The sequence below is a fragment of the Methanomicrobium sp. W14 genome (genome assembly GCF_017875315.1).
Lineage (GTDB): Archaea > Halobacteriota > Methanomicrobia > Methanomicrobiales > Methanomicrobiaceae > Methanomicrobium.
Window position 1 is genome coordinate 742,827 of the sequence record NZ_JAGGMM010000001.1, and the last position, 57,671, is coordinate 800,497.

Here is a 57,671-nt window from a genome sequence, read left to right on the forward strand (position 1 = left end):
AAAGCGGACGAATTAACGGGCGCATCAGCGATGAGCAGCTCAAAGCTATACTAAGACAGCTCATACCGGAAAAAAGAGAATACAACATCACACGCAGATAATGAAAGCCGGAATGCTCTTCAGCGGAGGAAAAGACAGTTCCCTTGCGGCACTGATGCTTTCAAGGGATTATGAAATCGAGCTGAACACATTTGTGTTCGACAAAGAAAAAGGAATTCCTGGTGTAGAAAATGCCGCGAAAACTCTCGGTTTCCCTCTTAAAAAAAGAGTATTCAAAGAAGGACTGCTTAATATTGTGATGGAGATGATGGTTGAAAACGGATACCCGAATGACGCCATCAACCTTGTGCATAGAAGCGCCATCAGATGCCTCTGTGAGGAGTATGATGTTATAGGAGACGGGACACGACTGAATGATCGCGTGCCCATGCTGGATTATGCTGAAATTCAGAGACTTGAAGGGAAGTATAACAGCGCTCTCGTGCGGCCTCTGCTCGGATTTGGAAGAAGAGAAGTCAACAGGCTTGTCGAAAAGTACTTCACCGTTGAATACGGCGAAACCGGTGGTCACATAAAAAACGGTGACTATGAAAGTGAAATCCGTGCGGCATTCAGTGCAAAGGGTATCGATCCATACAAAATATTTCCCAGCCACCATGAGCAGTCACTTATAACAGGCAGAAAACTGCAATGAACAAAAACGTGGTGAAAAGAAATGAGTAAAGTTACAAAAGCTAGAAAAATAAGACTGGCAAAGGCATGCGAGCAGAACCGCCGTGTGCCGGCATGGGTTATGATAAAAACAAAACGCACCGTTGTGACTCATCCGTGTAGACGCAACTGGAGACGCAGCAAACTGAAGGTGTGATTAAATGGCAGAAATTTTAAAAGAACAAATATATATCATACCTCTTCGTGATGTAAAAAAGGCACCACGCTGGAAGCGCAGCCCGAAGGCAATGAAAGAAATAAGAGCGTTTCTGTCGAAACACATGAAAAGCGACGATATAAAAATTGATTCAAGCATCAATGAAAAAGTCTGGGAACGCGGAAGCGAGAAGCCTCCAAGGAAAATCCGTGTTCGTGCAATGAAATTTGAGGACGGTCAGGTTCAGGCTGAACTTGCCGAAGAGTGAAATGAAAGAGACAATCGACTTCGCTGGCGACGAAAATATAGGCGTTTATACACGCGTATTCGAGGATTTTGCATTCGTTCCGCTTAATGCTCCCGAAGAATACGTCAAAAGCATTGAAGAGAGATTTGGTATTGAAGTAGTCCAGACTACAATACAGGGAAGCTCGATTATAGGCTCACTTCTTGTCGGGAACAGCAACGGAATAATTGCAAGCGGTCTTGCAACAACCGAAGAATCGGAACTGCTGAAGAAATATGGAAATGTCATGTTTCTTGGCAGAACCATGAACGCTGCAGGAAACATCATTCTTGCAAATGACAGCATAGCAGTTGTCCATCCACGTCTCCCCGACAAGTACGCAGAGAAAATCTCAAAATTTCTTGATGTTCCTGTTGTTATGATGACAATCGGAGGTATCCCCACAGTTGGAATGGCAGCGGTTGCCACCAACAGGGGAATACTCGTAAGTCCCGGTGTAACGGCCCAGGAAATAAGGGAAATTGAAAACATAACAGACCTGCCAGTTGGTACAGGAACTATAAATATGGGAAGCAGCCTCGTCGGGACAGGGCTTATTGCGAACAGCAGGTCCTATATGGCAGGGATTTCTACAAGCGGATATGAGCTTGGAAGAATAGAAGAAGTATTTGGCTTTGATTAAAGGAGTTATTAAAATGGCAGACCAGAAATTTGAAGTGCAGGGAAACTTTAAAAATGGCTATGACTATCAGCCATTCAAAAAAGTTATCACTGCACCAAACGAAAAACAGGCTTCAGAGAAGATCTACATGATCCTGGGAAGCAAACACCGTTTAAAGAGAAACTACATAAATATTGACGGAATCAAACTTATCGATGGTGAGTAACTTGGAAAAGGTTGACCCTCGTGAAGTACAGATGCTCCAGCAGTACCTAAACGAGTTTGGACAGGAGATAGAGGCATACTCCGCTCAGCTTCAGATGATTGAGCAGCGCAGACTTGAATCCCTGACTGCGGTTGACACAATTAACACAATTAAGGAAAATCCCGAAAACCCTGTCCTGCTTCAGTTGGGAGGAGGGGCATCGATTAAGGTAAAGCCGGTCGAAAATGATAAAGTCCTTCTCAATATAGGATCTGACATAGTAGTCAAGCATACATGCGACTACTCTGCATCCTACCTCAATGACCGCGCTAAGGAAATGGAAGCTCTTGAGAAGAAAATAACAGAATCAATCTCACAGATGCAAAAAAAAGCAAACGATATCGCAAAAAAGCTTGATGCTGCATACAAGCAGATGAAGGCTTAAAAATTGCAGCAGAATATGAGCTCTGATCTGTTATGTTCAAATCTCTTAAAGATAAACTCAAGGGTGTTTCCAAAAAGTTCGGCTCAAAGATAGACGAAAAAATTGAGAACAGCGATTCTTCGGGGAGTCCTGAAATCAGGTCAACCCCAAAGAATACAAAAGAGCCCTCAAGTCAGACAAAACCCTCTTCTGAAGTGTTTATACCGGATGAAAAAACCGAATCGCCTGAAACTTTAAATAAACCTAAAAAGGCATCTTTTGCAGAAAAAGTCCGGGTACTTGTTACTGAAAGAGAAATACTCCTGTCCGAAAAAGACATAAAGGAGCCTCTGGAAGAGCTTGAAATGATTCTTCTTGAAAATGATGTCGCTTTTGATGCAGTTGATGAAATCATTTCCCACATGAAAGACGAACTTGTAGGACAGAAGAAAAAAATAAGAACTTCTTCTGAGGACTTCGTTACAGATGCATTAAAAAATGCCCTTCTGGATGTCCTCGGTGAAGGTTTCTCGCTGACCGGCTATATCCATTCACATGAAAAGCCTGTAAAAGTCCTTTTTACCGGAGTTAACGGCGCCGGGAAAACCACGACTGTTGCAAAGATTGCCCATTTCCTTAAGAAAAACGGGTACTCGGTGGTAATAGGCTCAGGTGACACTTTCAGGGCAGGCGCCAACGAGCAGATGAAAACCCATGCCGAAAGGATAGGCGTGAAGGTTATCAGCCACCAGGAGGGAGCCGACCCTTCAGCAGTCCTCTTTGATGCTGTAAGTTATGCCAAAGCCCACAACATTGACGTTGTCCTCGCGGACACAGCGGGAAGATTTCACAACCGCTCAAACCTGATGAACCAGCTTGAGAAGATTAAAAGAGTTATGAAACCCGACATTGTTGCCTACGTTGACGAGGCTGTCGCCGGAAACGACGCGGTTATCCGTGCAGAGGAGTTCAACAATACTGTCGGGACAGATACTGTGGTTCTCACAAAAGCGGATATGGATACGAAAGGCGGCGCTGCAATCTCAATTACCCATACAATCAAAAAACCTGTCATGTTTCTCGGGGTCGGACAGGGTTACGATGATGTAATACCCTTTGAACCGGAAACTATAGTCAATGAACTTCTTGGAGCTGATGTCTGATGCTTGACAGACTCGGGTCAGGACTAAAGGACGCCATGAGAAAGCTTGCCGGTAAAACAGTCATCGACAAAGCTGCAGTGGACGAACTCGTAAAAGACCTCCAGAGAGTACTCCTACAGTCAGATGTAAATGTAAAGCTTGTAATGGGCCTTTCAAAGTCCATCAAAGAGCGGGCTTTAAACGAAGAACCTCCCAAGGGGATGAGCGTAAGAGAGCACGTCCTCCGGATAGTCTACCAGGAGCTTGTGCGCCTGATGGGTAATGAGTGCGGGATCACACTCGGCCCGCAGACAATCCTTATGGCAGGTCTCCAGGGCAGCGGAAAGACAACTACAACCGGAAAACTCGCAAGATATTTCCAGAAGAAAGGTCTGCGTGTAGGTGTCATCTGCGCCGATGTCTTCAGACCGGGTGCATATGACCAGTTGAAAACCCTGTGCGACAAAGTAAATGTTCCGTGCTATGGGAAATCCGGTGAAAAGGACGCCGTAAAGATTGTCCGGGACGGCCTTAAAGAACTCAAAAATTCTGAAGTTCTTTTAATTGATACACAGGGCCGCCACGCACTTGAAGACGAGCTTATTGACGAGATAATAGCATTAAACCGGCTCACAAAGGCAACACACAGGTGGCTTGTAATTGACGCCGCACTTGGCCAGCAGGCACGTGAACAGGCGGCAAGGTTTCACGAGGCAATCAGTATTGACGGTGTAATAATTACCAAAATGGACGGGACCGCAAAGGGAGGCGGTGCCCTGTCGGCTGTCGCTGAAACAGGTTCGGGTATTGTATTCATAGGAAGCGGAGAGACAATAGAGGATCTTGAGCGCTTCGATCCTGACAGCTTCATATCCCGTCTTCTCGGAATGGGAGACCTGCACGCATTAATGGAACGTGCGGAAGAGGCCATGGGTGACCAGGAACTGGATGTAAACTCGATGATGAAGGGTAAATTCACCCTCAGGGACATGTACAAACAGCTTGAGTCACTCAAAAAAATGGGCCCCCTAAAGCAGGTCATGTCAATGCTTCCTCTCGGTGGAATTGAAATCCCCCAGGACGCATTTGATGTAACCGGAAAAAAGATGGAGCGCTATAAGGTCATAATGGACTCAATGACAAACGAAGAGCTTGACAACCCTTCTGTTATAAGCGGCTCAAGAGTGCAGAGAATTTCAACCGGCGCAGGAGCGGCGCCTGAGGAAGTAAGGGAGCTTCTGAAATATTACAAGACAATGCAGCGTACCCTCAAAGGATTCAGAGGAATGGGCGGCGGTAAATTCAATATGCAGCGCATGCTCAAGAAATTCGGCGGGATGAAAAATTGATTAAGCGGTTTCTTGTAATCGGGCATAACGCCGTAACAGCAGGTAACTTTTCACTCAATGACATGCCCGGAGGCGCCGGAAGAATGGACATCCTGTGCAGTTGCATAAACTCCTGCTTTTTTCTGTCTCATTCACTGAGAGATGATGTCGAATGCTACCTTCTCCTTCTTGGAGAGCCAATGCCTCCAAAAACGATTTTGATTAAGGGCGACGAGGTCAGATATCTCAATCCTGACGAAAGAAGCACCGGATCACTTCTGAAAAAGGCATTAGACCTACCTTGCGGGGAAAAATTCCGTGAGTCAACAAAAGGGATATACGTCAAAAGAAGAGGTCTCAAATGCCTTCTGAAAGACTATGAATTCTCGGTTCTCGACGAAAACGGCAGTGATATAAGAGAGACAGAAAATGCACCCTGCTCGTATATTCTTTCGGATAATCATAATTTTACCGGGGAAGAAGAAGATATGCTAAAAGACCTTCCCAGAGTATCGGCAGGTCCCAAAGTCCTGCACGCCGATCACACAATTACAGTAATTCTCAACGAACTTGACAGGAGGGGATTATGAAAGATATCCTGGAAGTAACAGAAAAAATCCTTGAATACGGACCAATATGCGATCACTGCCTCGGAAGAATGTACGGGAAAAGCTCGCACGGACTTCTGAACACGCAAAGAGGCAGTGCAATGAGAATAGCCCTTGCACTGGAAAAAAACGTTCCTTACGAAAAAGAGGAGGATACCTGCTGGATTTGCGGCAACCTCTTCGACAAAACAGAGAGTTGGGCCGAAAAAATTAAAACCGCTATAGAGCCATACGAGCATGAGACAATCCTTGTAGGGTGCAGGGTCCCTCCGCTTATGTCGGAGAGCGAAGAGATGATCTGGACGGATCTCTCGCTCACAAATCCCGAACCCCTGAAAGCTGAATTCAACAGGGAAACCGGAAAAGCCGTAAGTGCCCTTACCAAAAGCCAGGTTGACTTCAAGCGCCCCGATATTGTTATAATCTGCAACCTTTCAACGGAAGAAGTTGAAGTAGAAGTCAATTCACTTTATATCTACGGCAGATATATGAAGTACGAGCGTGGGATACCACAGACACGCTGGTTCTGCAGGGAATGCAAGGGTAAAGGTTGCGAAAGGTGCAACTTCACGGGCAAAATGTATCAGGACTCTGTTGAGGAGCTTATAGGGCGCCCGATAATCAAAGCATGCGAAGCTTCCGATGCAATACTTCATGGTGCAGGAAGAGAGGATATAGACGCAAGAATGATTGGTACAGGAAGACCGTTTGTTCTTGAAATAGTCAAACCAAGAAAAAGAAGCGTCCCGCTAAATGAACTTGAAGCGCTTGTGAACAAATCCGCAGAAAACAGGGTATCTGTAACGTTTGATCACGTAAGTGACAGACATGAGGTGGAAACCCTTAAATCAGGAAAAGCGCATAAAAAGTACAGTATTCTGGTAAAAGTCGAAGGCGATTTTTCCGTAAATGAGATTAATTCCGCTCTTAACGGCCTGAAAGGAGTGACAATAAACCAGCGCACCCCTGACAGAGTTTCCCACAGAAGAGCAGATCTTATCAGAAAACGCCAGTGTCTTGATATAGAGTGCAGCGGGATGGAAGACGGTATTTTCCGGATAACAGTTCTCGGGGATGCCGGGCTTTACATCAAAGAGCTCATATCAGGTGATAACGACAGGACAAAACCGAGTCTGTCAGAGATACTCGGTTGCCCGGCTCAGGTTACCAGTCTTGATGTTATAATGGTTGAAGGAGTTGTTCCCGAAAACCGGAATGAAATGGAGAGTTAAAAATGGCACATCATAATGGTCAGAGAAAAAAAACACGCTATAAATACCAAAAAGATCTCAGAAAACGTGGCCTCGCACCTGTAACAACTGTTATTCAGCAGTTTGAAGAGGGACAGAAGGTCCATATTGTTGTTGACCCGAGTGTTCAGTGCGGGATGCCACACAGAAGATTCCACGGGAAAACCGGAACAATTATCGGCAGACAGGGACGCGCATGGATGCTTGAGATTAGAGACGGCAATTCAACAAAAGTTGTTATCTCAAGACCGCAACACCTAAAGCCACAGGAAATATAATCATTTTTCAATAGTGATTGGCATGAAAGTAAAAGGAGTATTAGACGAAGAGAGGATTACACTGCCGGTGTTACGTGAAGAGTTGCTGAAAGTAGAGGCAGCCAGGCTTGAGTCAGGGAAGGAGATGTCTTACGAACTGCGCAGAAGCATTGAACATGCCAATCACCTCTCCAAAACAAGCGCTGAAAAATCAAGGGCTCTGGTAGAAAGCCTTCTTGCTCTTGAAAAAATTAAACCCGACATTGCATTTAGAATAGCTACCGTTATGCCCAAATCAAGGGATGAACTTCGTGCTATATATGCAAAGGAGCGCTTCACTCTTTCAGGTGAGGAACTCGATGAGATTCTCGACCTTGTAATAGCTCACTTCTAAATCAAAGGGGGGGTTTCTTTGATGAAGACCGATAAAACAGATAAAAAAGAGCTTTATGCAGTTATTATCGATGTCCTTCCAATGACCGGTATGAGTGAATCACACCGTCCGCAGTTCAAAAAGGAGCCTATTGTTCAGGCTATGGGCATCGAGCAGTTTAAACTTCTTGAACTTGTCCCAAAGGTTTCAACTCTCCAGGCAAACGACAGGGTATACATAGGGGACAAAGAAAGGGATCAGATCGAGAGAGTCAAACGCCGCATCAGCTACAGCGATCTGACACAGACTGCAAAACTGGAACTTCCATACGCAGTGGAAAGTATAGTTATGGGAAATCAAAAGAAATTTGTTGATTTTTTCAACAAAGCTGTTCCAATTACATCAAAACAGCATATGCTTCATTTACTGCCAGGTATCGGGAAGAAACTCCTTTGGGAAATTCTGGATGAACGCGGAAAAAAGCCTTTCGAAAGCTTCGAAGACATAAGTGAACGCATCAAGGCAATCCCGCATCCGGAACAGATGATTATTAAAAGGATTCTGGAAGAGATAGAAGACCCAGGTGTAAAGTATCACCTGTTTACATCAAAATGAGAGCTCTGCATGACCAGCATTTCCTTTGCGATGATGATGCTGTAAAAAAGATCTCTGAGTTTACTGATGTTAAAGGTGTCAAGGTCCTTGAAATCGGCCCGGGGAGAGGTGTATTAACAAAGGCTCTTCTTGACAGGGGAGCAGAAGTGACCGCAATAGAGCTTGACGGAACACTGATACCCTGTCTGGAAATTTTTTTTAAAAAGGAGATTGAGTCCGGCAGACTTAAAATAATTCACGGTGACGCAGCAAAATGCGTACTTCCCGAATTTGATAAAGTCGTCGCAAATCTTCCGTATTCCGTGTCTTCAAAGATAACATTCAGACTGCTGGGAAAAAAATTTTCAGAAGCGGTTCTTATGTACCAGAAAGAATTTGCGGAAAGAATGATTGCTCTTCCGGGAACGGCAGACTGCGGAAGGCTTTCCGTAATGGTCCAGACATACGCAAAAGTCATGCCCCTTTTAGAGCTTAAACCCGGTTCTTTTTCGCCGCCACCTGAAGTCGATTCGTGGGTTGTAAGGATTACCCCTAAAAAAGAGCTCACCTACCAGATTGATGACAAAGAATTTTATTCAGACCTTGTAAGGGAGCTTTTTTCACTCAGGAGAAAGACAATACGGAAGGCACTTAAAATATCCTCAAAAAAACTGGGTGAAAAAAATGTCGAAAGGATATTTGAAAACATCCCGGAAGAACTCCTGCAAAAGCGTCCCGAAGAACTTACGCTGAAGGAATTTTCGTTTATGTCAAACATTGCAAAAATAGCAAAATAAAAAGGTGGTTCTTAAAATTCGTCAGGGAAAACTTCTTTTCCTGTAACAGCATCAATGTACACTGTCCTTTCCTCGTATCCGCTTGCAGCGGTCACCCTGAACATGGGGTAATAAAATGTATAATAATCCGTAATCTCGGATGTCGGTTCTACAACTTTAAGAACCGTCCTCATGTCACTCTCCTCAACAGTCCTCTTCTCTGTAGTCCCTTCTTCAAGATGACCCATCCGAAGGTTCATTTTGACTTCTTTTGGTTTTACCACCGGGAGGGAGTCTGACACAAGAGGCACATATACAGGTTCTTCCGACTCGCCTATAGTCTCTGAACGGGTAATAAGCCTCTTTTTTTCAAGAGAAGAAATAGATCTTTCAACGGTTTTTTTATCCAGACCGCTTTGCGCTTCAATACCTGCCAAGGTGTCACCCTTTATCGGCAGAAGGCTTAAAATGACTACAGAGGATTCATCAAGTCCTACATATTCTGAAAAAAAAGACCTGAAACTAAGACCACGGGATAAGTTAACGCCTGCACCGTTTCTTCCGTCTATTAAAAAAGAAGCTTTTCTGGTTGATTTTTTGAGAATTCCACCGATATATTTTATTGAAACTTTCACAATCGGGATATAAACCAAATCTGCCGACAACAGCTTTTCACCGGAGCCCAAACCCAATCTGCTTTTTTTAAGCTTTTTAGATGCTGTTTTCAGTGCTTCATCTCTTTCTACCACAGGAATAACAGCTTCTTTCTTTATTTTTTCAGCAACTAAAGCCTTTTTTTTCTTTGCCTGACTTCCTTTTTGGGATGCTGTTTTTTTTGCAGGAGACGAAACATGGCCAAGGCTTTTTACGGCGATTGCTTCAGTCACTCTGTCCGTGTCTGTTTCATTTTCAGTAAAGACGTCATTTTCTTTATTACCTGAGGATACACTATAGTCACCGTCATTTAAATCGTCAATAATATCCACTTCAGGCTCTTCCTGCTCACCAGAATCGTTATCATCAGAGATCTCCCTGTACTCAAGAACCGGAGTCAGACCACGGTGCTGCGTCTCACGTTTCCCGAACCTCATCTTCGTTTTTTCACGCACGAGATTTCCCATAACAAAGAAATCACCGGGGTTCAGTGTCGTAAGTTCCTCGACTTCCTGTTTTGAACTGAAAAAAAGACCGACTGCCTTAAGATCATTTTCTATAGAGAGCTTTCCTATTATCTGGTTATTGCACTGGGAGAGAACATTTTTTGTAACTATAGCAGGCCTCTGAGTTGCAACCATCATTCCAAGACCTCTTTTTCTCCCCCTTCGTGATATTTCCTCTATTTTTTTTATTGAGTCCTTTGACTGCGGTATAAATTTGTCAGACTCTTCAACGATCAAAAGGTACGGTTTTCTCTGCTCTGTTGCAACGTCATAAAGTGCATGGACCATCTTTGTGACACGCGGGATCATTTCAACTTCCGAGACATCGTAAATTACAGGACGGCTCTCCGAAACCGCCCTTTGAAGAATATGCTGGATGTTGACCTTCTCAATATCATAGTCCATAGTTATTCCGTCACACTCGGAATCCCCGCCTTCCGCACCAATCCACCAGATATTATCGTATTTTTCCTTTAGCGAATAATATTCCCCTTCTGTATCGATTAAGCAGAACCCTATATTGTTTCTGCACATTTTTTCACATAAAACTGCAATACTCCAGCTCTTTCCGGCGCCTGACTGGGCTATTATACAGGTCCTGCCGGTAACAAGCTCCTGGGCATCAATATAAAAATCCCGTCCCCCGGCTTTTCCTATTTTCAATTCCATATATTCTCGTCTCTCGATAATTAGATTCTAAAGCTTTTAACAATATTTGTTTACATAAACTTTTAGACAATATACACCGACTGACAGAAAATGCATCAAAAACCTTTCCCCCAAAAGGAAAAATTTCTGTTATGTCTCAGTTATATAATTAAAGACCATAAATGTAAGCATAGTAAAGACCGGCGTTAACCAAAGTAATTCCTGGTGCTTAAAATAAAGACGATTCAGGATTAAGAGATGACAGATTACAAAGAACAGGTATATCAGCCCGAAGAAGATACTTACCTTCTTCTGGAATGCGCCTTAAAAGAGGCACGTCCCTGTGAAAATATAATTGAAGTCGGTACCGGAAGCGGCAAAATAGCGGGAGAGATAAAAAAAATCTCAGAGAACACATTTGCTATAGATATAAATCCTTATGCATGCACAGCCTCAAAAAAGAAAGGTATAGAGGTCATAAGAGGCGATCTTTTATCCTGCATAAATAAAAGATTTGACCTGATTATCTTCAATCCTCCATACCTTCCGACACAGCCCGGTGAGAGAATTGATGACTGGCTGGAATATGCTCTTGACGGAGGAATAAGCGGGCGGAATACTATAGAAAGATTTGCCGGTATGCTTGAGAAAGCAATGACAGACAACGGAAGGTGCCTTCTTTTGATCTCATCCCTTACGGGGAAAGATGAGGTTCTGGCAGATCTTTCATCACTTGAATTAAATGTGTGCGTAATATCAGAGCGGTGCATCGAAGATGAAAAACTCTATGTTTTAAAAATAACACCCGGCGCATCCAGAAAGAAAAAATGACGATCATCTATGCACATCATATATTTTCATGCACTCACAGGATAATAATACATACAAACAGATAATTTCTATAAAAAATCAAAATTAAGACATTTTTTTTCCAAAAAAAGTTAGAAATTTATATATATTATAAATCAGGAATTTAAATTGGAGGTCTAAAATGGACGAAGTGGTAGTAATTGACAGTGAATTTTCACCGGTAAACTGGTGGGTATTCCTGCTTCAGGGACTGATAGCAATTATATTCGGTGCAATTGCGCTTGTATGGGCACCTTACGTTGTGGATCTGTTTGCCTATTTCATAGGCGCCCTGATTATTATTTACAGTATTTCTACTATTATCAAAGGTATTGTCAAAAAAGATTCGACTAAATCAAAAGCAGTTCTTGTAATTATAGGGATAATAGGTTTAATTATAGGAATACTTGCTGTGCTTAATGTTCTTGTTTTATGGCTTACGATAGCTGTCCTTATTGCAATATGGGCCCTCATCACAGGATTCGGAGATCTGTGGCTAGGCCTTACTGCGGAAAAGGAAAACGGATGGTATCGTCTGCTCCTTTCAATAACAGGAATTATAGGGATAGCTCTTGGTATAGTTCTTATAATTTTCCCGCTTCTCGGGACTGTTGTAATTGTTCAGGTCATCGGTGTATTTGCAATAGCAATCGGAATAGTTGACCTGATAACAGGATTCATGGTGCAGGGAAAACTCAGTTCAAACTAAATATACCTATTTTTAGAGGCATCAGCTTCTCATAAACAGTGAATCCAGTCTAGTTCTTGTGAAGACGAGCATAGTAGGTCTTCCATGGGGGCATGTATAAGGAAGCTCGGTTTTCGAAAGCTGGTTCAAAAGGCGGTTCATCTGTTCTTTGGTCAGTACAGAACCGGCCTTTATTGCCGCACGACATGCTATTGTCGAAGTAATTTTTTCTTTCTTGGAATCCAGAGATTTAAGATTTTCATCCAGAAGATCAGAAATGATATCCTTAAGAATCTCTGTACCTATCCGTTTTCCAAGGACCATAGGGACTGTCCTGACAGCAAACGTGTTTTTGCCAAACTCTTCAATAACAAACCCTTCCTCTGCAAGAAGTGAAAGATTGGAGCTCAGTGTTTCAGCTTCTTTTTCCTTAAAGGTCATTATAACCGGTACTAAAAGCTCCTGGGACTTATTTCCTGAATCACGGATTTTTATAACCTGATCATAAAGAATTCTTTCATGAGCTGCATGCTGGTCGACTACGACTAGCTCATCACCCTTTGAATTCCTCATATTCGCAATAATATAAGACGCATCATACTGTCCTATAACCTCCATTGCCGGAAGTTTCGATTCATTTTCTGATTCATCAAAATTTTCGGTGAGTCTCAACTGACTGTCGGTCGCACTAAATCTCGGATGATAACCAAAGTCCGGTTTTCCAGAAAGCTCCGGTTCACTGTCCCCTAAGTCATATGTGCCAGCTGGAGATTCAACCTTAAACAAAGGTTTTTGCAGGCTTTCTTCGGCAGATATTTCTTTAAAAGTATTTTTTTCACCTGATGAAAAGTCCAGCTGAACATTCCCTGATTTCAGTGCCTTTTTAACTGCAGATGAAATTTCCTCAAATATCTCCTTTTCGCGTGACAGTCTTACTTCCCTCTTTGTAGGGTGGACATTTACATCTACTATACTTCTGTCAATTATAATGTTTAGAAAAACGGCAGGATAGCGGTCTTTTGCCAGAAGAGTTCCGTAACCACTTTTTATTGCCTTCATCAGAACAGGAGAGGCAACTACACGGTTATTTATTGACAATAAAACATGTTTCGAGTCCGGGTAATTGAGATTCTGAACTGAACAGAACCCCTCTGTTCTCATAAATGAATTCACTGACTCTACATCAAACATTTTATCCGAAATATCTTTCCCGTAAATATATGATATAGTTTCGATGAGAGAATCCGTCTTCAGTGTGGATATTTTTTCCTTTCCGTTGTGAACCAGCCTGAATGAGACCGAAGGATTCGCTATTGCAATACGTTCGATTACGGTGTAGATATGATTGAATTCAGTCTGCCTGGACTTGAGGAATTTTTTCCTTGCCGGTGTATTGAAAAAAAGATTTTCCACTATTACAGTTGTCCCGTCAGGAGAGCCTGTCTCTCCTATATCAATTACATTTCCCCCCTCGGCGATAATCTTTGTTCCAGATAATACCTTCGATGAATGCGTCTTTGTTATAACTGTCAGCCTTGAAACCCCGGAGATACTTGCGAGGGCCTCACCTCTGAACCCCATAGTCTCAATATTTGAAATGTCTGACACATCTTCTATTTTGCTTGTTGCATGGCGCTTTAAAGAAAGCAGGGCCGAATCCCGGTTCATGCCGCATCCGTTGTCCACAACCATCATCCTGAAAATTCCGCCTGAATCAGAACCTATATCAACAGTCACTGAATCCGCGCCTGAATCAAGAGAATTTTCTACAAGCTCTTTTACCACCGACGCTGGCCGCTCTACGACCTCTCCGGCAGCAATTTTATTGACTGTAGCCTCGTCAAGTACATGTATAGTGCGTGTGTTTTCAGAATCGTTCAATTATTATCATCTCCGGCCTCTTTTTTCAGTTCATACAGCAGTGCAAGTGCTTCTCTAGGATTAACAGAGTTTGGATCGATGCTTTTCAGTTTTTTCAGGACTGGGTCTTCCTTTCGCGGTGAAGATACAGGTTCGGGGTTGTCAATCAGCAGAAGCTGTGTATACCGTGGCATTTTTCTGCCGCTTTTTGGATCATACTGTTTCTCCTGTTCTTCCTTTAGAATAATTTCTGACCTTTTAATTACTTTGGACGGTATTCCGGCAAGTTTTGCCACGTGAATACCATAGCTCCTGTCGGTTGCACCGGGAATCAGTTTTCTCAAAAACACCACATCGTCCCCTGTCTCCCTGACAGCAAAATGGTAATTCCTTACTCTTTTCAAATCGGCCTCTATTTCTACCATTTCATGGAAATGTGTTGCAAACAGAGTCCTGGGCCCCTCCTGTTTAGTCCCGTGAAGAAACTCAAGGACTGCCTTTGCAATGGAAAAACCGTCCAGGGTACTTGTCCCCCTGCCAATTTCATCAAGAATGACAAGACTTTCAGGTGTTACATTATTCAGTATATTGGCAAGTTCAAGCATTTCCACCATAAATGTACTCTGCCCGCTTGCCAGGTCATCAAAAGCTCCGACTCTTGTAAAAATCCTGTCTACAATTCCGATGACAGCAGTATCTGCAGGAACAAAACACCCCGTCTGGGCCATTATGCATATAAGTGCAACCTCACGCATATACGTGGATTTTCCAGCCATATTCGCCCCTGTAATTATCAGTATCTGGTTGTCTGATGAATCAAGATCAGCATCATTGGGGACAAAGTTCTGGATGTTTCTTTCTACGACCGGATGCCTCCCGTTGTTTATCAGAAGGCGCTTTGAATCTTCTATAACCGGCCGGATGTAATTTCTTGAATGGGATATTGCGGCAAGGTTTGCATATACATCCAGAAGACCGATATTTCTTGCAGTTGTCTGTATTGTTTCAACGTATGGCTTTATCTTTTCAATTAATTCCTGATATATTTCATATTCAAGTGCAGACACCTTCTCCTCCGCATTTGCAATAAGCGATTCTTTCTCCTGCAGGACCGGAAGAGTATACCTTTCGCCGTTTACTGTGGTCTGCTTTCTGACATATTCAGGCGGAACGTTTTTTGAATTTGATTTTGTAACCTCAATAAAATATCCAAAAACCTTGTTGTACCCCACTTTCAGTGACTTTATGCCTGTCCTTTCACGTTCGGACTGCTGAAAGGAGGCTATCCAGTCTTTGCCGGATACTGAGATATCTCTCAGCTCGTCAAGAGAGAGAGCATAACCTTCACGGATAACTCCTCCCACACGGGCATTGACAGGAGGTTCGTCGCACACTGCTTTTGCAATAAGCTTTCTGATATCCTCCATATCACTGATTTTTCTAAGTGACTCTGTAACAAGATATGGAATTTCAGACGGTGAGGAGTCAAAATCACTTTTTATATCCGTTATTTTTTCAAGTGAGTCTTTTAATGCGTTTAAATCACGGGGACCTGCATTTCCGTATGATATACGACTTGCTATTCTTTCTATATCATAGAATTTGTGAAGGTGTTCCCTGAGAGATGAGCGTATCATAGGTAGATCATAAAAATACCCTACTGAGTCCAGACGCCTGTCAATTTCAGCCTTGCTGACAAGTGGTGAGGTGATGAATTTTTTAAGTATTCTGCTGCCCATGGGAGTTTTTGTCTCATTCAGAATACCAAAAAGCGATGAGTCCGGACCGCCGGATTTAATATTCTCAAGAATTTCAAGATTTCTGAGTGTGACGGCATCAAGGATCATATTATTTGAAGAGATTTTTGTCGAAAAATTTCTGATGTAATTAAGATCTGTCATCTGCGTCTCGCACGCATAGGAAAGACATGCACCGGCGGCACAGATAGATGAATCCATACCAAGGCACCCGTAACCCTCAAGCGAGGAGACATGGAAATGATTTTTCAGGTAATCACCGGCAAACTTCAAATCGAATGCAGAATCACTGTAGGAAGTTACAATTACACCGAGTTTTTTTAGATTTTCAGAGAGACCTGAAGATGACGAAACAGGTATTATGCATTCGGCAGGCTGGTATTTTGATATTTCGGAATTCAGGTCCGAAAAGCCTGATGAGGCATTACACGAAGATATAAAGAATTCTCCAGTTGAGATATCCAGAAATGCAATTCCGTATTCCTTATTTTTTTTATCCGGAAAAACCGACATAAGATATGAAGACCCGGAGTTTCCAAGCATTTCGGAGTCGATTATAGTCCCGGGTGTGATTATTCTGACAACATCGCGCTTTACGATGCCCTTCGCTTTTTTCGGGTCTTCTACCTGATCGCATATGGCTACCCTGTAGCCTTTGCGGACAAGGCGTGCAATATACATCTCCCCTGCATGTATAGGTACTCCGGCCAGAGGCATTTTTTCGCCGTTGACGTCTCTGCCCCTGGATGTGAGCGTTATTTCAAGTTCCCGTGATACTACTTCTGCATCTTCACCGAAAGTTTCATAGAAATCACCCATCTGGAAAAAAAGAACTGTATCCGGGTATTTCTTCTTCATCTCGTAAAACTGCCTCATTGCCGGTGTTGGTCCTTCTTTGCTCATCCGTGTATTATCTTTGTTTTCGTAGGGATATGATTGTTTTGAGAACAAATACGATCAATTTACCCGATAAACCATATGTTGCTAAACAATTTTCTCAAAGGTGTAAAGTCCAACATCAATATCATTATATTTTTTGATTTCCCTAACACATAGGTAAAGTATAGCATCATATGGTTTATTGAATATATGTTTCAAGTATCAAGAAAACGAAAAAGGTGAAATTCAGTGAATAAATTAATAAAACCAGAATATATAACAGATTCAAAAGGAATTTCTTAAAAAACTACCAGGCAGGACAACATTAGTTAATCTAAAAGAAACAAAAGCCTCAGTTCATAAAGCAGTAACCAACATATTAATCTGATTTAACGGATGCTCCCGCGTAGGAAAACCATCCCCACGATGTAACACCTATTGAAACCAACTGTTTAATCCGGTAAAGCAGGCACCTCCTGCCTGAGCTCTGAATAATCATAAATAATCTTAGATATACTTTGAATAAACAGTTTTTTTGGTATTTCTTACGAAATCTCCACGTACCACGGATTACAATTCCAAAAAAAGTATGAGAGGGTCACTAAAACTAAAACAAAAATAGATTGGCCTTAAAAAGTTGCAACTTGAATTGGTGCAGGTCTGGTTTTTGCCAAAATCAGTTATACGAAATTTTAGTGCAGACCAAAATAACGTTTAAACCTTATTTATCAGGACTAATATCCTTTCCAAAACCTTCCAATTTCCTAAACATGGTTTTTAAGACACTCTTGATGAGTCATTATTCAATTCGCTATTTCTGAGCGATTAGCATAGAATAATCATCCTCTTAAGACCCATAGAAAACAACTTACAACAAGGGGTTACTATGAATCCAGGAATTTTTTTTGACCAGCCGCCAGACTGCAGGGACACTATAACTTGAACACATTATTATTGTGTAATGAAGAAAACCTGTGTGACATATATTTTTGCGCAGAATGTATATTCTACGCAAAACTTATTTACATAGAGTTATCAATAAAATAGCAATGAAAAAGGATTCTTTTTCTGAATGGATAAAACGCTTCAGTTATCACCTGAAAATGAGGAATTATTCGCCCCGGACAATCAAAAGTTATGAAGACGGCATAAAGAGATTCGGGCATTATATGTGGATAAGACGAAACAAAGGCGAGGACGACATTGAAGCATACTGGACTGACCGGAAAAATGCAGAAAATGACACAAAAATAGAGGTATCTCCTGTATTTGTAAATGATTTCCTGCTTTTTATTTCGCTACAGAACAATTACAAACCGGCAACGCTGCAGAGAATAATATCCTCATTAAGTTCATTCTACAGGTTCTGCTATGCACAGGGTGCAGTTGAGGCAAACCCCATGATCGGAATAGACAGGCCGAAAATCAAGGAAAAGGAGATTAGGTACCTCAAACATAACCAAGTCTTAAAGCTCCTGGAATCTATTCAGGATGAAAGAGACCGCCTTATAATCAGGACGATATACGCAACAGGAGTACGTGTGTCCGAACTCTGCGGAATTGATATTGAAAATATAGATTTTGAAGACCATACAATCAGAGTTAAGGGAAAAGGAGGAAAAATAAGAACTGTTTTTATCGACGATGAAACACTTGATGAAATAGAAAAATACTCCGGCGGAAAGATTGAGGGGCCATTGTTTACAGGTCAGCTCGGAAAGAACATCTCTCCAAGAACGGTTCAGTACATATTTAATAAATACGCTCCGAAAGGGATTACACCGCATAAAATAAGACACAGCTACGCCAGTGAACTGTACAAAAGGTCCAAAAACCTTAGGGTTGTACAGGAAAATCTGGGCCACAGTTCAATTCAGACAACTGAAATCTACCTGCATACTGATGTCGACGAAAGAAAAGAAGTCTACAATAGATTTTTCCCGCTCTCAGAATCAGGGAAATAAGCAGAAAAATAACCCGTTCTTTATTTTTTTCAATTTAATCAGTCCATATCAAGGCCTTCTGTGAAGATAAGGGTAAGGGCCCGGCAAAAAGACTTATTTTCCATTTATATGAAACTGCGAAACTGCCTCCCTGTAACAAAAAAACGTTTGAATAAATCAGAAGGTAATTTTAAGAAACTTTTAACTTATAAACCCGTCACCTGCCCGAGGTCTAAAATGCTTTTTAGCGGGTTTAGAAAAATCAAAAGCCTGTTTACTTCTTAAACAAATCTTACCAAGACTAAAATACCAATATTAACAAATTTCTGTTTAAATTAAAAGGGCATACACGCAGGATTTACTATTAAAGAAAATTATAAGAAATTTTATTTTCTGTCCAGGGATAACATTTTTCTTCATAAATTATAGGCTATATCTGGATTTTTCATTATTTAAACGATTTTTAAAAAATAACGGACTCTCTTTTATTAATTTTAAAGCATAATCAGATTCTTTACAGGACAATAAACCGCAGAAAAACCATAGATTTAATGAAAATTTAACGAATATATCTTTGCCTTTTTTTAGGAAATTTTTAGAGGAAGACCTGACTTTTTTGTGGAAAAACGCTCAAGAGAATATCACACCGCAACATCCAGAAAATCAGGGATATCCAATGTCAATAGGACCCTGAATAAACAAACAGAGGTATAATCTGGCTTAGTTTAAGTGTACATTCACATGAGAACACCAATTATATAAACCATATGATGCTATACATTACTGGGCTATAATATCATGATACTAAAATCCTCTAAAATCTCGAAAGAATTATCTAGAAATATCAGAAAACCTGCTTTGAGGAGGGAATAATGACTGAACAGGAAATTGACGAAAGTTTTACGGATGAAAATAAATTATCAGAGGTAATTTCCAAATCCGGTGATAATTACAGTGACACAGAACCCGGACCTGATGACGCAGACACAACAACGACTGATAATGAAATTAATAACGAAAATAATAGCCAGATAAACACTTCCGGACCTAAGGAGCATAAACTGACAACCGAAGACAAGGAAAGAATAAACAAATACAAAAAGTTCAAAAAAGTTGACGGGTCAGCATACAGGCGTGTAAATACATTCCTGAGAAAACACACATATATTACTGCAAGAGAATGGGCCATCGCAAGACTCTGCGCTGATTTCACAACAAGAGGGGGAGCAGAAATGACATTTATAGGAGAAAATCTTCCCGAACTTGTGCCCTTCATGACAGACACATATACTCCACAGGCAGTAAACCAGGCAAGAAGCTCATTCAAGAAAAAAGTCAAAAAATCCGGTGCAACTTTTTTTTACGGAGCACTATGCGGTTTTTTTACAGCAGATGAACTTGACGACATACTCTTTGAATCCAGTGAAGTTGCAAGGTTTTTGCTTGAAATCGAAGGCACCTCTGTTGACATCGACGACGAAATTGAGACTGAAGACCAGATATCAGACGTTATGAGAAGCGTAGCCGAAGCAGCGTCAATGATCAGAAAACCGAAGAATGACAAAGAACAGGATACCGGCAACAAGGAAAATGAAACTTTCAATGAAGGAGATTAATTAAAAATGAAAATCATTCACATTGTCGGACACTCAAATTCCGGCAAGACGACATTTATTCATAAGCTCCTTGACACCATGGTTCCAATGTTTCCCCAAAGAGTGGGAGTCATCAAACACATGGGCCACCACAATTTCATGATGGAAGAAGGAAAAGATACAACGACACATTTTGAGCATGGTGCCTATTATGTCGCAGGTCTGGACTGCAATAAAGCAATGGTTGCTATACATAGCAACGAACTGTTCGAAGTCCTCGACCTCCTTTCAGATGCAGGAATCGGTTATGCAATTATTGAAGGATTCAAAGACGAAGGCTTCAAAAAAATTGTAAAAGGGGACCTTGAGATTGAAAATGCTCTAATGCATGACCCGTCGGTAGACGATGTAATAAACTCCCTTGACCTTTTTGACGACTACTACACCCTTCAGGGTATAATCAAAGGACTGGACAAAAATAAAAATTCAGACAGTACACAAAAAATTCTCTCATTCAAAGGATCCGTAAAAGATACCGGCGAAAAAAATAAAGAGAACAGGCATAACAACAGGTGCCTGGAAATAAAAGAACTCTTAAACAAGACTGAAGAAAAAGCAAAGGGTTCACCTGGAATTGTTAATGCCAAATTCTTTTACAACCCCAGATACAATGAAAAAAACGGGACAGTATTTCTTGTTATTGCATATGAAAATCATGAAAATGCTTTTACTATGATGTCGGAATCAATAAAAAACTTCAAAGAAGAACTCACAGGTCTGGATAATACGCTGCAATAATGTAATTTTTCAACAAAATTTTTCCCAGGATAAAACCATTTTCTCATGAAAAACTCTTATAATCACCATATTATTTCTTTTGATTTATTAATTCTGGTAAAATTACCTGGCAACAAGACTGATAAGACTGCAACGTTTAAAGCCTGTAAACCATATAGTGCAATATATAACACAGGCAAATTTAACCAGGTTCAAAGTCCTGATTTTAACGTTAAAAAACAGCAAAAAAAATAATATCATCCTGTAAATCAAAGAATATCTAAATAAAAAACAGGTATATGAAATGTCGGATAATAAATCAAAAAAACAGCTTTTCGGAACAAACGGTGTACGCGGAGTCATCGGGGAGTCCATGAAACCTGAACTTGCCATGAAAATAGGACTCTCCCTTGGAACAGCAAGGAAAGGCAAAATTGCAGTCGGAATGGATACAAGGACATCAGGTCCAGCACTTATTAACGCTCTTAAAGCAGGACTTCTTTGTGCAGGATGCAACGTAATTGACACCGGAATTCTGCCAACGCCTGCACTTCAGTACTTGGTAAAAAAGCACTATAACGCAGGAGCAATGGTCACGGCCTCGCACAATCCACCCGAATATAACGGAATTAAACTGATTGAGGCAGACGGAACCGAGATGGATGACACGGAAACGATTAAAGTAGAAAATATACTGCTGTCAGAATCATTCAAATGCGGGGACTGGAAAAATGTCGGCAGTGAAACACATGCCGATGATGCTAACAACGAATATATAAACGGGGTTTTATCGCATTTTCCCGGCCTTTCCGCAAATATGACAATAGCAGTAGACCCGGGTAGCGGGCCTGCATGCCTTACAACGCCTGTGATATTATCAAGACTCGGGTGCACGGTTCATACAATAAACGGCTCCTGTGACGGAATGTTTCCCGGCAGACTTCCTGAACCCTCTGTTGAAGGTCTAAAAGGCCTGTCTGAGCTTGTAAGGTCTACAGGTGCAGCTTTTGGGGTTGCACATGACGGGGACGCCGACAGGGCCGTTTTTGTTGACGAAAATGGAGATTATGTCGAGGAAAACGAGGAATTTGCACTAATGCAGAGATATTTCTCAAAAGGAACAAAGAATGGAATCGTCGTTACACCCGTAAGCACTTCAAGGATTGTCGAAGACATTGCAAAAGATACAAACTGCAGAGTGGTTTATACAAAGGTCGGAAGTATTTACGTTGCAAGGAAAATGCTTGAGCTCAAGAAGAATGGTGAAAACGTTGTATTCGGCGGAGAGGGAAACGGTGGTCTGATATTCCCAGAACACCAGCACTGCCGCGACGGTGGGATGTCAGCTGCCGCGATGGTCGCACTCCTTTCATCAGAGAAGAAAAAACTTTCAGAACTAAGAAAAGAGCTCCCTGAAAGGGTAATGCTGAGAGATAAAATCTATACAGAAAAACCCGGAGAAGTTATAGAGAAAATAAAAGACATGTTTTCAAATGAAAATCTGGATTTAACAGACGGGATACGCATAAACAGAAAAGATTCATGGACTCTTCTGAGACCTTCAGGAACAGAACCCTTCATGAGACTTTTTGTCGAGGCAAAAAACAGGAAAACAGCCGAAAATTTCAGCGAAGAAATTAAAAATTCAATTTAAATTTTAATTTTTTATATTTTCTGACAGTTTTTCTGCAGGAATACCGGGGTATTCACTTTAACTATTCATATTTTTTACTGGGACCTGTATGTATTAAACAGGTATTCAAGGGCGTAACCGCGGTAGTCACCGAACTTACGTGATGCGGCATCTTTTACTGCCTCATCAAATTTATCATCTGTATCTGTTCCAAAATAATGACCCTTAAGATAATTTTCTTCAAAGATCTTTCTGATATGGGCATCAACAGGAAATGCCTCATACCTTTTAAATGCAAAAAGGAGAATCCACTCGGCAACCCTGTGCTTAATACCCTTAAAACCAGACAGAATTGATACCGCCGCATCGTAATCCGCATTATTCACTTCATTTTCCCACAAAGGATTTTCCAGAACCTTATTTGCTGCAATCATAATATTATCTGCAAAATAACTTATATTACAGGACTTCAGAGCAGGAAGGCCTGCATTTACTATATCAGCAGGTTTTGGAAAGGTGAAGTATTCTTTGCCGTCTATATTCAGCTTTTTTCCAAGACGTGAAGAAATTCTTGTGATGCGATCGGTAGATGACTTTGTCCGGATACGGTTTACAGTCATCTGGAATACCATACACTCCCATGCATCCTGATTGAGAATTCTCAGACCGTAATTCTCCTGCATCGCTCTTTTTGCATAAACATCGTCCTTCAGCCTGTCATACACCTTCCACAAATCAAAGTCCAGACAAAAATATCTGCTGATAAAATCACTGCCCACACCATCGTAATGCAATTTATCCCCGTCCTGACGTACTTTAAACGCAGAATCCGCTACCACCCCGTACCACCATCCGTTTTCCTGATGCCACCGCGGTGCCTGTCCGCAGGAAAGTGTTTTATCAAGGCAGAATGGCTGATCTGAATCCAGCTCAATCACATCAAACTCCACCATGACTGATAAATTATGCTGTTATTATCAAAAAAGATATTCTGAAAATTTTTTGATTAAAAACAAAGACTTTTTATTTTATAATATACCGGATGAAATAAAATTCATATCAATATTCATGCGATTTGCCTTTAATAATAGATATTATACAATTTACCAGACATTTTTATTTGTTCAATTATCCAATTAACACATAGTAATACTTATATCATAACACATCACATTCTCATGCGAGTTGAGGGAACATGCACATACCTGACGCTTTTATACCATTGCCTCAGGCGGCGGTATATTGGGTTATTGCGATAATTTTTATCGCGCTTGCACTTAAGTGGGCAAGAAGCGAACTGAATGAGGAGAAAATGCCTTTAATAGCTGTTCTTGCAGCGGGAATTTTTGCTATACAGGCATTCAACCTGCCGGTTGGAATGGGGACATCCGGACACCTTGTAGGCGGTGCTCTGGCCGCAATTGTACTGGGATCCCCTTATGCGGCAGTATTCATACTAACGATTGTTCTCATAATTCAGGGAGTTATATTCGGTGACGGAGGGATCACAACAATGGGCGCCAATATCATCAATATGGGTGTTATCGGGGGATTTGTCGGATACTATTCTTTCACCGGAATCAGAAAGATAATCGGCAACTGCTATGTCTCAGCAGGAATAGCTGCATGGTGGGCATGCTTTATCCCTGCACTTGCATGTGCCGTAGAGATGTACATAGCTGGAACTTTCCCGCTTGTGCCCGGCCTTATAGCAATGGGGACTTACCACGCCGCAATAGGAATAATAGAAGGAGTCATTACAGCAGTTGCAATTTACCTGATTCATTCGACAAGACCTGACCTGATTAATATAGAAACGCCTTCAGGGGGTGCTCCGGCTTGATTGACAACAAGACCTTCATGATTGCCGGACTTATTGTGGCACTTATAATCGGAGTCATAGCAGTATTTGCTGCATCAGGTGACCCTGACGGACTTGAGAGCACGGCTTTTGTTGTGCAGGGAGAAAAAACCCTTACAGGTGCTTCCCCGGAAGACGGTGACGCAGAAGTTATAGGGCTGGGAACATTTGAATACAGTTCTCCGCTTCCGGATTATGCACTGGAGGGATCAGGTACTGCCGGACAGATATTTGCACTGATTGTTGGTATACTTATAACCTTTGCACTGATTCTTGGCGTTACTTGGGCAGTCACATCAAAAACATCAAAATCTTAAAGAACCTATTTTTTTGCTATGCACCTTATCGAAACCCGCAGTCTCACATACCGGTACAATAACTCAATTACTGCATTGAAAGATGTGAATTTTATAGCAGGGCGTAAACAGCGTATAGCTGTTATTGGTGCAAACGGTGCCGGAAAAAGTACTTTATTCAAGCACTTGAACGGTATATTAAAACCAACATCAGGAGAAGTTTTAATCCACGGAGAACCGGTATCGAAGTCAAATATAAAGGAAATCAGAAAACTTGTGGGAATAGTCTTCCAGAACTCAGATGACCAGATATTTTCTCCAACAGTGGAACAGGACATTGCTTTCGGACCCACAAATCTTGGTCTTGATGATAAAACAATAGAACACAGGGTAAGTGAAGTTCTCAGAATCCTTGATATCGAAAACCTAAGGGACAGACCTCCCCATCACCTGAGCGGAGGAGAAAAGAAAAGAGTTGCAATTGCAGGAATTCTTGCAATGGAACCCCAGATACTTATTCTTGACGAACCCACGGCGGGTCTTGATCCAAAAGGTGTCTCTGATCTTGTAAGTTTCATAAACCGTCTCCCTGATGATTACGGAATAACTGTTATATTCTCCACGCACCACGTTGACCTTGTATCAGAAATCGCCGATTACATCTACGTGATGGACAAAGGACAAATTGTGGCGCAGGGCAAAACTCATGAAATCTTCATGCAGCAGGACCTCCTGTCCGAACTCAGGCTTGACGTGCCTGTACTGCCAAAACTTATAAGAATGCTCCAAAAAAACGGGATTGACATTGACATGGCTTATAATTTTGAGGACTCTGAAAAAGCGTTTCTGAAAGCTTTTGGTAAGATTCCATGATTGAAGAGATTTATTCCATTGAAAGACAGGCAATGGGAAAAAGCCCTGTACACAGCCTTGATGCAAGAATTAAGATTATACTGGCGTTTTCGGCAATAATTGCAATGGTCGCCTACCCCTATACGACCGACGTCATAATACCAGGAGTCTTGTTTTTAATTTTTTTTACAGTTCTTTGGCTTTTTTCCGGTATTTCAATATCTTCTTACCTGAAAAGAGTTGTGTTAATTCTTCCATTCGGATTTTTTATTATCTTTTTCCAGATTTTCTTTGAAAACAGCCACTACACAACGTTTACCCCGCTGGTTACCCTGCCGCTCAATATTCATATCTATGCTGAATCTGTTGAATTTGCATATATATTATTTATAAAGTTCATAGTATGCATATCCTTCATAATACTTTTGTCCTCAACAACGACAATGCAGGACCTCCTTACAGGAGCAAGAAGACTCGGACTTCCGTCAGAGTTTGCACTGGTAATCGGCCTTATGATTCGCTATCTGTTTGTATTTGCTGACATCCTCGGAAAAATGAAAAATGTTTTCGACACAAGATTTTTCAACGCCTTCGACAGGAACCTTCCCTATAAATACAGGCTTAAAACCATTGCATATGCTGTCGGAACAATGTTTATAAGATCATATGAACAGGGCGAAAGGACATACCTGAGTATGCTTTGCCGTGGTTACAGCAAGGACTCATATCTTCATGTAGGGACAAAAAAACTAACCAATAAAGAAATTTTCTTTTTGTCATTTTCACTCGCTTTTATAGTAGCAGTACCTGTACTATCATACATCTACTCAAACGCATTCACAACAGTTTTGGGCATATAAAAGAAAAAGTGAAATAAAAAAATCAGATAAAAACAGCTTCAATCAAAAATTTGAACCCCATAGCAATCAATATTATACCTCCGGCGATTTCTGCATATTTCCCGGCAAAAGAACCTAATTTATCCCCCGTGAAGAACCCGAAAAAAGACAAAACAAAAGTGAACAGGCCTATTACTATTGCCGGAACTAATATAGACTCCTCCAAAAAAGCCAGAGATACACCCACTGCAAGTGCATCGATACTTGTTGCAATTCCAAGCATAATCAGGAGAGACATTTTTTTGTCAAGTCCTGTGACTCTTTTTTCTTCTTTTCCTGAAAATCCCTCTTCAATCATTTTTATTCCAATGATACATAAAATGACAAAAGCGATATACGGTGCATAGGCGTTTACCAGTCCTGCAAAATAAATCCCGGATAACCATCCCAAAACCGGCATAAATCCCTGAAAAAAACCAAAAACCGCCCCGACAAGGGCAGCCGGTTTATACTTGCCGTATGTACAGGCAGTACCTGCGGAAAGTGATACTGCAAAAGAGTCCATTGCAAGACTGGCCGCGACAGACAAAACAGAGAGAAAATTCATTTTTTCTGTGATTTTTTATAAGAGTTCTGGCGGATTTTTAACGCCTCATCAGCACTTTTTACCTTCACAAGAAAAGTACCATGACAGGGTTTTGTATATGGAAAAACAATTGTATCTCCTTCAACACCAATTGTTACAGGGGGGACTCCTATTATATGCACATCAAAGATTTTGTACCCAGGTGGCACAGTATAAATTTCCCTGAAGTTTTCCTTCACATAATCCCTGCACTCTGAAAAACTTGAGTTTCTCAGTATTACTTCATATGGAAGTTTCTCTAGGCATCCCATTTTATCACCCTGTTAACAGCATTTATTAATGGTTTGGGGTTATGAACAGCTACAGCAGATATTTTCTCGCATTCAAAATCAATCTGTCCAGACAATTCCTCGGCATTTTTTCCGAAAATGACCGGATAGATTACAGACTTCATTACTGAATTCATCGTTGCGGCATAGGATATACCTGCATCATTATGGATAAATACAAAGCACAAAGGATATGAAACATCCTTCTCCGTAATCAGATCGATAATCGCATCAAGATCCTTTACCTCGTCTACATAGTATCCGTCATAATCCGCGTATTTTATAAGCATTCCTGCAGAAGGTGTCCCCGCAATTACTGTTTTTATTCCTGCCTTCTTCAGTCTGGATGCAATATAAAGAACCACCGTAGTCTGAACAGGAACCTGAGGACAGCCCAGAACAAGAAGAGCCGAGTCCGCATTTTTGTCTATTCCCACATTATCACTGCCTGAACTGTTTTATGTACTCCAGAATAAATTATCCCGCATAATAATTATTTCTGGCTGTTCAAATGAACGTTTAGAGTCAGTCAGGTATAACAATTGTTGTTACAAAGGCAGGCTTCATTTAATGCAATTATTATAACAATAGCAAAAAACAGAATAACTGCTGGCACTGATAAAATGAGTGATATTTGCGAGATAGAAGTCCGGTTTGTAAAAGACTGGCCCGAAGATGAGATCGTAAATCTTTACAGGGAAGGAAAATGGTGGGATGAGTCTTGGAAATCTGACGGCATCAGCGATTTAATCAAAGGCAGTTTCATATTTGCCATCGCCATTGACATGAAAACTAAAACTGCCGTGGGGATGGGCAGGATCATCTCAGACGGAGTCTCAGACGGTTATATCCAGGATCTTGTCATAAAAAAAGATTTTCGCTCAAAGGGCATAGGCAGAAAACTTCTGAATTCACTGGTTGAAGAGGCCAGATCCGGGGGCCTCACATGGATAGGGCTTATAGCAGAACCTGATACCGAGAATTTTTATAAATCTGAAGGTTTTTCTGTTATGAAAGATCATACTCCAATGATTTACGGGAACTGAAATTTTATGCTCGATATAAATGATTTTAAGCCGGTTACGCTTAAAGACCATGATTTTTTTAAGTCCTTCTATTCAAAGTATCCGACATGTCACAGTGACAACACATTTACAAATATGGTCTGCTGGAATGATTACGCCGAATATGAATATTGCAAAATAAACGGGGCGGTTATCATCTCCAGTACTATTGAGAACGAAATATCTTTCAGAGGTCCCTTCGGGACATATGACAGTAAACTTTTAAAAGATACACTAAGCCTTGCAAAAAAGCACGGAGACAGACTTGCCTACCAGATATTCGATGAAAAAATGAAAAATGACATTCTTGAAATTTCACCGGACATCAGAATGTCTCCTGACAGGGACTACTATGAATATGTTTATGATACCGAAACACTGTCAAAACTGCCTGGAAAAAAATTTCTCAGCATAAGAAAGCAGATAAACCACTTCAAAAAGAACTGCAACTACACGGTTGAAAAAATAACGGAAGAGTCGATTGATGACATAAACGAATTTCTGGTTAAATGGTGCGAATGGAAACAGTGCAAAAAAAACCCTATCCTAAACCATGAAAAAGATGCAACAGTATATGCGGTAAATCATTTTGCAGAACTAAAACTTTCTGGACTTATGCTTGTTGTGGACGGAAATATCAGCGCAATATCAGTATATGAAGAACTAAATCCTGAAACAATTGTAGTCCACTACGAAAAAGGTCTGCCTGACTGCGAGGGAAACTATAAGGTTATTACTAATGAGACTGCAAAAACAGCACTTGGAAAATACAAATACATAAACAGGGAATCAGACCTCGGAGTGGACGGCCTGAGGATCGCAAAGATGAGATATTACCCGGATCACTTTGCAAAAGTATACAATATTAATTCGGAAGATATACCCGATTATTAAAAAAATACCCTCTTTATGAGGTAGCTTCTCTAACGCACTCCTCAAGGGTCCCTATACGGACATTGCACCCGCACATATTCGGAACATATGCAAAGGCTTTGCCCGAATCAACCATCACGGTCTCAAATTTGTCCATTGCTGGAGAAACAACTATACAGGTATCCTCAACAACCTTTGCACCGCTTTTTTCTATTTTACTTACATATTCCGGATTTGAACTTTTAACACCCTTTGAAACAAAGACATAGAAAGTTTTACTTGTTTTTCTTCCTTCAAGAAGAGAGGCGACTTTTGCAAGTTCATCAGGGGAGCAGTGCGGACAGCCTATTGCAACCGCGTCCACATCAATGTCACTGAAAAGCTCTTTTATTTCCGACTGCTCTATAACGATTTTTTCGGAGCCCTTTACAGAAAATGCAGGAAGCTTTGTTTCCGGGGTTATCCCCCCGACATGATACAGTGCCACTGCCCCCGAAGCCGCCATCGCAGCGCCAAGGGCTTTCAGCTGGTCTCTCGAGGGTCTTATATTGGTAACCAAAGGAATTTTGTTTCCTACGGCTTTTCCTGCAAGATAGCCTATAGCACCATAATGGGACGAATATTCCCCGTCTCCTTTCTCCACCTCAACCGTTATTTCAGGCATCCTGTTTTTGAAGAGATGAAGACCGTAGTTAGGTGTCTTTCCTATCATTGCAGCGGCGAGGGCAGACGGCCCTCCCTCCCTGTTGGTTCTTGCACCGATTACGGAATTTGCGTAAGACACGGCTGATGACTCTGACCATGCAACGTGATCACCGTAATTTGTAATATTCAGGTAATACGGGGTGCATGTGCACTCCATTTTTATTCCAAGTCTTTTGTAGGCTTTTATAACGGCGTTCTGCTTTTCCGCAAATTCAACTGAAATACCAATGTCACGCCAGTTCTCCCGGGGCATCCCAATTGGGTTTAAAACAGAAGGGACAACAACCCGTGCATCAAGATTGTTCAGCCATTCAAGGCCCCATTCACCTATTGTCTTGTATGAAGCGCCGCTGACCTGTGCGCTTGAAACCGGTACAAGGTCTTCTGCACCGAAAACTTTTCCCAGTGCGACAAGTATCTCCATCATCTTCTGGCGTGTCTGCCCGTATTCACCGTTGAGAACTTTTTCATCCTCGCTGTCAAGATACATCCTCAGTCATCCCATTCCGCTCTTTTAAACTCGTCTTCCCTTCCCATTACCATAGTGGCATCTACGCCTACCTTGACATTCATCCCGTCACCTATCCGGCACGGATCCAGGGAAGAGCCCCTCACTCCCTTTATCACCATTATGTCCTCGTCGCCGCGTACCCTCGTTGCAATGGCATATTCCACATCCTCCATGTCGTATATATCGATGTCATCGTCCACGATAACAACGTGTTTAAGAGATGTATGCGCTGCAAAAGCGGCCATTATAGCATTTTTGGGATCTCCCTGCGTATTTTTCCTAATCTGGATGACAGCATGAAGGTAGCCGCACCCGCCTGTTGTAAGTGAGACATTTTTTACTGTCGTAACCCCGGCTACATACCTGTATATCTTGGGCTCATAAGGCATGCCCATAAGAAGCCTGTGCTCTTTTCCTCCGGGCAGAATACCATGGAAGATTGGATCGTTTTTCATATGCATTCCGGTAATTTCTATTACCGGCGCAGGTCTTACAGGGTCATATGTTCCCGTTATGTCAACAAACGGCCCCTCATCCGTTTTTTCTGATGAAATATATCCCTCAAGCACAATTTCTGCATCAGGAACCTTTACGCCGTTAGAGCATTCATATACGGAAAGATTTTCTCCCATAAGCTCGGCTGCAAATGAAAGCTCCTTTCCTTCAGGAACTCTTGTGCATGCTGCAAAAGTTACAAGGGGATGGGTCCCTATCGTAATTGCAACAGGAAGCCTCTCTCCTTTAGAGAGTGCGGCCTTCAAGAGAGTATGTGTATGCCTTCCTTCAACAAGCCTTGCCGCAAGGTGATTTCTGTCAAGTACAAGCATCCTGTGTATTGATGCGTTTGAAACACCCCCGTACTCTGAAAACACAATAGCTGACGTCAGGTATCTTCCTGCATCCTTCGGGAAGTGCTTCATTACCGGAAGAGAGAACAGGTCAGGCGGGTGCATACTGATATCTCCCTTCTTTTCGCAGACACCGTTGTACTGAGCTTCAGAAAGTTTTCTTACTATATCCCTTTCGTCGTAGCCAAATGCCACTGAAAGCGCCTTTCTGCTCGCAGTGACATTCATGACACCGCGTTTATCACCGTCAAGCTTGTGAAAAAATACAAGCTTGCCTGTCTTAGAGGCAATCTTCGGCGCTTCGTATAAAGAGGATACCTCATATTCTATATCTTCAACCAGCCCGGCATCTCTCATCTTCTGAATAAATTCACGCATCAGTAACCACTCCACCTGTTTCCAAGATCATTCTCCTCTCCAAGGTGATCAAGGACTCTTGCAACAACCATATCAACAAGATCATCTATAGTCTTCGGTCTGTTGTAAAATCCGGGGCACATCATCATAATAGTTGCACCCGCTTCGTTTAAAGAAAGCATGTTTTTAAGATGAATTCTTGAAAGGGGCATTTCCCGCGGCATCAGGATGCATTTTCTTCCCTCTTTCAGGCATACGTCGGCAGCTCTTGTTATAAGATTATCGGAAAAACCTGCATTAACCGCCGCAAGCGTTTTCATGCTGCACGGAATTACAACCATGCCGTCATAGAGAAAAGACCCGCTTGCAATGTCGGCAAAAAGATTGTCTTCATCTACATAAACAGCATTAAAGCCGTTAAGATTCACCTGTTCATATTCTGCTATCTCTTTTGCTATTCTGGAGATTATTACATGCAATTCGGCTTTTCCTGACAATATTTCAAGTAGCCGTCTTGCATATATCATCCCGCTTGCACCTGTTACGGCAATAACATATCTTTTCATTTAATAGTCCTCAGAGAAAATTGTTATATTTAACATCTCTGTTTCTCAAAACAGGATGATAATATTCTCCACGCATAACAAACCTGCAAATTGCCCGCCAACTCCAAATAAACTTATGCATAAAAGCTCACAGCACCAGTTTATCCTGCTTTGTCAGCTTTTCGATGTTAAGCACATCATATGCAGCCTGTTCGACGGCTTTTCTGTATTCTGGTTTAGTATATATTCCAAGCCTCCACTGGCTTTTTCGGGTCTCGTTTAAAGTTGCCATAAGAGGTGACAGCTTTTCAAGTGAGACGAGGTTGTTGTGGTTTCTGACCGAAACCTCAATTGATATAGGGGACGGAATAGGCGGAATATCTACAAGAACATCGGATTCACCGGTCCCGGCAGCTTCGCAAACGGATTTGGCTATGCTTTTTTCGTCCTTAAGGTCTATCAGTCTCTGTATGGAGGAAAACCTGACCTGATCCATTCCGGTATACAAAGCCCTTTTGTACAGTTTCCGGCTGTAAAGGTCTTTTATCATCTCTGAAGTAAGCCTGCAAGGGGACTTTAAAAGCTCCATATAGAACTCACTGTCATTCATGCGAAGAAGTTCGTTCAGTTTTTCCGTAGAAGTCGCCTCAATGTGCTTTTGTGCAGCAAATTTCACCATGGCCTCCGCAATCCTGCTTACATGGTGGAAATAAACCGCAGGACGCATCAGAGTCCTTGCAATCAAAAGAGATTCGGCGGCATGGATTCCGTTTTCCTTTAAAACCAGACCGTTTTCAGTCAGAGTGGTGCTTCTTATGAGCCTGTGGGCATCAACCGTTCCGAAAGGAACTCCTGTGTAATGCGCATCCCTTAAGAGATAATCCATCCTGTCTACATCCAGGTCCCCGTGAATTATTCCTGACAGTGGATGCTGCCCGGTAACCATTGAACATACGTCGTCAGGGGAAAGACCAAGAAGTGAAAGTTCCCCGGATATGGAACTTTTTTTTATAATATCCCCTATTTCCTGGTGACTCCTCCCGAGATATTTCTGCATCAGTGATTCCGTTGCATGAGAATACGGCCCGTGACCGATATCATGAAGAAGTGCGGAAACTGTAACAAGCAGGACGTCATCAGGAGAAAGACCGAGACTCATACTCATTAAACGGGCGAGGTGCATAGTCCCGAGTGAATGTTCAAAACGCGTATGATTCGCGCCCGGATAGACAAGACTTGAAAAACCCAGCTGTTTTACGTATCTCAGCCTCTGCACAGGCTGCGAGTCAAGAAGCGGAATAATACTCTCATCAACTTCAACGTAACCGTGTACCGGGTCTTTAATTATCTTCATTAGGTATTGCCCCTGCCATTTTATGGTTCAGTCACTGAAATCATGACTTCATTACGGCTGTTTATTACAAGAATTTGTCACTATAAGCCAAAAATTTATTCTATAACTAACTATCAGACAAGACACCAGCAAAAAATATGTCCATTCTGTCCGGTCCCTTGTTCCGGTAATGGCAGAAGGCCTTTTTTGTTTTTTATACCTTCATTTCTGATGGATATATCTATTATAAGCTTTAAAAAAAAGACAATGAAGATTACATTTCTTTCCGGAGGTACCGGGACTCCCAAACTTATCAGGGGATTCAGGAAAATCCTAAATGATGAGGATATTTCCGTCATAGTCAATACGGCAGAGGATATGTGGATTTACGGCAGCCACCTTTCTCCCGACATAGATACTTTGATGTACCTTTTCTCGGGAATGCTTGACACCGACAGATGGTGGGGCATTAAAGGCGATACCACAGTCACAAACGACTTTCTTAAAAGTCTAGGCGAAGATGTATACTTAACGCTTGGAGACAAAGACAGGGCAGTGAATATTGCAAGAGGGAGGCTTTTGAGGGAAGGAAAGACTCTTACAGAAGCAACCAGTGAACTGTGCAGACGTCTGGGAGTTTCCGCAAACATACTTCCAATGTGCGATACTGAAATAACGACAAATATTCTGACCGAAAAAGGTCTGATTCACTTCCAGGAGTACTGGGTGAAACACAGGGCCAATATCGGGATTAGGAAAATAAAAAGAACTTTTAAAATCAGTCCGATAGCTACAAATGATGCATTAAGTTCCTTAAAACAGTCCGACCTGATTATCGTAGGCCCTTCAAATCCTGTTACAAGTATATCACCTATTCTTGAATGCAGTGGAATAATCCAAAGTCTTAAGGAAAAGCCTGTAGTTGCGGTAAGCCCGTTTATAGGGGACAAACCTGTAAGCGGTCCTGCGAAGGAACTGATGGACGCATGGAATATTCCTTCTAACTCGAAAGGTGCATATTCACTTTACAGGGATTTTACAGACCTGTTCATACAGGACATAAGAGACAGCGAGACAATAGAAGGTGCAGTCAAATTTGATACCCTTATGCTAAATGAAAATATAAGCAAAAGTCTTGCGGAGAATATTATTAAAGAAGTCAGGGAATTAATCTGACCTCTATATTTATATTATACATATTTGCAGGTTACTATTACATGTCAGACTATTATGCATTCAGCAGCATTGATACGGCTATTGACAGGACAAAATCACTGCTCTGGCCTTTCAAAAAGGGCATCTGGCTCCGGATTGCACTAATATCACTATTTACAGGGGGGTTTTTCTCCTTCAACCCTTTTACAACGGGGACCGAAAATTTCCCTTTTCAGGCAACAACCGGAGCAAATACTTTCATGGATCATCTCCCTGTAATTCTGGCAATAGTTGCTGCAATTATAATATTTGCCCTGATAATAGCATATATATCAAGTGTCTTCCAGTTTTTGTTTGTGGATTGCCTTTCAAGTAAGGAGTTTGCAATAAGAAAATATTTTAAGTCAAACCTCGGGAGAGGAGCCAGGCTGTTTGGATTTCAGATTGCAATGGGTGTAATACTGGTTTTAATAATTATTGCAGCAGTTGTTTCACTCTTCGCAGGAGTAGTAACAGAGCTTTCATTTACAAGTCTGACTGCTATTATTATGTTCTTTTTGGCATTGTTTTTGATCTGCATTCCCTTTATGATAATTATGCTTTTTACCATCGATTTCGTTGTGCCTATAATGCTTAAGGACAAATGCGGCGTCATAGATGGATGGAAAAGATGCTGGACTATAATGAAATCAGGCTGGGGACAGACTATAGTATACCTTATAATGAGGGTTATTCTTGCGGTTATTGTTTCAATACTCATGCTGATAGCCATTATGATAGCCGCTGTTGTATTAGCAATCCCCTTCTTTGTCATAGCACTGTTTACAATCGGATTTTCATCAGAATTTTTTGCAACTTCAGCGCTTATTACCCTGCTTATAATTTTCATAATATGCCTTATCCCGGTCGCCCTTTTAATAAGTGTCCCGTTTGTAACTTTCATCAGGTATTACTCACTAAATACACTCGGATGCATGGACGAAAATTACAGGATGACTGAATAAAATAAATTACAATACTTTTTATAGAAACACTGATTTTTAAGCTATATTGGTATTTTATCAGAACCGCTTTAATGTTTAAAAGACAGATTTAATGCTGCAAATGATTACCTTCATACCCGGAGGAAAAGGTTCACTAAAACTTATCAGGGCGTTCAGAAATCTTCTGTATGACAACGAGATTACTGTTATAGCCGGTACTTCGGACAGTGTATGGACAGAAGGAAACCTGTTTTGTCCGTCTCTGGATAATATAATACATCTTTTTTCAGGAAACCTGAATACAGGTCAGTGGGAAGGCATAAAGGGGGATACTTATTCCACATCAAATTTAATCAAAAAGATATCAGGAGACTGCAACGTCTTACCTGTCGGTGACAAGGAGCGTGCAATGTGCATTGTAAGGAGCAACATTCTCAGAAACGGCGGAAGTATTACGCAGTCAACAGAACAGATATGTAAGTATTTTAATATCACATCCTCCATTCTTCCTGCAACAGACAGCAGATATTCAGCATATGCCGAAATTGATCGTGAACTGCTCACAATGACTGAATTCAGGCGGTTATACGATGACGATTGCGATTCAGACCTCAGGTCCTCAGTTAAAATTGACTGTAAAAAAACTCCTGTACTTTCAGATTCAGCCGAAGATGCAATAAATTCCAGCGAAGCTGTTATTATAGGTCCCGGAAGAATGAACACAACTGTTTTTCCGGTTCTTGCATGCAGAAACCTTACAAAATTACTGGACAAAATGTTTGTCGTTTCTTTACTGCCAAAAGTTCCTGCAGACTACTCTCCCGAAAAATATCCTTCATATATGAAAACAGTCTCAAATTTAAGATCTTTTTCAGATATCCTCATCCAGGACATAAGAGAGGCTGATGAAATCCCCGGGTCAGTGCGTCTCAACACAAGCCTTGACTCTGCAGCAGGTGCTGAATCACTGGCATGGGAGATTATGTCATGCATCAGGAATTAGAAACAGATGATATTAGGCCGCTGATGTAATCGAACGCTTCAACCAGAAGATCATACACTTTATCGATAATTTTTAAAAAACTGCCCAGATTTACCTCTGAATGCAGCAGGGAATCCAGATCGTCAGAGTCCCCGGTACCAATACCAACGTCAGAAAGATTAACTGAAGACAATATTCCTGATGAAGAGGTTGCAGTTGCTGTAACTGTTACAGATGGTGAAACTGAAGGTGACGGCATAGATGTACCGGGAGAGGACTTCCAGATATCATCATCAACAGGCGCATTAAGGCCAAGGTCATCATTAATTTCAACCGCATAGCTGTATGCCTCATTCGCCTTGCTTTCGGACTGATCTGCGTAATCACGTGCAGAAGAGTTGTCTGAATCAGAAGACTTCTCCCGCGCAAGGACAAGGAGAGTCTTTGCGTTATCGTTGCATGACTTAACGACAACAAGACGCGAATCACCGGATACACTACTCTGTGAATCAAAATAGGTGATTATTGAATCCAGAGAACCTGTCTTTATTTGCGCAGTATTAAGTGATGATTCTGTCCAGAAGATATCAAGAAGAGTTTCAGCTTCAGTTATATATGACGCAGCAGAGGACAGCAGATCATTTTGCTTCGACAAGGAAGAATTCTTTGCAGTTTTTACCATCGTACGGGCTTTGGAATACAGTTCTTCTGCGGATGAAGTATATACACCGTTACTTTCCAGATTGTCTATTTCTGCCTTCAGGCTGGAAAGCTTTGTTTCAGTTTCGGACTGAATAGAAGACAGGTCAGACGGATTCAAAAAGATCTTATGTATTTCAGCCGACGACTCAAGTTCACCAATTCCGTTATACTGCGAGACTTCCAGAACATTATAGGTTGCCGTCGAGGCAACAGACGGAACAGTTCCCTTTAGTATGACCCTTACATAAGTATTGTAGGCCTTCGGGTAATAAAGTTCAAATCCACTGATTGTTTCATAACGGCCCGTAAGCTTTGATTTTTCCTGCTCTGTGCCGTCTATTGATATAATAAACTTCCACGTAGGATCAATAAGATCAGTATAAAATTCAAGATAGTCATCATCAGATTCAAAATCATAGTCCACAGTGTAATTGCACGAAACAATGTCTCCTGATACAAGACTTCCTTCAGGGCTTGCGGAACCTGATACGCTTAAATTATCAGCTGCATCTGCCGTGAAAACTGCAGAGATAAAAAAAAGGACTATAACTGCCGCAAAACCGGCCTGCCTGAACAAATTCGTATTCGATGACATAACCTTATAACATGAGTTATTACTTTTCCATACAAATATAATGTTATTACAAAAACATTTTACTGAGAAGAGACCTTTAAGTAGGTCTTAGCAACTCCAAAAAATAATTAAAACCAGAACTTTTTTCCGTTGAAAATAAGGATTCCCCTGTTTAACTACCAGATTTTTCTTTTATCCTGGATAACCCTTTCAAAAAGGCCACTAATCAGATGACCAGTCCAAAAATTTTACCTACTGCCTAAATACATCCATTTTTTGATGCTGACGCGATTCCGGCGGAATGTTTTTTGTTCATTTTTTAATATCATATACAAAAAAAAATAAGAGTTAAGGACACACTCTATTGCAGATATTTTATGAGAATACCACTGAAAGAAGTAACACCTGAATTGCAGAGTGCAGAAGTAATAGGATGGATTCACGAGATAAGAAACCTTGGAGGACTGTCATTTTTTATTTTAAGAGACAGAACCGGATTTTTACAGGCAACAATTATAAAAAAGAAAGCTCCTGAAGCTGTACTTGAGGCCGCAAAAGATGTCTCACGTGAATCAGTCGTAAAAATTGTCGGAACAGTCAAGGAATCCGACAAAGCTCCGGGCGGACGCGAAATAATCCCCGAGCAGTTTGAAATCATAAGTAAAGCCGAAACTCCGCTGCCTCTGGACGTATCAGAGAAAGTTCTTGCCGAAGTGGATACACGCCTGGACAACAGGTACCTTGATGCCAGACGACCGAAGGTTTCAGCTGTCTTCCAGGTGAGAAGCGCAGTTACACGCGCTGTTTCGGAATACTTCTACAAAGAAGGATATATAAATATCACAACATCAAAAATTGTGGCAGCTGCAACAGAAGGCGGAACAGAACTTTTCCCTATTGCATATTTTGAAAAAGAGGCATTTTTAAACCAGAGTCCTCAGCTTTACAAGCAGATGATGATGGCCGCAGGTTTCGAGAAAGTTTTTGAAATCGGACCTATTTTCAGGGCTGAAGAGCACAACACCACAAGACACCTCAACGAGGCTACATCAATAGATGCGGAAATCTCTTTTGCAGACCACAATGACGTAATGAAAATTCTTGAAGATGTCATTATTGCTGCATACGAATATGTAGATAAGAACTGCACCGATGCAATCGAAACTTTGGGCGTTGACTTAAAGGTACCGGGCAAAAACTTCCCGAAGATAACATATGCCGAAGCAATAGACATGGCAGCAGTATCAACTAATGAGGACATAAAATACGGTGATGACCTTTCCACTTCCGCAGAGCGCGCAATAGGAGAAGAGATGGGTGAACATTACTTCATTACGGACTGGCCCACCTCAATAAAACCATATTACGCCATGCCATACGAGGACGACCCGAAAATCTGTAAGGCCTTTGATATGATGCACCCGAGAATGGAGCTTTCAAGCGGGGCACAGCGTATTCACCAGTATGACCTCCTCGTAGAGCAGATTAAGCAAAAAGGCTTATCACCTGAGAGCTTTGAATTCTACCTAAAGCCTTTCAGGTATGGGATGCCGCCTCATGCAGGATGGGGAGTAGGTATGGACCGTCTTATCATGACGATGCTTGACCTGCCAAACATCAGAGAAGCGGTACTCTTCCCGCGCGACAGGCACAGAGTCACACCATGAAACTCATAAATAAGATTATTCCCACAACAGTCGTAGGCAGTTATCCTGCCGTAAAATCAAAGGGGCTGAAGTCATTTCTGGACCCATACAGGCAGGCGCTTGAAACCGCCGTAGGCGACCAGATAAAATCCGGGATAGACATAATTTCCACAGGACAGGTAAGAGGTGACATGATAACCACTCTTACATCCCAGATCCCCGGAATCCGCGACCAGAAGGTAAAAGGGGTAATTCAGCCACCCCTAAAGCCTATGACCGCTGAAGACACAAAATACGCTGTCTCCAGGCACAACAAAGTCAAGGCTATGCTTGCAGGCCCGTCCACAATATCCCATGCGCTTAAGATAGACACTCCGCTTTACAGGAGCAGGGATGAACTTATTCTTGATCTTGCACAGATTATTGCAAAGGAAGCTTTGAATCTGGAGTCTCTCGGAATTGCAATCTTCCAGATTGACGAACCCATACTTTCAACAGGTATCGCCGACATGGGAACAGCATACCAGGCTGTCAGCGCAATAACAGGCGCCCTGAGAGTTCCTACATGCATTCATGTATGCGGTGACATAGGAAAAGTCATTGACAGCATAATCAAAATGCCGGTTGACATAATAGATCTGGAATTTTCATGCAACCCGGAAAACCTGGAGACAGTCTCCAAAAAAGAGTTTTCAGGGAAACAGATAGGTTTCGGCGCTGTTGACTCTACATCTCCTGAAATAGACACTGTTGATGAGATAAAAGCAAGAATCGAAAAGGGAATTGAAATTTTCGGGCCTGAAAAACTTCTTATCGACCCGGACTGCGGTCTCAGGATGCATAAAAGAGACGTTGCGTTCAAAAAACTGAAGAATATGGTGGAAGCAGCCGGAGAAGTCCGCCGAAATCTAAACGAATAATTTTTGAATAATCAAAGTGCAAATAAACCAGAGTTTTCTGCATGAATGCAAGATTTACAAACAACTTTGATTTTTTAAGGTTTTTTGCCGCATCTCTTATAATATTTTCACACTCTTTTGCACTGATTCTGGGGTATGCCAATATATTCATCTTCGACTGGCACCTCCTAGTAGGTCAGCTTGGTCTTGCGGTCCTTCTTGCAATAAGCGGATACCTTATTCCAGGGAGCTGGGAAAGAAAACCCGATTTGAAGATATTCTTTAAAAAACGCGGATTAAGAATATTTCCAGGTCTTATAGCATCCATAGTGTTCATAATATTTTTCATCGGGCCGGTTGTAACCAGTTTAAGTCTTCATGAGTACTTCTCAAGGCTTCTAAGTCCCCTGACATGGCTGTCGGTTCCATTTTATATCAACGGCTCTGTGCTCGGGCTGTTCCCCGAAAACCCTGTAACATACGTAAACGCTCCCCTCTGGGCAATACCCTTTGAATTCTTCCTTTATGCAGTTGTTGCAGTGGCGGGAATTTTTGGGATTCTTTCAAAAAAAAGGTCTATGATACCGTTTATGGCGATAACGTTTCTGTTATGGGTATTATGGTATGACAATCCTGCATTAAACAAAATACGCTTTGCTATGTATTTTTTTACAGGCGCGTACCTCTACATGAACAGGAATAAAATCAGGTATCACCCGGCTTTTGTATTTATCCTGTGGGTTTTTGTAATACTGTCGTACGGCTCACCGTTTATGTTTGCATTTGCGTTCATCGCTGTACCATACACCGTAATCTGGTTCGCCCAGCTTCCGACAAAAAGACTGAACCGTTTCGGAAAATACGGGGATTTTTCCTTTGGCCTTTTCATCTATGCATACCCGATTCAGCAGACAATTATCCACTTTTTACCTGACATAGAAATACCCTCAATGATAATACTGTCATATACATTTTCGATACCGGCTGCAGTTGCATCATGGTACCTGATAGAAAGACATGCACTGTCTCTCAAAGATCCACACCGGAAGTCAAACTAAAAAAAATAGAAGATAAAAAAAGATTATTTTTTTAAATGACTCTTCCTGTTGTCGAAAGTTCTATTCCCCACGACATAATGTCGTAAGGATATGCTCTTTTCGGGACGTCCTGCCCTGAAATTTTATTCACGGTAAGATTTCTTTCTATTTCATTCCCATGAAAGGAACCTGACAATGTAATAAAAATATCAGAGCGCCGTATTACCTTCATCACCTCTTCAGGAGTGTGAATACCACTGTACAGGACAAAGAGCACATTTCCGTTTTTTTCGGTTATACTCTTTATGCCATGGTCAATAAAAGAAACTGCAGCTTCAATACCATATTTTAAAATTATTGTGGAGAGGGAATCAACAACAACCCATTCCCCTTTAATTTCAGCTGCCATATCATCAGGGTTCATAACAGAAGAACCGGTCATCCCTTCCTTCGGCGTACTGTCAATCATCAGGTATGTACTTTTTTTTGACTTGTCGGCAAGCCAGAACTGTTCGGCAAACAGTTCGCATCCCGAAAGAGGACTGCCGAATACAATTAAGGATTTCCCCACTGGTATACCGCCTCCGAGCTGAAAATCAAGACCGACAATCCCGGTAGACCTCATTCCGGCGGAGACAGAAGCGGTATGCTCAATTTCTGATGGCATTATTGATATTATATCCTGTTTTTATAAAAGAATATACGAACTATAAGGAAGTTATGCCTGACAAAGCTTTTTTGAACTCTTTTTCTTCTTCACTGCAGAAACTGTCCCTTAATTCACGCCTTAACAGCTTCCAGCCGTTTACCCGCGGCAACCTGTCAAGAAATATATATGAACGCGGGACTTTGTACCTTGCAAGTCTTTCCATACCGAAATTAATAAGGTCCTCTTCACTCAGTTTCTTTCCGGATACCGTAACTACTGCAGCAACAGGTACTTCACCGCGGTGTATATCAGGGCACCCGAATATCGCGATATCGTCTATGTCAGGGTGCTCTATATACACTTTCTCCACTTCTGTAGGATAAATTTTCCAGCCTGACATTACAATCATATCCTTCTTTCTGTCGGTAATCGCAAGCATACCGTCTTCATCTATAAAACCGATATCGCCTGTCAGAAACCACCCGTCAGGCAGAAACACTTTCTTAGTTTCGGCTTCCATTCTCCAGTAGCCCTTTGCAACGGCGGGTCCCCTGAGCGCTATCTCACCCATTTTTGTGTTTTCAAGCTCTTTTGAAGAATCGTTTGTATCCACAATCTTCATTTCAGTATAACCTACAGGATAGCCGACGCTTTTGAATTCATCCGCATATTTGTAGTCTTCAGGCCGGATTGCCGTACCGGTCCCGACGACAATAGTCTCCGAAAGCCCGTATGCATTCACAACCGGGGTATGAAAACGCGTATAAAATTCTTTCCAGACACTGGGATGAAGCGGGCCGCCGCCGCTTATCATCTCCCGTACAGTTGAAAAACTCTTCTCACTACCTTTGTCCGTATTCAGAAGTGAGTGAATCACAGGGGGCATCCCGGCGATTACCGTAACTTTGAACTGTTCTGAATAACGAATATAACGGTCGAGGTCAAATTTCTCCATTATGACCCATGTGGCACCCGCTTTTAGCGCTGAAATTCCCCATGATACACCTACGTGCGCCATAGGATATATTCCCAGGTAAACATCGTCCTGGCAGTAATTCAAAAGGCCGCATTCCGACTCCATTGCCGCCATCCAGTTTCCGTGGGTAAGCATTGCGCCTTTCTGCTTTCCGGTTGTGCCTGATGTGTACTGAAGCTGGCACAGGTCATCTGCAAGACAGTTTACCGGTGGTATATATGAGGGCATGTCCGACAATGCATCATCCCATTTTTCATCCCCGGTGATAAACAAAAGAGGTTTTGAAGACATCATTGAGCAGGCTTCTTCTGCATTTTTTCTGCCCTCTGCGCCTGAAATAATTGCCGATGCACCTGAATTTTCAAGCATATACTTAATTTCCAACTCGCAAAGAACTATATTCAGAGGTACTGCAACCGCTCCTATTCTCCACAGCGCCAGATATGAAAAAAGATATTCAGGAACCGAAGGCAGGTATATGCAGACTCTGTCCCCGCGTGATATGCCTGATTTCAGAAACAGAGACGAGCGCCTGCATACAGTCTCAAGCATTTCCTCATATGTGCATTTAAAGTCCCCGGACGGAAAAATTACAGCATTCTTCCTGCCCAGTCTTTTATTCACGTCAAGAAAGGCAGTAAAATTTGACAATATTATATCCTCCTTTGCAGAAGATGCCTGTAAATCACACCACTGCGATGTATACTTATGTACAGCATAGTATAAATAACAATCAAAAAAAGTTATTGGTATTCAACAGGCTGAACCTGTTGGGGCAGACCACCTTTAAAGTGCTGCTCTATCTTTGAATACTGCTCTCTTAACCTGTCGTTCATCATCGGGTGTATCTTTTCAAGAGCCATTTTGAAATGAGACTCCAAAACTTCGGATTTTCCCTCGCGCATCGCAAACATGGCTGATTCCCTGCACAAAAGCTCCAGGTCTGATCCAACGTAACCAAACGTTTTTGCAGCAACTTTTTTTATCAGACTGTCTCTTACGGGGTCTTCCATGTAAAGACCGTTTTTGATAAGCTGCGCGACGATTATCCTTCTCCTGTTCCCTTTAGACAAAACAGGCGAATCACGGGGGTCAATACCTTCAAAGCCAGCCTTAAGTTCATCCACTGTTAATTTCCTGTTCAGAGAGAAGTCTCTTTTTTTACTTATCTCAGAGAATGCCTCTTCAATACTGCTTTCATCATAATTCTGCGTAAAATCAACAGCCTCCTCAATATTCGAATCCTCTAAAGGCAGATATTTGGAATGAATCTGAATAATTTTCACCCGTGATTTTTCATCAGGTTCACCTATGTAGACAAGACGGTCAAATCTTCCTGCCCTAAGCAGTGCCGGGTCTATGATATCAGGGCGGTTTGTCGCACCCATTACAACGACGCCATTTAATTCCTCAATACCGTCAAATTCTGTAAGTATCTGGTTCAAAACACTTTCAACAACTCTTGACTCGGGACCCGACCCCCTTGCAGGAGCAAGGGCATCAAGCTCATCAAAGAATATTATGGACGGTGCAACCTGGCGTGCTTTCCTGAAGATTTCCCTTACGGCACGTTCACTCTCGCCGACCCATTTCGACAGAAGCTGCGGTCCGCGTACAGGAATAAAGTTTGCACCGCTCTCGTTTGCCACAGCCTTTGCAATCAGTGTCTTTCCTGTACCGGGAGGACCATAAAGAAGGACACCTTTAGGAGACTTTATTCCAAAGTTTTCAAACTTTTCACGCCTTGTAAGTGGATATTCGACAGTTTCACGTATTTCCTCCTTTTCCCTGGAAAGGCCGCCCACATCAGACCAGTTGACATGAGACACCTCAAGAAATACCTCTCTCATAGCGCTCGGATTTATCTCCTTTAATGCATCCCTGAAATCGCTTATCCTGATCTCCATGGACTCAAGAACCTCCTGAGGAATTTCATCGGAATCAAGGTCTATATCAGGAAGATACCGCCTAAGCGCCCTCATTGCGGCTTCCCTTGCAAGAGAAGCAAGATCTGCTCCTACAAAACCGTTAGTCTTAGATGCAAACTCCTCAAGCATCGTTTCACGGTTCTTGTGGACCTCATCGGCAATGATTTTGAACTCCTCTTCAAGTTTTTCTCTGGCTTCCCCCTCGGAAGAGTCGCATTCCTTCTTTTTCTCGAGAATAAGATTTTCTCCTTCTATAGGCATACCGCGTGTATGTATCCTAAGAATCTCAAGACGATCATCTTCTCCCGGAACGCCTATTTCAATCTCCCTGTCAAATCTTCCGGGTCTCCTGAGTGCCTGATCTATTGCATCTAGCCGGTTGGTCGCACCTATAACGACCACCTGACCTCTCTCCTCAAGTCCGTCCATCATAGTAAGAAGCTGCGCAACGACTCTCCTTTCAACCTCTCCCGTGACATCCTCACGCTTCGGGGCAATTGAGTCTAGCTCATCTATAAAAACTATTGAAGGAGCGTTTTCTTCAGCCTCATCGAAGATTTCCCTTAAACGCTGCTCGCTCTCACCGTAATATTTGGATATTATTTCAGGCCCTGCAATGGAGATGAAATGCGCACCACTTTCATTTGCCACAGCCTTCGCAATCAGTGTCTTTCCTGTACCCGGAGGCCCGTAAAGAAGAACACCTTTCGGAGGCTCGATTCCAAGTTTTCTGAAAAGCTCAGGGTGACGCATGGGAAGTTCAATTGTCTCCCTGACGTTCTGAAGCTCTCCCTTCAGACCTCCTATATCCTCATAGGATATGGTTTTCAGGCCTTCAAAGCCTGCTGCAGGCTTGTCCGAGAATTCGATCTCAGTATCGCGGTTTATTATAACAGCATTCTCGGGTTCTATATACACTACCTTAAAAGAGACAGTCTGGGGCTGCATGAAAGGAAGACCTGCTATTACAGGCACACTGTCATTTTTTAAAATCGGAAAATCAATAAGCCTTGCAATTGCGCTGTTGTAGTTTATCGGAAGCTGTTTTGGAAGGTCTTCTGGGGGAGCCAGAATTACGCTTTCAGCGGCGACAATATTTTCCACGGGAGTTATATCCACTTTATCACCAATGCTTACGCCCGCGTTCATTCTTGTAAAGTTATCAATACGGACCTTTTCCTGGTTCCAGTCATTGACCATCATACGCCAGACTTTGGCAACCGTGCGATTTTTCCCGTCTATATATATAAGGTCCCCGGGAGAGAGATGAAGATGAAGCATCGTCTCAGGATCAAGTCTTGCCCTGCCGCCCCCCTGGTCTTCGGGATAGGCGCTGTCAACTTTTAAGCTTATCATACAATTTCCTTAACACTCATATATACAATCGTTTATAAGTAATTGTTAGTTATGAGAATCCTTCTATTTGATCCGTTTCACGGCGCAGCAGGCGACATGATAACAGGTTCACTTTTAAGTCTCGGTGCAGACAGAAAATTAGTAACCAGTGCAATGGCATCAGTTGTGAACGAACCGGATTTATCGGTTGTAAACAGGTGTGGAATATCCGCACTAAAAGTCGAAACAAATGCAAAAACCGAACACAGGACACTGGAACAGGTCAGGAATATCGTAAAGGGATCTTTTGCACAGAAAGAGGCAATTGCCATGGCGCTCAGGGTCTTTGAGCGCATAGCCAGAGGAGAGACCACCGTTCACGGAAAACTTACTCATTTTCATGAAGTCGGAGCAGATGATGCTATAGCAGACGTACTCGGGGCATGCACAGCATTTCTCTCGCTTAAACCGGACTGTGTATATATAAAACCTCTAAGTCTTGGCGCAGGTTTTGTTATGACGGAACACGGAAGACTCCCTGTTCCCGCGCCTGCAACAGCTGAAATCCTCAGGGAATCCGGACTTGAGACGGTAGCAGGAAACAACCCGGATGACGGCGAACTTTGCACTCCCACAGGAGCTGCGCTGTTATCTGAATTTTATACAGGCAATCTTGTAAAACCTGCAGGAAAAATTGTTGCAACAGGATATGGTGCAGGAACAAAAAACCCGCTGGATTCACCTAATGTTCTCAGGACCGCAATAATTGAGAATACAAAAAAGGATACAGATTCAGTTGAAATCCTTGAAACTAACGTGGACGACGTCACAGGAGAAGTTCTGGCATATACAATGCAGAGAATCATGAACGAAGGCGCAGGAGACGTCTCTTCAATACCAACCGTTATGAAAAAAGGCAGAAACGGCTTTCTTATAAGAGTCATCTGCTCCCCAAAAGACTCAGAAAAATATGTCAGAATACTTTCTGAAGAGCTTGGAACACTCGGAATAAGACACCTGTATGCATACCACAGCTCTGTCATCAACAGGACATTTGAAAAGGCGGAATTGTTGATTAACGGGGATAAATACACTGTAAACGTCAAAGTAGGATGGATTGACAAAAAACCGGTCAGTATAAAATCCGAATACGGCGATGCGGAAATCTGCGCACAAAACACGAAACTGCCGGTAAAACAGATTACGCTTATGGCTGAAGATATAATATATAGGAATTTAAAAAATAAAGACTGAGTGATTTATGACGGATTCTTCCAAAATAGAGACAGGATGCAGGGCTTTTGATGAACTTATAGGTGGAGGTCTTGAAAGAAAGGTCATAACACAAATCTATGGCGAACCGGCGGCGGGGAAAAGCACAATTACGATGATGAGCATTACAAATGTCCTCAAAGACGGAAAATACGTCATCGCAATAGACAGCGAAGGATTTTCGATTGAAAGGTTCAGGCAGGTCTGCGGAGATGACGCAGTGAAACTGGCAGAGAAACTTTTCATATTCGAGCCTCTCGACTTCACAGAGCAGGGTCTTATGATATCCGAATGCGACCCACTTTTAAGGGAAAACGATGTAGGGCTTATAGTCCTTGACTCTGCCACAGCTCTTTACAGGACAGAACTAGGAAGCAACGGAGAAGGTCAGAAAAAGCTCGGCAGGCAGGTGATAAGACTCCTCGGGTATGCAAAAAGGTATAGTATCCCTGTAATAATAACGAATCAGGTATATATGGACATAAAAAACGAAAAATTATCAGGCCTCGGCGGAACATCCCTGCGGCATATATCAAAGATTATCATAAGACTTGAGAAGGATTTAGGGTACAGAAAGGCAGTACTTGAAAAACACAGGTCCATGGAAGAGGGGGGGTGCATCAGGTTTAAAATAGTGAATGACGGGATTATACAGATATAATGCCAGAAAAGACTGTTTCCGCAGGGCCCTTCATCTTCGCAGTATTATCATCCGATATCGTAATCGTAAGAGGGCCTCCCTTCGTATGAACGAGAACTTTATTTCCTGTTTTTCCTGTTTTGCAGGCTATTGCCGCAGATGCCGTAGAACCTGTGCCGCAGCTGCAGGTCTCGCCTTCGACTCCTCTTTCATAAGTTCTTATGTCTATCTCGCCCGGATTTTCAACATGTACGAAATTGACGTTTGTGCCCTGCAAAAACAATTTATGATGCCTTATTTTCGGGGCAATGCTGCAGATGTCCAGATCATCAAGTGAACCGGTGAATATTACCGCATGCGGCACACCCGTATTTACTGCGTAGACCGTAAATCCGTCAATCTCCTCCACAAAGTCACCAGAACCTGAGGCAGGAATGTCAGGACGATCAAAATTTATTTTGCCCATATCAATTTCTGCTGTAAAATCTCCGTCCTTGCTGTATGACATCTCAACATCAAGAACACCAGCTTTGGTCTCAACCCTGCACCTGTGTTCAACATAGTCCATATCAAGTGCATATTTGGCAAGACAGCGTATTCCGTTGCCGCACATTTCAGCTTCGCTTCCGTCAGGCTGAAAAAGCCTCATTCCGGCGTTCGCCCTGTTCGAACGTGATATAAACAGAATGCCATCTGCACCGATACCAAAACGCCTGTCGCAATAAAGTGATGAAAAATCGCTCTTCATTTCGTCAGGTATGACAGTCCCGGCACCGTCGGTCTCATCAATAAGGACAAAATCGTTGCCGTTGCCCTGAAGTTTTACAAAATTAATGTCCATATATAAATATTCTCCTGCAATTAAGAAATCTTATGCTGAAAACATTTTCAGCCTGCCTGAAACCAGACCATCAGATAACATCCGCATTAAAAAAGGGGAGGGCTGAATTTTTCAGATTATTTTCCCCATTTTTCAAGTGCGAGCCTTAATTCCCGGTGATTTTTGGCGTATTCCTCTGCCGTAACACCCTCCATAAAAGCGTCAACAGCCTGCCTCATTGCCATAGCACCTGCCTTAGTCCCTTCGGGGTGACCGTGAATTCCGCCGCCTGCCTGAAGTATTATGTCGTTACCAAGTCTGGAAAGTTCTGCATTTACCTTTCCGGGGTGCAGTCCTCCGCTTGCAACAGGAAAAACAGGCTTCATTGAATACCATTTTTCCTTAAGTATATTGTTGTCTTCCAGGAGTTCAGCAGGGTCATGGCCCATTTTCCCACTTACGGTCCCCGTATGAAGCTGATCTCCGCCTGCCATTCTGACAAGTCTTGCAATAGGCCTCATTGCTATTCCATGCTTCTTGTTCCTCGTCATAGCTGCATGCATGGTCCTGTGGACATGAACGGGAACCTTAATTGATGGTTCCTCCGCAAGCGCCTGAACAGCCGAAAAGCCGCAGGTTATGACATCGACCATTATCGCATTTGCACCGCATTCAATGACTTTTTCTGCACGCTCCACAATTTTGTCGGCCCGTGTCGATACGTTTGCCGCGTAAAGTATGGTCCTGCCCGTCTCTGCCATCGCTTTGTCAAGGCCCGCCATTACAGCCTCGACTCTGTCGTTAAGCGGACAAAAAGCCTGATCTGTAAGGGTTTCGTCGTCTTTTATGAAATCGACTCCGCCTGTTGCGGCAAGGTACGCAACTTCAGCAGTATCTTTCGGGTTCAGCCCGACCTTTGGCTTTATAATGGTTCCGACGTGCGGACGCCGGCTTTTATCCGTCCCTATTAATTTTCTTACCCCCTCGATTCCGAACTTCGGCCCCTTAAAACGGACAAGTTCTTCAGGAAGAAAAATATCAAGAAGCCTTACTGAATTAAGCCTGCCAAGCCCGAACAGGTTCCCGGCAACAACAGAGAGGTACTGGGGTATATTCCCGGGCTCAAAAATTTCGGCCGGGTAGGCAATCTTTGTCAGGTAGCCTGACCCCTCGGGCTCAACGCTTTCAACCCTGCCGTCAAGCCTTTTGGTATAGTCTGTCCTCGTGGTAAGGTCTGTCCATGTCCCCGTTGTTTCCTCATCCGCTATCGCCTGTGCAGCAAACTTTGGAGTTGTATCACTTCTCGGCTCAAAATAATACAGTGCTGTAACATCAGACATAATTATTCAGTTTCTTAATACTGCCTTATACATATTGTAGTTATTGCTTTTTATATCAAAAAAATCAAAAGAAAACAAATAGGGATAACCAAAAGATGAAAGCAGCCATCGTTTTTGACAGTGCAGGGACACTCCTTCGTACGTACAGGATAGCAAGAAACGTCTCCGAAAAAAACATCGTCAAGGGTGTCGAGACGACAACACTTACGTGCTCTGAAAAAGGCAGAGCCCTGATTCTTCTTTACGCGCATTCAAAAAGTATAATAGACGCCCCTGAAAACGAACTGCTGTCATCATTTCTAAAGTCAAATAAAATTCATTTCGGGGTGGCATGCTCATGCGGCGTTGTCACAATGACTGAAATATCGGAAATACTGGATTCGGACAGCACAGCAACAACCGGAGACCTTCAGGCATGCATAAGAAAAGTATGGAACAGCTGCAAAAAACTGCCTGTCGTTGCAATGAGCAGCGGCGTTATCGTCAATAAAAACCTGAAAAACATTGAGTATACAATCACATCCGGAGGAAGACCCTTTTCAGGCGCAAAAAAAACCATTCAGACCCTCCAGGAGATGAACATAGCAACCTATGTGGCATCAGGGGACAGAACTGACAAGCTCCTGAAAATGGCTGACTACCTTGGAATTCCTCACGGAAACGTGCACGGCATCTCAACACCGTCTGTAAAGGCCCAGGTAGTAAAGGACCTTAAAAAAGAGTACGATACGGTCTTTATGGTCGGAGACGGGGTAAACGACATTGCAGCGATGAAAGAGGCTGACGTTTCGGTTCTGACAGAACAGCAGAACAGCAGAAAACCGAAAGTGCTCGTCGAGTCAGCGGATCATATAATAAAAGAGGTATCCGAAGTCATAGGAATAGCAGAAAAATACATTAAATAAATCACTTATATTTTACAGAATTCCGGAAAACAAAGATGCTGCCAAATTACAACAAGACGCTCTAACACTTATAACTTAACTGCTTTGGATAGTCTTTACTCCTTAATCCCGTTAACACGGACTTTTGCAGGCACATTTCAAAATTTAGCATATTATGCTGCAGACAGGTCATCCGGGACCGGAGATAATTATGAAAATTTATATGTTGTCCTATAAAAGATAAAAGTGCATACATTAAACTGGTTTAAAGAAAGGGAAAATTTTTAGCTGAAATAAAGAGCAAAGTTAACTGAAAATTAATTATTATAATCTGAATTGTTGAACTGCCTGAATACGAAAAAAAACGAATCATATATTATAAAACACTACATTTAGTTATCGAGGATAAAGTCTTATGGCCCCATTAATCACGGTTGAAAAAATATGTAAGGAGTTTGACGGTACCCCTGTATTAAAGGACATCAGTTTTGTCCTGGAAGAAGGAGAAATTCTGGGAATTATAGGAAGAAGCGGTGCAGGAAAAACAGTCCTTATGCACCTGATACGCGGAGTGGACGAAGCACCTACATCAGGGAAAATAATTTATCATATCTCCGCATGCAACAAATGCAGTCACATTGAACCGCAAAGTATGGCCGGGCACAAATGCCCGAAATGCGGCGGGGAACTCGTTTCACAGGACGTTGACTTCTGGAACGAAGACAACGCCCAGATGAAGCGAAGGATTATGATGCGTACTGCAATAATGTTCCAGAGAACATTTGCACTTTACGGCGATGACCGTGTTATTGAAAACGTAATGCATGCATTAAGCGACATAAACTATCCTTCAGAAAAACAGGTTTCAAGAGCTGCCGACCTTCTTGACGAAGTAAGACTTTCTCACAGAATGATGCATATAGCACGTGATCTTTCAGGTGGTGAAAAACAGAGGGTCGTTCTTGCAAGACAGCTTGCAAAAGAGCCTTTTATGCTGTGCGCCGACGAGCCGACAGGGACTCTTGACCCACGTACTGCAAATATTGTGCATGAAATGCTAAAAGATGCGTCTTCAGAAAACGATATGGCAATGCTTGTCTCATCTCACTTTTCGCAGATAATAGAGGAAATCTGCCACCGTGCGATTCTTCTTGAAAACGGGGAGATCAAAAATATAGGAGAGCCACATGAGATAGTAGAGTCCTTTATGAAGGACGCCTCTGACAGTGAGACATTTGAGACATGTGATATCGGTGAAGATATTCTTCAGGCAAGGGACGTAGTCAAACGCTACATAACCGTTGACAGGGGTATGATCAAGGCCGTGGACGGGGTCTCTTTTAATGTCTCGGAAAGAGAAATATTTGGAATAATAGGTACAAGCGGTGCAGGAAAGACTACACTTTCACGAATAGTTTCCGGAATTATCGAGCCTACATCAGGTGAAATGAATATTCGCATCGGCGATAAATGGATAGATATGACAAAGCCGGGAATTGAGTTCCGCGGGCGTGCAAAGGGCTACATCGGCCTTCTTCACCAGGAGTATGACCTTTACCCGCACAGGACTGTCCTTGACAATCTCACGGACTCAATCGGCCTTGAATTTCCTAAAGAGCTTGCAATAAGAAAAGCAATCATAACTCTTAAAATGGCTGGATTTTCAGAGGAGAAGAGCAGAAAAATACTTAACAGACTTCCTGACCAGTTAAGCGAGGGAGAAAAGCACAGGGTTGCCCTTGCCCAGGTCCTAATAAGAGAGCCAAGGATTATTCTTCTTGACGAGCCGACAGGAACGATGGACCCGATTACAAAAATTGATGTCAAACACTCGATTCTTCATTCAAGGGAAGACATGGATGAGACATTTATAGTAGTCTCACACGACATGGACTTTGTAAGAGACATCTGCGACAGGTCGGCACTTATGCGCAACGGGAAAATAGTCAAAATAGGCCCGACTAATGAAGTCCTGGAATACCTGACACAGGAAGAAAAAGAAATTATGTCAAAACCTGAGCCATGAGGTGAAAAGAATTGATCAAAGTCCATGTGGACGGGCAGACAAAAGAGATACAGGAAGGGGCAACTCTAAAAGAGATTATCCCGGATATTCCTGAAAAATATTCCGTTGCCATAATCAAATCCTCTAAATCAAGTGAATACAAAACAAAGAATATCCGCTTTTTTACATCATCCGGTGAAGTGGTTATTGAACTGAACACCCGGGGCATAAAACTGTTTTCAGACGATTACTTCAGGAAACTGTTCGACAAAAAAGGCAAATCCTCTGCGTCTGATGTTCTATCCGTAAAATGGTCGGACAGGCAGGCCACAACATTCGGACCTTTTAAATCCGCCATAGTCCCCGACAGAAAACAGCACAGGTATAACAAGGGCGACGTAATACTCGGTTGCGGAGGGTACGACCCTGAAAATTCCTATCTGATATTCTCCAGAATGCCACACGTAGCCGATCATGGCGCAGACAAATCCGGAGGAGTCATAGGAAGCGTTGTTTCCGGCAAAAACTCAGTACATACATGGAAACCTGGGGACATTGTAAAAAACGCGGAAAGAATCGTCAGTACAGAAAATACAAGCGATTCGTTTGCAACAACTGACAGAAGCCTTCAGCTAGAAGACGGGATGGAAATTATTACGCATGTAACTATTTCCGCATACGGCTACGACAAAGACAAAATCTCCATAGACGCCTCAAACAGCGTTGAACATATGCTGATAACACTAAAGGGCGGTGAGTTTCAGGCAGACCTTAACTCATCTGGATTTGTCCGTGACGAAAAGATGAAAAAATCAACTGTTCCCCAGGAGATTAAAAAATCCCGTCTTGAAGGGACAGTAACCGTAAGGACTTCCGGAAGACTTGAAGGAAGCCTTTACATATACACAAAAGACATCCCCGGAAGCCCCAACCATACTGTGGTCGGTGAAATAAAACACGGGATCGAACTGGTAAAGCTCATCAGAAAAGGAGATGCGATATCAGTCAAAACAATTCCTGGGCAGATAGATTTAAGGGGCCTTTCCCTTAAAGAGTCTCTTAAAATATTAAATAAAAACGGTATAAAACCTTCCATTGACGACAACTCAGGAGAACGCGTCGTTATCGACCAGAAGCCCCCAAACACTATGGAGGTTCTTGAAGAAAAAAAGGTTTCACTTAAAACCGTCCCGCTTTCTAATGTCATAGGGATAAGGCTCAACGACACCGACGCACCAAGGACATGTGGCATATTCAGGGAAGTCACAGGACTTCGGTGGTACAATATCGGCAAAATGCCTCTTCTCTTCAAATACGACGATGTGACGCTTTTTCAGCCTAAGGTCCCGAGAAAAATAACTATTAATATTGAAAATACACCCAGAGACACGGTGCCTGCAAATATGCTTGCAATGACGAATGATTCCAGAAGAGGAGTCGGACTTGTCGGTGTAAGGACATCTTCAAACAACGAGTTCGGACCGACATCAGAACCTTTTTCAGCGACAAACATTATCGGCGAGGTTATAGAAACCGACAAACTTTCCTCTCTGAAGGAAGGGGAAACTGTTTACATCAGGGAGATCTGAAAATGCCGGCAAAAGAGTACCACCCTGACTTTGTAGGAACGGTAACAAAATATGTGTTTATCGAATCACCTGACATTACACCGCAGCATCTTGCAATAAAAGCTTATGAAATATCAAGCGGAGTTATGATTAAGGAGACCTGTTTCGGGCTTCAGGTTACAGGAAAACCACAGGAAGTCGACGAAATCATAAAAGAGCTGAGAAAAACGGACCCTGCCCATATATTCGTAAAAGACAGGGGATTTCCTCCCGGAGATACGAGAAGATGCCGTGCCAATCTCGGCGGTGCACGTCCCGGGTATTACGGACATGAGTTCGAGATGGGGCTTATAAGGTTCGTCTCAAAAGGCCTTTTAAATGATGAAAATGGTGAAAAAGCATCTGATGCAGAATTAAAAGATATCGAAGAGAAAAAATCCGAAAAACTTCCGGTTGAAGAGCTCTTAAAAATAGTGAATTCAGAGGAGAACTAAAGATATGTCTAAAGTTTTCATATATCCGTCAACAAGCCTGATATTATCCGATATGGTTGAAAGATTCGGGCATGAGCCGCTCGGTGTGGCTATTGCAATCCGCGAGAGGATACAGACACCCGGACTGGACTCACCCCCACTTCAGATGACGCCCGAAGACCCTAAAAAGGGACTTAAATATGCAGCTGTTGAAGTTCCTTCAGGGGTAAGAGGAAGAATGGCCCTTTTCGGCCCCCTCATCGAAGAAGCTGAGGCCGCCATTATCATAAATGACGCTGACCTTGCTTTCGGATGCATGGGCTGTGCAAGGACAAATGAACTGGTAAAATTTTCTGTCAGGCAGAGAAAGGACATTCCAGTTCTTGATATCAGGTACCCGTCAAACGAAGATGAAGGGCTTGCATTTGTCCAGAAAATAAAGGAGTTTCTGTCAGGGCTTCCAGAGAAAAATGATCCGGGCAAAAAGAAAGGGGGCAAAAAATGACAGAACACCAGCCTGTAAGAGTGGCGCAGCTTTCATGCGGACCTGAACACAGTGGTGTGCAGAAAGAGATTTACGACGCAGCCGCAATGGTCAATGCCGAGATGTTCTTCCCTGACGTCGCCCTTGCAGACATAAAAAAAGCTTATGAGGAATTTGGACTGGAAGCTAAATCAGCTGACCTCAAACTGGCAATAGCAAGGGCGAAAGCGCTTGTGGATGGTGCTGTTGATGCCGATGCTGTATTTATTGCGACATGTTTCAGGTGCTCTGAGGCTGCGATTGTCAGAAACGAACTGAGAAGGTACATTCACAGCAACTCGACACTTCCCGTGGTAAGCTATTCCTTTACGGAAAGGACGACATCAGGAACCCTACTTACCAGAATGGAGGCGTTGACAACAATCGCAAGAAGAAGAGCGCTTCTGGCAAGGGAAAAGCAGGTCGGAATAACTCTCGGGATTGATTCCGGATCATCAACCACAAAAGCCGTCGTAATGAAAGACAACGAGATTATAGGGACAGGATGGACTCCCACAACAGGTGTTGTTGAAAGCGCCGAGTCTGTCGTAAAATCCGCACTTGAAGAAGCCGGACTGAATATCTCTGATATTGAGGCAATAGGAACGACAGGATACGGCAGATATCTTATAGGCGACAAATTCAAAGCAGACCTAATCCAGGAAGAGCTTACCGTCAACTCCAAAGGTGCCGTATATCTTGCAGACAAACAGCACGGGGAAGCGACTGTTATAGATATAGGCGGCATGGACAACAAGGCCATATCAGTTCAGGACGGTATCCCCGGAACCTTTACGATGGGCGGCATCTGCGCCGGAGCCTCAGGCCGTTTTCTTGAGATGACTGCAAAGCGTCTGGGTATAAATATCACCGAACTAGGCCCGCTTGCAATGAAAGGCCTGTCTAAAAATGTCCCTATGAACAGCTACTGCATAGTATTCGGAACGCAGAGCCTTGTCAATGCCCTTGCCGAAGGACATTCAAAGGAGGATGTCGCAGCAGCCGCATGCAGGAGCGTCGCCGAACAGGTATTCGAGCAGCAGCTGCAGGAAGTCGACATAAAAGAGCCGGTCATAATGGTCGGTGGGACCTCTCTTATAGAGGGACTTGTAAACGAAATGGGAAGGCTTCTTCAGACCGAGATAGTGGTCCCACCGTATTCGCAGTATATCGGCTCAGTCGGATCAGCTCTCCTTTCATCAGGGTTTATCGGAGAAAAGTAACCATGGCAATTGATTATTTTGAGGTTGAATGCACCGAGGAATCAGGCAGGGAGTCATACAAAAGAATAGCATCAGATGTCCTCCAGGACCTTGACCTCATAAAAATAGTCAGTAAAATACACATCCTAATCGACCTTGAATTTCCGTTCTTTCTGGCTGTAGGAAAGACAAGAAAACTTCCCCCCCCTGTAAAGATAAGGGATTTTTCCAATGTCATGGAATCTGAAGGAAATATTGTCCTCGATATTGCAGAGGAAACGTATCTTTCCCAGATGCTCACAATATTGTGGGACAAATACGGGCGTGATTTTGTTGTTCAGCCTGACAGGTTTACAGTTACAATAAATGCAGACCTTGCAGGGGTGGAAGAGATAGAAAACATCACGGTTTTTGATCCGAGCAACACTATGTACAAAGACCTTGTATATGCGCTCCAGTGGATAGCACCCGAAGGGTTCAGGGTGAGAAGGGAAAGCATAGAAAAAGATAGGTTCTGCTACCTTGCAAGTGAAAATACACTTGTTCCCGGCACTCTG

At 42.4% G+C, this 57,671-nt stretch carries 59 protein-coding genes (2 of these 59 cut by a window edge); 42 read left to right on the forward strand and 17 right to left on the reverse strand.

The window, feature by feature from the left end:
• The 15 genes in view from J2128_RS03935 to rsmA are tightly spaced (at most 32 nt apart) and all read left to right on the forward strand, a layout consistent with a single transcriptional unit that may run on beyond the window.
• Nucleotides 1-101 carry the end of a DNA-binding protein gene (locus tag J2128_RS03935; protein ID WP_209689800.1) on the forward strand. It extends 238 nt beyond the left edge of the window, so only the last 101 of its 339 coding nucleotides appear in the window; its start codon lies beyond the left edge, outside the window; it ends in the stop codon at nt 99-101.
• Nucleotides 101-694, forward strand: a complete 594-nt coding sequence (locus J2128_RS03940) for an alpha hydrolase (RefSeq protein WP_209689801.1) — start codon at nt 101-103, stop codon at nt 692-694. Before J2128_RS03935 ends, J2128_RS03940 begins: the two co-directional genes overlap by 1 nt.
• A gap of 21 nt (nt 695-715) precedes the next feature.
• Nucleotides 716-868, forward strand: coding sequence for a 50S ribosomal protein L39e (locus J2128_RS03945; protein ID WP_209689802.1), 153 nt, complete (start codon nt 716-718; stop codon nt 866-868).
• A gap of 4 nt (nt 869-872) precedes the next feature.
• The gene (locus J2128_RS03950; RefSeq protein ID WP_209689803.1) at nt 873-1,136 is read left to right on the forward strand and encodes a 50S ribosomal protein L31e; all 264 of its coding nucleotides are present in this window, start codon (nt 873-875) and stop codon (nt 1,134-1,136) included.
• 1 nt (nt 1,137) lies between these two features.
• Nucleotides 1,138-1,797 (forward strand): translation initiation factor IF-6, encoded by a 660-nt coding sequence (locus tag J2128_RS03955; RefSeq protein WP_209690202.1) that lies wholly within the window; start codon nt 1,138-1,140, stop codon nt 1,795-1,797.
• Nucleotides 1,798-1,810: 13 nt separating this feature from the next.
• On the forward strand, nt 1,811-2,002 hold the full coding sequence (gene rpl18a / locus J2128_RS03960) for a 50S ribosomal protein L18Ae (RefSeq protein ID WP_209689804.1): 192 nt from the start codon (nt 1,811-1,813) through the stop codon (nt 2,000-2,002).
• A complete protein-coding gene (gene pfdA, locus J2128_RS03965; RefSeq protein WP_209689805.1) occupies nt 1,992-2,426 on the forward strand; it encodes a prefoldin subunit alpha in 435 nt (144 codons plus the stop codon). The genes rpl18a and pfdA overlap by 11 nt, the downstream gene beginning before the upstream one ends.
• 32 nt (nt 2,427-2,458) lie before the next feature.
• The gene (gene ftsY / locus J2128_RS03970; RefSeq protein ID WP_209689806.1) at nt 2,459-3,568 is read left to right on the forward strand and encodes a signal recognition particle-docking protein FtsY; all 1,110 of its coding nucleotides are present in this window, start codon (nt 2,459-2,461) and stop codon (nt 3,566-3,568) included.
• Nucleotides 3,568-4,896: a signal recognition particle protein Srp54 gene (locus tag J2128_RS03975; protein WP_209689807.1), complete on the forward strand. Its 1,329-nt coding sequence runs from the start codon at nt 3,568-3,570 to the stop codon at nt 4,894-4,896. Before ftsY ends, J2128_RS03975 begins: the two co-directional genes overlap by 1 nt.
• Nucleotides 4,896-5,465 (forward strand): tRNA (pseudouridine(54)-N(1))-methyltransferase TrmY, encoded by a 570-nt coding sequence (trmY, locus tag J2128_RS03980; RefSeq protein WP_209690203.1) that lies wholly within the window; start codon nt 4,896-4,898, stop codon nt 5,463-5,465. Before J2128_RS03975 ends, trmY begins: the two co-directional genes overlap by 1 nt.
• The gene (locus tag J2128_RS03985) at nt 5,462-6,715 is read left to right on the forward strand and encodes a tRNA pseudouridine(54/55) synthase Pus10 (protein WP_209689808.1); all 1,254 of its coding nucleotides are present in this window, start codon (nt 5,462-5,464) and stop codon (nt 6,713-6,715) included. The genes trmY and J2128_RS03985 overlap by 4 nt, the downstream gene beginning before the upstream one ends.
• 2 nt (nt 6,716-6,717) lie before the next feature.
• A complete protein-coding gene (locus tag J2128_RS03990) occupies nt 6,718-7,011 on the forward strand; it encodes a 50S ribosomal protein L21e (RefSeq protein WP_209689809.1) in 294 nt (97 codons plus the stop codon).
• Between the two features lie 22 nt (nt 7,012-7,033).
• A complete protein-coding gene (locus J2128_RS03995; protein WP_209689810.1) occupies nt 7,034-7,384 on the forward strand; it encodes an RNA polymerase Rpb4 family protein in 351 nt (116 codons plus the stop codon).
• A gap of 21 nt (nt 7,385-7,405) precedes the next feature.
• A complete protein-coding gene (locus tag J2128_RS04000) occupies nt 7,406-7,978 on the forward strand; it encodes a DUF655 domain-containing protein (protein ID WP_209689811.1) in 573 nt (190 codons plus the stop codon).
• The gene (gene rsmA / locus J2128_RS04005; protein ID WP_209689812.1) at nt 7,975-8,754 is read left to right on the forward strand and encodes a 16S rRNA (adenine(1518)-N(6)/adenine(1519)-N(6))-dimethyltransferase RsmA; all 780 of its coding nucleotides are present in this window, start codon (nt 7,975-7,977) and stop codon (nt 8,752-8,754) included. Before J2128_RS04000 ends, rsmA begins: the two co-directional genes overlap by 4 nt.
• 11 nt (nt 8,755-8,765) lie before the next feature.
• Here rsmA and J2128_RS04010 read toward each other — a convergent pair whose 3' ends face one another.
• Complete coding sequence (locus J2128_RS04010) at nt 8,766-10,562, reverse strand: ATP-binding protein (protein WP_209689813.1); 1,797 nt, start codon at nt 10,560-10,562, stop codon at nt 8,766-8,768.
• Nucleotides 10,563-10,799: 237 nt separating this feature from the next.
• Between J2128_RS04010 and J2128_RS04015 the strand changes: the two genes are divergently transcribed.
• Nucleotides 10,800-11,372 carry a HemK2/MTQ2 family protein methyltransferase gene (locus tag J2128_RS04015; RefSeq protein ID WP_209689814.1) on the forward strand — a complete coding sequence of 191 codons (573 nt, stop codon included), beginning with the start codon at nt 10,800-10,802 and terminating at the stop codon, nt 11,370-11,372.
• 160 nt (nt 11,373-11,532) lie between these two features.
• Complete coding sequence (locus tag J2128_RS04020; protein ID WP_209689815.1) at nt 11,533-12,099, forward strand: DUF308 domain-containing protein; 567 nt, start codon at nt 11,533-11,535, stop codon at nt 12,097-12,099.
• Between the two features lie 21 nt (nt 12,100-12,120).
• Here J2128_RS04020 and mutL read toward each other — a convergent pair whose 3' ends face one another.
• On the reverse strand, nt 12,121-13,959 hold the full coding sequence (gene mutL, locus J2128_RS04025; protein WP_209689816.1) for a DNA mismatch repair endonuclease MutL: 1,839 nt from the start codon (nt 13,957-13,959) through the stop codon (nt 12,121-12,123).
• A complete protein-coding gene (mutS, locus tag J2128_RS04030) occupies nt 13,956-16,598 on the reverse strand; it encodes a DNA mismatch repair protein MutS (RefSeq protein WP_209689817.1) in 2,643 nt (880 codons plus the stop codon). The genes mutL and mutS overlap by 4 nt, the downstream gene beginning before the upstream one ends.
• Before the next feature lie 1,025 nt (nt 16,599-17,623).
• Between mutS and xerA the strand changes: the two genes are divergently transcribed.
• From xerA to glmM, 4 genes are all read left to right on the forward strand, one after another.
• Complete coding sequence (gene xerA / locus J2128_RS04035) at nt 17,624-18,538, forward strand: site-specific tyrosine recombinase/integron integrase (protein WP_209689818.1); 915 nt, start codon at nt 17,624-17,626, stop codon at nt 18,536-18,538.
• An 851-nt stretch (nt 18,539-19,389) separates the two neighbouring features.
• Complete coding sequence (locus J2128_RS04040) at nt 19,390-20,133, forward strand: DUF5806 family protein (protein ID WP_245323304.1); 744 nt, start codon at nt 19,390-19,392, stop codon at nt 20,131-20,133.
• A gap of 6 nt (nt 20,134-20,139) precedes the next feature.
• Entirely contained in the window at nt 20,140-20,910 is a 771-nt protein-coding gene (gene mobB, locus J2128_RS04045) for a molybdopterin-guanine dinucleotide biosynthesis protein B (protein ID WP_209689819.1), read from the forward strand.
• Nucleotides 20,911-21,193: 283 nt separating this feature from the next.
• Complete coding sequence (gene glmM / locus J2128_RS04050; protein WP_209689820.1) at nt 21,194-22,543, forward strand: phosphoglucosamine mutase; 1,350 nt, start codon at nt 21,194-21,196, stop codon at nt 22,541-22,543.
• A 74-nt stretch (nt 22,544-22,617) separates the two neighbouring features.
• On the opposite strand, the gene J2128_RS04055 is transcribed toward glmM, so the two are convergent.
• Nucleotides 22,618-23,475 (reverse strand): DNA-3-methyladenine glycosylase, encoded by an 858-nt coding sequence (locus J2128_RS04055; protein WP_209689821.1) that lies wholly within the window; start codon nt 23,473-23,475, stop codon nt 22,618-22,620.
• Between the two features lie 242 nt (nt 23,476-23,717).
• On the opposite strand from J2128_RS04055, the gene cbiM reads away from it, so the two are divergent.
• From cbiM to cbiQ, 4 genes are read left to right on the forward strand one after another with little or no spacing between them, the layout of a single operon-like run.
• Nucleotides 23,718-24,365: a cobalt transporter CbiM gene (gene cbiM, locus J2128_RS04060; RefSeq protein ID WP_209689822.1), complete on the forward strand. Its 648-nt coding sequence runs from the start codon at nt 23,718-23,720 to the stop codon at nt 24,363-24,365.
• Nucleotides 24,362-24,700, forward strand: coding sequence for a PDGLE domain-containing protein (locus tag J2128_RS04065; protein ID WP_209689823.1), 339 nt, complete (start codon nt 24,362-24,364; stop codon nt 24,698-24,700). The genes cbiM and J2128_RS04065 overlap by 4 nt, the downstream gene beginning before the upstream one ends.
• Before the next feature lie 18 nt (nt 24,701-24,718).
• The gene (locus J2128_RS04070; protein WP_209689824.1) at nt 24,719-25,552 is read left to right on the forward strand and encodes an ATP-binding cassette domain-containing protein; all 834 of its coding nucleotides are present in this window, start codon (nt 24,719-24,721) and stop codon (nt 25,550-25,552) included.
• Entirely contained in the window at nt 25,549-26,391 is an 843-nt protein-coding gene (gene cbiQ / locus J2128_RS04075; RefSeq protein ID WP_209689825.1) for a cobalt ECF transporter T component CbiQ, read from the forward strand. The genes J2128_RS04070 and cbiQ overlap by 4 nt, the downstream gene beginning before the upstream one ends.
• Before the next feature lie 22 nt (nt 26,392-26,413).
• Here cbiQ and J2128_RS04080 read toward each other — a convergent pair whose 3' ends face one another.
• From J2128_RS04080 to J2128_RS04090, 3 genes are read right to left on the reverse strand one after another with little or no spacing between them, the layout of a single operon-like run.
• Nucleotides 26,414-26,977, reverse strand: a complete 564-nt coding sequence (locus tag J2128_RS04080; RefSeq protein WP_209689826.1) for a manganese efflux pump MntP family protein — start codon at nt 26,975-26,977, stop codon at nt 26,414-26,416.
• Nucleotides 26,974-27,267, reverse strand: a complete 294-nt coding sequence (locus J2128_RS04085) for a DUF1894 domain-containing protein (protein WP_209689827.1) — start codon at nt 27,265-27,267, stop codon at nt 26,974-26,976. The genes J2128_RS04080 and J2128_RS04085 overlap by 4 nt, the downstream gene beginning before the upstream one ends.
• Nucleotides 27,255-27,722 carry a DUF1890 domain-containing protein gene (locus J2128_RS04090; RefSeq protein ID WP_209689828.1) on the reverse strand — a complete coding sequence of 156 codons (468 nt, stop codon included), beginning with the start codon at nt 27,720-27,722 and terminating at the stop codon, nt 27,255-27,257. The genes J2128_RS04085 and J2128_RS04090 overlap by 13 nt, the downstream gene beginning before the upstream one ends.
• 186 nt (nt 27,723-27,908) lie before the next feature.
• Between J2128_RS04090 and J2128_RS04095 the strand changes: the two genes are divergently transcribed.
• Together J2128_RS04095 and J2128_RS04100 are read left to right on the forward strand one after the other, a co-directional pair.
• Entirely contained in the window at nt 27,909-28,331 is a 423-nt protein-coding gene (locus J2128_RS04095; protein ID WP_209689829.1) for a GNAT family N-acetyltransferase, read from the forward strand.
• Nucleotides 28,332-28,337: 6 nt separating this feature from the next.
• Nucleotides 28,338-29,243, forward strand: a complete 906-nt coding sequence (locus J2128_RS04100; protein WP_209689830.1) for a DUF2156 domain-containing protein — start codon at nt 28,338-28,340, stop codon at nt 29,241-29,243.
• A gap of 13 nt (nt 29,244-29,256) precedes the next feature.
• Here the strand turns inward: J2128_RS04100 and J2128_RS04105 are convergent, their stop codons facing one another.
• The 4 genes from J2128_RS04105 to J2128_RS04120 all read right to left on the reverse strand — a co-directional run bounded on the left by J2128_RS04105 (nt 29,257) and on the right by J2128_RS04120 (nt 33,542).
• Complete coding sequence (locus J2128_RS04105) at nt 29,257-30,417, reverse strand: aconitase X catalytic domain-containing protein (RefSeq protein WP_209689831.1); 1,161 nt, start codon at nt 30,415-30,417, stop codon at nt 29,257-29,259.
• Nucleotides 30,418-30,419: 2 nt separating this feature from the next.
• Entirely contained in the window at nt 30,420-31,664 is a 1,245-nt protein-coding gene (locus J2128_RS04110; protein ID WP_209689832.1) for a UbiD family decarboxylase, read from the reverse strand.
• The gene (locus tag J2128_RS04115) at nt 31,664-32,209 is read right to left on the reverse strand and encodes a UbiX family flavin prenyltransferase (protein ID WP_209689833.1); all 546 of its coding nucleotides are present in this window, start codon (nt 32,207-32,209) and stop codon (nt 31,664-31,666) included. The genes J2128_RS04110 and J2128_RS04115 overlap by 1 nt, the downstream gene beginning before the upstream one ends.
• Nucleotides 32,210-32,336: 127 nt before the next feature.
• Nucleotides 32,337-33,542, reverse strand: coding sequence for an HD domain-containing protein (locus tag J2128_RS04120; RefSeq protein WP_209689834.1), 1,206 nt, complete (start codon nt 33,540-33,542; stop codon nt 32,337-32,339).
• A 246-nt stretch (nt 33,543-33,788) separates the two neighbouring features.
• Here J2128_RS04120 and cofD point away from each other — a divergent pair, with 246 nt between their 5' ends.
• The 3 genes from cofD (at nt 33,789) to J2128_RS04135 (ending at nt 36,662) form a co-directional block, all read left to right on the forward strand.
• Nucleotides 33,789-34,697, forward strand: a complete 909-nt coding sequence (gene cofD / locus J2128_RS04125; protein WP_209689835.1) for a 2-phospho-L-lactate transferase — start codon at nt 33,789-33,791, stop codon at nt 34,695-34,697.
• A 41-nt stretch (nt 34,698-34,738) separates the two neighbouring features.
• On the forward strand, nt 34,739-35,680 hold the full coding sequence (locus tag J2128_RS04130; protein ID WP_209689836.1) for a hypothetical protein: 942 nt from the start codon (nt 34,739-34,741) through the stop codon (nt 35,678-35,680).
• Nucleotides 35,681-35,771: 91 nt separating this feature from the next.
• Entirely contained in the window at nt 35,772-36,662 is an 891-nt protein-coding gene (locus J2128_RS04135; protein ID WP_209689837.1) for a 2-phospho-L-lactate transferase CofD family protein, read from the forward strand.
• Here the strand turns inward: J2128_RS04135 and J2128_RS04140 are convergent.
• Nucleotides 36,652-37,938: a hypothetical protein gene (locus tag J2128_RS04140; RefSeq protein WP_209689838.1), complete on the reverse strand. Its 1,287-nt coding sequence runs from the start codon at nt 37,936-37,938 to the stop codon at nt 36,652-36,654. The two genes, J2128_RS04135 and J2128_RS04140, sit on opposite strands and share 11 nt — an antisense overlap.
• Before the next feature lie 356 nt (nt 37,939-38,294).
• Between J2128_RS04140 and aspS the strand changes: the two genes are divergently transcribed.
• From aspS to J2128_RS04155, 3 genes are read left to right on the forward strand one after another with little or no spacing between them, the layout of a single operon-like run.
• Nucleotides 38,295-39,584 carry an aspartate--tRNA(Asn) ligase gene (gene aspS / locus J2128_RS04145; RefSeq protein ID WP_209689839.1) on the forward strand — a complete coding sequence of 430 codons (1,290 nt, stop codon included), beginning with the start codon at nt 38,295-38,297 and terminating at the stop codon, nt 39,582-39,584.
• Entirely contained in the window at nt 39,581-40,483 is a 903-nt protein-coding gene (locus J2128_RS04150) for a methionine synthase (protein ID WP_209689840.1), read from the forward strand. The genes aspS and J2128_RS04150 overlap by 4 nt, the downstream gene beginning before the upstream one ends.
• Before the next feature lie 41 nt (nt 40,484-40,524).
• Nucleotides 40,525-41,520 carry an acyltransferase gene (locus J2128_RS04155; RefSeq protein WP_209689841.1) on the forward strand — a complete coding sequence of 332 codons (996 nt, stop codon included), beginning with the start codon at nt 40,525-40,527 and terminating at the stop codon, nt 41,518-41,520.
• A 31-nt stretch (nt 41,521-41,551) separates the two neighbouring features.
• Here J2128_RS04155 and J2128_RS04160 read toward each other — a convergent pair whose 3' ends face one another.
• From J2128_RS04160 to J2128_RS04170, 3 genes are all read right to left on the reverse strand, one after another.
• A complete protein-coding gene (locus tag J2128_RS04160; protein WP_209689842.1) occupies nt 41,552-42,166 on the reverse strand; it encodes an ATPase domain-containing protein in 615 nt (204 codons plus the stop codon).
• A gap of 40 nt (nt 42,167-42,206) precedes the next feature.
• On the reverse strand, nt 42,207-43,775 hold the full coding sequence (locus tag J2128_RS04165; protein ID WP_209689843.1) for a class I adenylate-forming enzyme family protein: 1,569 nt from the start codon (nt 43,773-43,775) through the stop codon (nt 42,207-42,209).
• A gap of 92 nt (nt 43,776-43,867) precedes the next feature.
• On the reverse strand, nt 43,868-46,408 hold the full coding sequence (locus tag J2128_RS04170; protein WP_209689844.1) for a CDC48 family AAA ATPase: 2,541 nt from the start codon (nt 46,406-46,408) through the stop codon (nt 43,868-43,870).
• Between the two features lie 51 nt (nt 46,409-46,459).
• Between J2128_RS04170 and larC the strand changes: the two genes are divergently transcribed.
• Nucleotides 46,460-47,641, forward strand: coding sequence for a nickel pincer cofactor biosynthesis protein LarC (gene larC, locus J2128_RS04175; protein WP_209689845.1), 1,182 nt, complete (start codon nt 46,460-46,462; stop codon nt 47,639-47,641).
• A 7-nt stretch (nt 47,642-47,648) separates the two neighbouring features.
• On the forward strand, nt 47,649-48,320 hold the full coding sequence (radB, locus tag J2128_RS04180; protein ID WP_209689846.1) for a DNA repair and recombination protein RadB: 672 nt from the start codon (nt 47,649-47,651) through the stop codon (nt 48,318-48,320).
• Here the strand turns inward: radB and dapF are convergent.
• Both dapF and J2128_RS04190 read right to left on the reverse strand, forming a co-directional pair.
• The gene (gene dapF, locus J2128_RS04185; RefSeq protein WP_209689847.1) at nt 48,307-49,140 is read right to left on the reverse strand and encodes a diaminopimelate epimerase; all 834 of its coding nucleotides are present in this window, start codon (nt 49,138-49,140) and stop codon (nt 48,307-48,309) included. The two genes, radB and dapF, sit on opposite strands and share 14 nt — an antisense overlap.
• A 116-nt stretch (nt 49,141-49,256) precedes the next feature.
• Entirely contained in the window at nt 49,257-50,459 is a 1,203-nt protein-coding gene (locus tag J2128_RS04190; RefSeq protein WP_209689848.1) for a RuBisCO large subunit C-terminal-like domain-containing protein, read from the reverse strand.
• 95 nt (nt 50,460-50,554) lie between these two features.
• Between J2128_RS04190 and J2128_RS04195 the strand changes: the two genes are divergently transcribed.
• From J2128_RS04195 to J2128_RS04225, 7 genes are all read left to right on the forward strand, one after another.
• On the forward strand, nt 50,555-51,364 hold the full coding sequence (locus J2128_RS04195; protein ID WP_209689849.1) for an HAD-IC family P-type ATPase: 810 nt from the start codon (nt 50,555-50,557) through the stop codon (nt 51,362-51,364).
• Nucleotides 51,365-51,758: 394 nt separating this feature from the next.
• A complete protein-coding gene (atwA, locus tag J2128_RS04200) occupies nt 51,759-53,369 on the forward strand; it encodes a methyl coenzyme M reductase system, component A2 (RefSeq protein WP_209689850.1) in 1,611 nt (536 codons plus the stop codon).
• An 11-nt stretch (nt 53,370-53,380) separates the two neighbouring features.
• On the forward strand, nt 53,381-54,937 hold the full coding sequence (locus J2128_RS04205) for a methanogenesis marker 3 protein (protein ID WP_209689851.1): 1,557 nt from the start codon (nt 53,381-53,383) through the stop codon (nt 54,935-54,937).
• A gap of 2 nt (nt 54,938-54,939) precedes the next feature.
• Complete coding sequence (locus tag J2128_RS04210; RefSeq protein WP_209689852.1) at nt 54,940-55,410, forward strand: methanogenesis marker 6 protein; 471 nt, start codon at nt 54,940-54,942, stop codon at nt 55,408-55,410.
• Between the two features lie 4 nt (nt 55,411-55,414).
• Entirely contained in the window at nt 55,415-55,894 is a 480-nt protein-coding gene (locus J2128_RS04215) for a methanogenesis marker 5 protein (protein ID WP_209689853.1), read from the forward strand.
• A complete protein-coding gene (locus tag J2128_RS04220) occupies nt 55,891-57,135 on the forward strand; it encodes a methanogenesis marker 15 protein (RefSeq protein ID WP_209689854.1) in 1,245 nt (414 codons plus the stop codon). Before J2128_RS04215 ends, J2128_RS04220 begins: the two co-directional genes overlap by 4 nt.
• A 2-nt stretch (nt 57,136-57,137) precedes the next feature.
• A protein-coding gene (locus tag J2128_RS04225) for a methanogenesis marker 17 protein (RefSeq protein ID WP_209689855.1) crosses the window boundary here: on the forward strand, nt 57,138-57,671 show its 5' portion. Its footprint extends 45 nt past the window's final position; the window shows 534 of its 579 coding nt (coding positions 1-534); the start codon lies at nt 57,138-57,140; its stop codon lies off the right edge, out of view.

Bases quoted from the DNA above. Each gene is read 5' to 3' on its own strand.
- J2128_RS04105 (WP_209689831.1), bottom strand. From the start codon at position 30,417: ATGTATCTTGACAGCGAGGATGAAAAAGTTCTCAACGGTGAATACGGG.
- J2128_RS04010 (WP_209689813.1), bottom strand. From the start codon at position 10,562: ATGGAATTGAAAATAGGAAAAGCCGGGGGACGGGATTTTTATATTGAT.
- J2128_RS04080 (WP_209689826.1), bottom strand. From the start codon at position 26,977: ATGAATTTTCTCTCTGTTTTGTCTGTCGCGGCCAGTCTTGCAATGGAC.
- mutS (WP_209689817.1), bottom strand. From the start codon at position 16,598: ATGAGCAAAGAAGGACCAACACCGGCAATGAGGCAGTTTTACGAGATG.
- J2128_RS03950 (WP_209689803.1), top strand. From the start codon at position 873: ATGGCAGAAATTTTAAAAGAACAAATATATATCATACCTCTTCGTGAT.
- J2128_RS04210 (WP_209689852.1), top strand. From the start codon at position 54,940: ATGCCGGCAAAAGAGTACCACCCTGACTTTGTAGGAACGGTAACAAAA.
- J2128_RS04020 (WP_209689815.1), top strand. From the start codon at position 11,533: ATGGACGAAGTGGTAGTAATTGACAGTGAATTTTCACCGGTAAACTGG.
- J2128_RS03955 (WP_209690202.1), top strand. From the start codon at position 1,138: ATGAAAGAGACAATCGACTTCGCTGGCGACGAAAATATAGGCGTTTAT.
- J2128_RS04070 (WP_209689824.1), top strand. From the start codon at position 24,719: ATGCACCTTATCGAAACCCGCAGTCTCACATACCGGTACAATAACTCA.
- aspS (WP_209689839.1), top strand. From the start codon at position 38,295: ATGAGAATACCACTGAAAGAAGTAACACCTGAATTGCAGAGTGCAGAA.
- J2128_RS03940 (WP_209689801.1), top strand. From the start codon at position 101: ATGAAAGCCGGAATGCTCTTCAGCGGAGGAAAAGACAGTTCCCTTGCG.
- J2128_RS03975 (WP_209689807.1), top strand. From the start codon at position 3,568: ATGCTTGACAGACTCGGGTCAGGACTAAAGGACGCCATGAGAAAGCTT.
- J2128_RS04100 (WP_209689830.1), top strand. From the start codon at position 28,338: ATGCTCGATATAAATGATTTTAAGCCGGTTACGCTTAAAGACCATGAT.
- J2128_RS04115 (WP_209689833.1), bottom strand. From the start codon at position 32,209: ATGAAAAGATATGTTATTGCCGTAACAGGTGCAAGCGGGATGATATAT.
- larC (WP_209689845.1), top strand. From the start codon at position 46,460: ATGAGAATCCTTCTATTTGATCCGTTTCACGGCGCAGCAGGCGACATG.
- dapF (WP_209689847.1), bottom strand. From the start codon at position 49,140: ATGGACATTAATTTTGTAAAACTTCAGGGCAACGGCAACGATTTTGTC.
- J2128_RS03985 (WP_209689808.1), top strand. From the start codon at position 5,462: ATGAAAGATATCCTGGAAGTAACAGAAAAAATCCTTGAATACGGACCA.
- cbiM (WP_209689822.1), top strand. From the start codon at position 23,718: ATGCACATACCTGACGCTTTTATACCATTGCCTCAGGCGGCGGTATAT.
- cbiQ (WP_209689825.1), top strand. From the start codon at position 25,549: ATGATTGAAGAGATTTATTCCATTGAAAGACAGGCAATGGGAAAAAGC.
- J2128_RS04085 (WP_209689827.1), bottom strand. From the start codon at position 27,267: ATGGGATGCCTAGAGAAACTTCCATATGAAGTAATACTGAGAAACTCA.
- J2128_RS04155 (WP_209689841.1), top strand. From the start codon at position 40,525: ATGAATGCAAGATTTACAAACAACTTTGATTTTTTAAGGTTTTTTGCC.
- ftsY (WP_209689806.1), top strand. From the start codon at position 2,459: ATGTTCAAATCTCTTAAAGATAAACTCAAGGGTGTTTCCAAAAAGTTC.
- J2128_RS04140 (WP_209689838.1), bottom strand. From the start codon at position 37,938: ATGTCATCGAATACGAATTTGTTCAGGCAGGCCGGTTTTGCGGCAGTT.
- J2128_RS04190 (WP_209689848.1), bottom strand. From the start codon at position 50,459: ATGTCTGATGTTACAGCACTGTATTATTTTGAGCCGAGAAGTGATACA.
- J2128_RS04170 (WP_209689844.1), bottom strand. From the start codon at position 46,408: ATGATAAGCTTAAAAGTTGACAGCGCCTATCCCGAAGACCAGGGGGGC.
- J2128_RS04015 (WP_209689814.1), top strand. From the start codon at position 10,800: ATGACAGATTACAAAGAACAGGTATATCAGCCCGAAGAAGATACTTAC.
- J2128_RS04160 (WP_209689842.1), bottom strand. From the start codon at position 42,166: ATGCCATCAGAAATTGAGCATACCGCTTCTGTCTCCGCCGGAATGAGG.
- J2128_RS04095 (WP_209689829.1), top strand. From the start codon at position 27,909: ATGAGTGATATTTGCGAGATAGAAGTCCGGTTTGTAAAAGACTGGCCC.
- atwA (WP_209689850.1), top strand. From the start codon at position 51,759: ATGGCCCCATTAATCACGGTTGAAAAAATATGTAAGGAGTTTGACGGT.
- J2128_RS04220 (WP_209689854.1), top strand. From the start codon at position 55,891: ATGACAGAACACCAGCCTGTAAGAGTGGCGCAGCTTTCATGCGGACCT.
- cofD (WP_209689835.1), top strand. From the start codon at position 33,789: ATGAAGATTACATTTCTTTCCGGAGGTACCGGGACTCCCAAACTTATC.
- rpl18a (WP_209689804.1), top strand. From the start codon at position 1,811: ATGGCAGACCAGAAATTTGAAGTGCAGGGAAACTTTAAAAATGGCTAT.
- J2128_RS04215 (WP_209689853.1), top strand. From the start codon at position 55,415: ATGTCTAAAGTTTTCATATATCCGTCAACAAGCCTGATATTATCCGAT.
- J2128_RS04000 (WP_209689811.1), top strand. From the start codon at position 7,406: ATGAAGACCGATAAAACAGATAAAAAAGAGCTTTATGCAGTTATTATC.
- J2128_RS04120 (WP_209689834.1), bottom strand. From the start codon at position 33,542: ATGAAGATAATTAAAGACCCGGTACACGGTTACGTTGAAGTTGATGAG.
- J2128_RS03990 (WP_209689809.1), top strand. From the start codon at position 6,718: ATGGCACATCATAATGGTCAGAGAAAAAAAACACGCTATAAATACCAA.
- J2128_RS03995 (WP_209689810.1), top strand. From the start codon at position 7,034: ATGAAAGTAAAAGGAGTATTAGACGAAGAGAGGATTACACTGCCGGTG.
- J2128_RS04130 (WP_209689836.1), top strand. From the start codon at position 34,739: ATGTCAGACTATTATGCATTCAGCAGCATTGATACGGCTATTGACAGG.
- J2128_RS03945 (WP_209689802.1), top strand. From the start codon at position 716: ATGAGTAAAGTTACAAAAGCTAGAAAAATAAGACTGGCAAAGGCATGC.
- glmM (WP_209689820.1), top strand. From the start codon at position 21,194: ATGTCGGATAATAAATCAAAAAAACAGCTTTTCGGAACAAACGGTGTA.
- J2128_RS04110 (WP_209689832.1), bottom strand. From the start codon at position 31,664: ATGCGTGAATTTATTCAGAAGATGAGAGATGCCGGGCTGGTTGAAGAT.
- xerA (WP_209689818.1), top strand. From the start codon at position 17,624: ATGAAAAAGGATTCTTTTTCTGAATGGATAAAACGCTTCAGTTATCAC.
- mobB (WP_209689819.1), top strand. From the start codon at position 20,140: ATGAAAATCATTCACATTGTCGGACACTCAAATTCCGGCAAGACGACA.
- J2128_RS04135 (WP_209689837.1), top strand. From the start codon at position 35,772: ATGCTGCAAATGATTACCTTCATACCCGGAGGAAAAGGTTCACTAAAA.
- pfdA (WP_209689805.1), top strand. From the start codon at position 1,992: ATGGTGAGTAACTTGGAAAAGGTTGACCCTCGTGAAGTACAGATGCTC.
- J2128_RS04055 (WP_209689821.1), bottom strand. From the start codon at position 23,475: ATGGTGGAGTTTGATGTGATTGAGCTGGATTCAGATCAGCCATTCTGC.
- J2128_RS04195 (WP_209689849.1), top strand. From the start codon at position 50,555: ATGAAAGCAGCCATCGTTTTTGACAGTGCAGGGACACTCCTTCGTACG.
- J2128_RS04150 (WP_209689840.1), top strand. From the start codon at position 39,581: ATGAAACTCATAAATAAGATTATTCCCACAACAGTCGTAGGCAGTTAT.
- J2128_RS04040 (WP_245323304.1), top strand. From the start codon at position 19,390: ATGACTGAACAGGAAATTGACGAAAGTTTTACGGATGAAAATAAATTA.
- rsmA (WP_209689812.1), top strand. From the start codon at position 7,975: ATGAGAGCTCTGCATGACCAGCATTTCCTTTGCGATGATGATGCTGTA.
- radB (WP_209689846.1), top strand. From the start codon at position 47,649: ATGACGGATTCTTCCAAAATAGAGACAGGATGCAGGGCTTTTGATGAA.